Annotated in this window: 53 protein-coding genes and 1 pseudogene (1 of these 54 running past the window's edge); 28 read left to right on the top strand and 26 right to left on the bottom strand. The window is 67.4% G+C overall.

The window, feature by feature from the left end; all coding sequences use genetic code 11:
* The 4 genes from QH470_RS35600 to QH470_RS35585 form a co-directional block, all read right to left on the bottom strand.
* Window positions 1-465, bottom strand: partial view of a sigma-70 family RNA polymerase sigma factor gene (locus QH470_RS35600; RefSeq protein WP_187687864.1) — the start only. 504 nt of this gene lie to the left of the window's left edge; 465 of the gene's 969 nt are visible here — the first part of the coding sequence; it begins with the start codon at window positions 463-465; its stop codon lies off the left edge, out of view.
* Between the two features lie 193 nt (window positions 466-658).
* Window positions 659-2,215 carry a DUF7782 domain-containing protein gene (locus tag QH470_RS35595; protein ID WP_280276789.1) on the bottom strand — a complete coding sequence of 519 codons (1,557 nt, stop codon included), beginning with the start codon at window positions 2,213-2,215 and terminating at the stop codon, window positions 659-661.
* Window positions 2,216-2,329: 114 nt separating this feature from the next.
* Window positions 2,330-3,355, bottom strand: a complete 1,026-nt coding sequence (locus QH470_RS35590; RefSeq protein ID WP_280276788.1) for a GlxA family transcriptional regulator — start codon at window positions 3,353-3,355, stop codon at window positions 2,330-2,332.
* A 115-nt stretch (window positions 3,356-3,470) separates the two neighbouring features.
* Window positions 3,471-4,208 (bottom strand): VOC family protein, encoded by a 738-nt coding sequence (locus QH470_RS35585; RefSeq protein WP_280276787.1) that lies wholly within the window; start codon window positions 4,206-4,208, stop codon window positions 3,471-3,473.
* Between the two features lie 97 nt (window positions 4,209-4,305).
* Between QH470_RS35585 and QH470_RS35580 the strand changes: the two genes are divergently transcribed.
* On the top strand, window positions 4,306-5,610 hold the full coding sequence (locus QH470_RS35580) for an MFS transporter (protein WP_280276803.1): 1,305 nt from the start codon (window positions 4,306-4,308) through the stop codon (window positions 5,608-5,610).
* On the opposite strand, the gene QH470_RS35575 is transcribed toward QH470_RS35580, so the two are convergent.
* Window positions 5,581-5,955 (bottom strand): DUF3099 domain-containing protein, encoded by a 375-nt coding sequence (locus tag QH470_RS35575; RefSeq protein WP_425302836.1) that lies wholly within the window; start codon window positions 5,953-5,955, stop codon window positions 5,581-5,583. The two genes, QH470_RS35580 and QH470_RS35575, sit on opposite strands and share 30 nt — an antisense overlap.
* A gap of 134 nt (window positions 5,956-6,089) precedes the next feature.
* Here QH470_RS35575 and QH470_RS35570 point away from each other — a divergent pair, with 134 nt between their 5' ends.
* On the top strand, window positions 6,090-6,323 hold the full coding sequence (locus QH470_RS35570) for a DUF3039 domain-containing protein (RefSeq protein WP_280276785.1): 234 nt from the start codon (window positions 6,090-6,092) through the stop codon (window positions 6,321-6,323).
* A 172-nt stretch (window positions 6,324-6,495) separates the two neighbouring features.
* On the opposite strand, the gene QH470_RS35565 is transcribed toward QH470_RS35570, so the two are convergent.
* Together QH470_RS35565 and QH470_RS35560 are read right to left on the bottom strand one after the other, a co-directional pair.
* Window positions 6,496-6,669 carry a CsbD family protein gene (locus tag QH470_RS35565; protein ID WP_280276784.1) on the bottom strand — a complete coding sequence of 58 codons (174 nt, stop codon included), beginning with the start codon at window positions 6,667-6,669 and terminating at the stop codon, window positions 6,496-6,498.
* Window positions 6,670-6,996: 327 nt separating this feature from the next.
* Window positions 6,997-7,869, bottom strand: coding sequence for an aldo/keto reductase family oxidoreductase (locus QH470_RS35560; RefSeq protein WP_280276783.1), 873 nt, complete (start codon window positions 7,867-7,869; stop codon window positions 6,997-6,999).
* Between the two features lie 129 nt (window positions 7,870-7,998).
* Between QH470_RS35560 and QH470_RS35555 the strand changes: the two genes are divergently transcribed.
* The 13 genes and pseudogenes from QH470_RS35555 (at window position 7,999) to QH470_RS35495 (ending at window position 19,793) form a co-directional block, all read left to right on the top strand.
* The gene (locus tag QH470_RS35555) at window positions 7,999-8,424 is read left to right on the top strand and encodes a winged helix-turn-helix transcriptional regulator (protein ID WP_280276782.1); all 426 of its coding nucleotides are present in this window, start codon (window positions 7,999-8,001) and stop codon (window positions 8,422-8,424) included.
* 717 nt (window positions 8,425-9,141) lie between these two features.
* Window positions 9,142-9,840, top strand: a complete 699-nt coding sequence (locus QH470_RS35550; protein WP_280276781.1) for a TetR/AcrR family transcriptional regulator — start codon at window positions 9,142-9,144, stop codon at window positions 9,838-9,840.
* A gap of 108 nt (window positions 9,841-9,948) precedes the next feature.
* Complete coding sequence (locus QH470_RS35545; protein WP_280276780.1) at window positions 9,949-10,896, top strand: esterase/lipase family protein; 948 nt, start codon at window positions 9,949-9,951, stop codon at window positions 10,894-10,896.
* Window positions 10,897-11,271: 375 nt separating this feature from the next.
* Window positions 11,272-11,646 carry a hypothetical protein gene (locus QH470_RS35540; protein WP_280276779.1) on the top strand — a complete coding sequence of 125 codons (375 nt, stop codon included), beginning with the start codon at window positions 11,272-11,274 and terminating at the stop codon, window positions 11,644-11,646.
* Window positions 11,647-11,831: 185 nt separating this feature from the next.
* Window positions 11,832-12,680, top strand: a pseudogene (locus QH470_RS35535) (metal-dependent hydrolase); the annotation flags it as partial.
* Between the two features lie 161 nt (window positions 12,681-12,841).
* Window positions 12,842-12,970 (top strand): hypothetical protein, encoded by a 129-nt coding sequence (locus tag QH470_RS35530; RefSeq protein ID WP_280276777.1) that lies wholly within the window; start codon window positions 12,842-12,844, stop codon window positions 12,968-12,970.
* Window positions 12,971-13,137: 167 nt separating this feature from the next.
* Entirely contained in the window at window positions 13,138-13,491 is a 354-nt protein-coding gene (locus tag QH470_RS38390) for a 2-oxoglutarate and iron-dependent oxygenase domain-containing protein (protein ID WP_425302835.1), read from the top strand.
* Window positions 13,488-14,228: a HalD/BesD family halogenase gene (locus tag QH470_RS35520; RefSeq protein ID WP_280276776.1), complete on the top strand. Its 741-nt coding sequence runs from the start codon at window positions 13,488-13,490 to the stop codon at window positions 14,226-14,228. Before QH470_RS38390 ends, QH470_RS35520 begins: the two co-directional genes overlap by 4 nt.
* A complete protein-coding gene (locus tag QH470_RS35515) occupies window positions 14,225-14,575 on the top strand; it encodes a hypothetical protein (protein WP_280276775.1) in 351 nt (116 codons plus the stop codon). Before QH470_RS35520 ends, QH470_RS35515 begins: the two co-directional genes overlap by 4 nt.
* Window positions 14,576-14,642: 67 nt before the next feature.
* Window positions 14,643-15,437: an alpha/beta hydrolase family protein gene (locus QH470_RS35510; protein ID WP_280276774.1), complete on the top strand. Its 795-nt coding sequence runs from the start codon at window positions 14,643-14,645 to the stop codon at window positions 15,435-15,437.
* A 491-nt stretch (window positions 15,438-15,928) separates the two neighbouring features.
* Window positions 15,929-16,348 carry a hypothetical protein gene (locus tag QH470_RS35505; RefSeq protein ID WP_280276773.1) on the top strand — a complete coding sequence of 140 codons (420 nt, stop codon included), beginning with the start codon at window positions 15,929-15,931 and terminating at the stop codon, window positions 16,346-16,348.
* Window positions 16,349-16,490: 142 nt separating this feature from the next.
* Window positions 16,491-17,750, top strand: a complete 1,260-nt coding sequence (locus QH470_RS35500) for a diguanylate cyclase domain-containing protein (protein ID WP_280276772.1) — start codon at window positions 16,491-16,493, stop codon at window positions 17,748-17,750.
* A gap of 345 nt (window positions 17,751-18,095) precedes the next feature.
* Window positions 18,096-19,793 carry a hydroxysqualene dehydroxylase gene (locus QH470_RS35495; protein ID WP_280276802.1) on the top strand — a complete coding sequence of 566 codons (1,698 nt, stop codon included), beginning with the start codon at window positions 18,096-18,098 and terminating at the stop codon, window positions 19,791-19,793.
* Window positions 19,794-19,854: 61 nt separating this feature from the next.
* Here QH470_RS35495 and QH470_RS35490 read toward each other — a convergent pair whose 3' ends face one another.
* Window positions 19,855-20,736, bottom strand: coding sequence for a helix-turn-helix domain-containing protein (locus QH470_RS35490; protein WP_280276771.1), 882 nt, complete (start codon window positions 20,734-20,736; stop codon window positions 19,855-19,857).
* A gap of 830 nt (window positions 20,737-21,566) precedes the next feature.
* Between QH470_RS35490 and QH470_RS35485 the strand changes: the two genes are divergently transcribed.
* The 4 genes from QH470_RS35485 (at window position 21,567) to QH470_RS35470 (ending at window position 24,429) form a co-directional block, all read left to right on the top strand.
* Entirely contained in the window at window positions 21,567-22,988 is a 1,422-nt protein-coding gene (locus tag QH470_RS35485; protein ID WP_280276770.1) for a hypothetical protein, read from the top strand.
* A gap of 9 nt (window positions 22,989-22,997) precedes the next feature.
* Window positions 22,998-23,369 (top strand): hypothetical protein, encoded by a 372-nt coding sequence (locus QH470_RS35480; RefSeq protein WP_280276769.1) that lies wholly within the window; start codon window positions 22,998-23,000, stop codon window positions 23,367-23,369.
* A 28-nt stretch (window positions 23,370-23,397) separates the two neighbouring features.
* Entirely contained in the window at window positions 23,398-24,084 is a 687-nt protein-coding gene (locus QH470_RS35475; protein ID WP_280276768.1) for a zinc ribbon domain-containing protein, read from the top strand.
* 186 nt (window positions 24,085-24,270) lie between these two features.
* Complete coding sequence (locus QH470_RS35470; RefSeq protein WP_280276767.1) at window positions 24,271-24,429, top strand: hypothetical protein; 159 nt, start codon at window positions 24,271-24,273, stop codon at window positions 24,427-24,429.
* A 228-nt stretch (window positions 24,430-24,657) separates the two neighbouring features.
* Here QH470_RS35470 and QH470_RS35465 read toward each other — a convergent pair whose 3' ends face one another.
* Together QH470_RS35465 and QH470_RS35460 are read right to left on the bottom strand one after the other, a co-directional pair.
* Window positions 24,658-25,335 (bottom strand): response regulator transcription factor, encoded by a 678-nt coding sequence (locus tag QH470_RS35465; RefSeq protein ID WP_280276766.1) that lies wholly within the window; start codon window positions 25,333-25,335, stop codon window positions 24,658-24,660.
* A complete protein-coding gene (locus tag QH470_RS35460) occupies window positions 25,336-26,520 on the bottom strand; it encodes a sensor histidine kinase (protein ID WP_280276765.1) in 1,185 nt (394 codons plus the stop codon).
* Between the two features lie 414 nt (window positions 26,521-26,934).
* Here QH470_RS35460 and QH470_RS35455 point away from each other — a divergent pair, with 414 nt between their 5' ends.
* A complete protein-coding gene (locus tag QH470_RS35455) occupies window positions 26,935-28,254 on the top strand; it encodes an alpha/beta hydrolase (protein WP_280276764.1) in 1,320 nt (439 codons plus the stop codon).
* Here QH470_RS35455 and QH470_RS35450 read toward each other — a convergent pair.
* The 8 genes from QH470_RS35450 to QH470_RS35415 all read right to left on the bottom strand — a co-directional run bounded on the left by QH470_RS35450 (window position 28,251) and on the right by QH470_RS35415 (window position 32,938).
* Entirely contained in the window at window positions 28,251-28,445 is a 195-nt protein-coding gene (locus QH470_RS35450) for a hypothetical protein (RefSeq protein ID WP_280276763.1), read from the bottom strand. The two genes, QH470_RS35455 and QH470_RS35450, sit on opposite strands and share 4 nt — an antisense overlap.
* Before the next feature lie 40 nt (window positions 28,446-28,485).
* Entirely contained in the window at window positions 28,486-29,202 is a 717-nt protein-coding gene (locus tag QH470_RS35445; RefSeq protein ID WP_425302834.1) for a MerR family transcriptional regulator, read from the bottom strand.
* Between the two features lie 686 nt (window positions 29,203-29,888).
* Window positions 29,889-30,020, bottom strand: coding sequence for a hypothetical protein (locus tag QH470_RS35440; protein WP_280276761.1), 132 nt, complete (start codon window positions 30,018-30,020; stop codon window positions 29,889-29,891).
* 360 nt (window positions 30,021-30,380) lie between these two features.
* The gene (locus tag QH470_RS35435) at window positions 30,381-31,031 is read right to left on the bottom strand and encodes a hypothetical protein (RefSeq protein WP_280276760.1); all 651 of its coding nucleotides are present in this window, start codon (window positions 31,029-31,031) and stop codon (window positions 30,381-30,383) included.
* Between the two features lie 124 nt (window positions 31,032-31,155).
* The gene (locus tag QH470_RS35430; protein WP_280276759.1) at window positions 31,156-31,479 is read right to left on the bottom strand and encodes a DUF1048 domain-containing protein; all 324 of its coding nucleotides are present in this window, start codon (window positions 31,477-31,479) and stop codon (window positions 31,156-31,158) included.
* Window positions 31,480-31,481: 2 nt separating this feature from the next.
* Window positions 31,482-31,838, bottom strand: coding sequence for a DUF1048 domain-containing protein (locus QH470_RS35425; protein WP_280276758.1), 357 nt, complete (start codon window positions 31,836-31,838; stop codon window positions 31,482-31,484).
* The gene (locus tag QH470_RS35420; RefSeq protein WP_280276757.1) at window positions 31,835-32,143 is read right to left on the bottom strand and encodes a PadR family transcriptional regulator; all 309 of its coding nucleotides are present in this window, start codon (window positions 32,141-32,143) and stop codon (window positions 31,835-31,837) included. Before QH470_RS35420 ends, QH470_RS35425 begins: the two co-directional genes overlap by 4 nt.
* A 114-nt stretch (window positions 32,144-32,257) precedes the next feature.
* Entirely contained in the window at window positions 32,258-32,938 is a 681-nt protein-coding gene (locus QH470_RS35415; protein ID WP_280276756.1) for a winged helix-turn-helix transcriptional regulator, read from the bottom strand.
* 89 nt (window positions 32,939-33,027) lie between these two features.
* Between QH470_RS35415 and QH470_RS35410 the strand changes: the two genes are divergently transcribed.
* Window positions 33,028-33,927 carry an alpha/beta fold hydrolase gene (locus tag QH470_RS35410; RefSeq protein ID WP_280276755.1) on the top strand — a complete coding sequence of 300 codons (900 nt, stop codon included), beginning with the start codon at window positions 33,028-33,030 and terminating at the stop codon, window positions 33,925-33,927.
* Window positions 33,928-34,016: 89 nt separating this feature from the next.
* On the opposite strand, the gene QH470_RS35405 is transcribed toward QH470_RS35410, so the two are convergent.
* Entirely contained in the window at window positions 34,017-34,826 is an 810-nt protein-coding gene (locus QH470_RS35405) for an SDR family oxidoreductase (RefSeq protein WP_280276754.1), read from the bottom strand.
* A 274-nt stretch (window positions 34,827-35,100) separates the two neighbouring features.
* On the opposite strand from QH470_RS35405, the gene QH470_RS35400 reads away from it, so the two are divergent.
* Window positions 35,101-35,370: a hypothetical protein gene (locus tag QH470_RS35400; RefSeq protein WP_280276753.1), complete on the top strand. Its 270-nt coding sequence runs from the start codon at window positions 35,101-35,103 to the stop codon at window positions 35,368-35,370.
* A 43-nt stretch (window positions 35,371-35,413) separates the two neighbouring features.
* Here QH470_RS35400 and QH470_RS35395 read toward each other — a convergent pair whose 3' ends face one another.
* On the bottom strand, window positions 35,414-37,075 hold the full coding sequence (locus QH470_RS35395; RefSeq protein ID WP_280276752.1) for a WXG100 family type VII secretion target: 1,662 nt from the start codon (window positions 37,073-37,075) through the stop codon (window positions 35,414-35,416).
* Between the two features lie 35 nt (window positions 37,076-37,110).
* Between QH470_RS35395 and QH470_RS35390 the strand changes: the two genes are divergently transcribed.
* Together QH470_RS35390 and QH470_RS35385 are read left to right on the top strand one after the other, a co-directional pair.
* A complete protein-coding gene (locus tag QH470_RS35390) occupies window positions 37,111-41,682 on the top strand; it encodes an FHA domain-containing protein (protein WP_280276751.1) in 4,572 nt (1,523 codons plus the stop codon).
* 49 nt (window positions 41,683-41,731) lie between these two features.
* Window positions 41,732-41,938, top strand: coding sequence for a hypothetical protein (locus tag QH470_RS35385; protein WP_280276750.1), 207 nt, complete (start codon window positions 41,732-41,734; stop codon window positions 41,936-41,938).
* Between the two features lie 64 nt (window positions 41,939-42,002).
* Here the strand turns inward: QH470_RS35385 and QH470_RS35380 are convergent, their stop codons facing one another.
* Window positions 42,003-43,244 carry a fatty acid desaturase family protein gene (locus tag QH470_RS35380; RefSeq protein WP_280276749.1) on the bottom strand — a complete coding sequence of 414 codons (1,242 nt, stop codon included), beginning with the start codon at window positions 43,242-43,244 and terminating at the stop codon, window positions 42,003-42,005.
* Window positions 43,245-43,490: 246 nt separating this feature from the next.
* Window positions 43,491-44,768, bottom strand: coding sequence for a PucR family transcriptional regulator (locus QH470_RS35375; RefSeq protein WP_280276748.1), 1,278 nt, complete (start codon window positions 44,766-44,768; stop codon window positions 43,491-43,493).
* 259 nt (window positions 44,769-45,027) lie between these two features.
* Here QH470_RS35375 and QH470_RS35370 point away from each other — a divergent pair, with 259 nt between their 5' ends.
* From QH470_RS35370 to QH470_RS35360, 3 genes are all read left to right on the top strand, one after another.
* Window positions 45,028-45,444 carry a hypothetical protein gene (locus tag QH470_RS35370; RefSeq protein ID WP_280276747.1) on the top strand — a complete coding sequence of 139 codons (417 nt, stop codon included), beginning with the start codon at window positions 45,028-45,030 and terminating at the stop codon, window positions 45,442-45,444.
* A 214-nt stretch (window positions 45,445-45,658) separates the two neighbouring features.
* Window positions 45,659-47,497 (top strand): ABC transporter ATP-binding protein, encoded by a 1,839-nt coding sequence (locus QH470_RS35365; protein WP_280276746.1) that lies wholly within the window; start codon window positions 45,659-45,661, stop codon window positions 47,495-47,497.
* Window positions 47,494-49,239 carry an ABC transporter ATP-binding protein gene (locus QH470_RS35360; RefSeq protein WP_280276744.1) on the top strand — a complete coding sequence of 582 codons (1,746 nt, stop codon included), beginning with the start codon at window positions 47,494-47,496 and terminating at the stop codon, window positions 49,237-49,239. Before QH470_RS35365 ends, QH470_RS35360 begins: the two co-directional genes overlap by 4 nt.
* 13 nt (window positions 49,240-49,252) lie before the next feature.
* On the opposite strand, the gene QH470_RS35355 is transcribed toward QH470_RS35360, so the two are convergent.
* The 4 genes from QH470_RS35355 to QH470_RS35340 are packed head-to-tail and all read right to left on the bottom strand — an operon-like array spanning window position 49,253 to window position 54,471.
* Window positions 49,253-50,560 (bottom strand): salicylate synthase, encoded by a 1,308-nt coding sequence (locus QH470_RS35355; protein WP_280276743.1) that lies wholly within the window; start codon window positions 50,558-50,560, stop codon window positions 49,253-49,255.
* A 16-nt stretch (window positions 50,561-50,576) separates the two neighbouring features.
* Window positions 50,577-52,166, bottom strand: a complete 1,590-nt coding sequence (locus QH470_RS35350) for an NAD(P)/FAD-dependent oxidoreductase (RefSeq protein WP_280276742.1) — start codon at window positions 52,164-52,166, stop codon at window positions 50,577-50,579.
* A 46-nt stretch (window positions 52,167-52,212) separates the two neighbouring features.
* Entirely contained in the window at window positions 52,213-53,442 is a 1,230-nt protein-coding gene (locus QH470_RS35345) for a cytochrome P450 family protein (protein ID WP_280276741.1), read from the bottom strand.
* 15 nt (window positions 53,443-53,457) lie between these two features.
* Complete coding sequence (locus tag QH470_RS35340; RefSeq protein ID WP_280276740.1) at window positions 53,458-54,471, bottom strand: methyltransferase; 1,014 nt, start codon at window positions 54,469-54,471, stop codon at window positions 53,458-53,460.
* Between the two features lie 191 nt (window positions 54,472-54,662).
* Here QH470_RS35340 and QH470_RS35335 point away from each other — a divergent pair.
* Window positions 54,663-57,671: amino acid adenylation domain-containing protein (locus QH470_RS35335; RefSeq protein ID WP_280276739.1), on the top strand; the 3,009-nt coding region annotated here is incomplete at its 3' end.

Below are 57,671 nucleotides of genomic sequence, written 5' to 3'. Positions count from 1 at the left end.
ATCCGCCATGCCGCGGGTGATGGCCTGCCGGATCCACCAGGTGGCGTAGGTGGAGAACTTGAAGCCCTTGGTGTAATCGAACTTCTCCATCGCGCGGATCAGGCCCAGGTTGCCCTCCTGGATCAGATCCAGCAGCGGCATGCCGCGACCGGTGTAGCGCTTGGCCAGCGACACGACCAGGCGCAGGTTCGCCTCGAGGAGATGCTGGCGCGCGGCTTGACCGTCGCGAACCAGAATCGCCAGGTCCCGCTTGCGGGTGGCGGACAATCGCTTGCCCGTTTCCAACAGGTGCTGGGCATAGAGGCCCGCCTCGATGCGCTTGGCCAGCTCGACCTCGTCGGCGGCCGTGAGCAGCGCCGTCTTGCCGATTCCGTTCAGGTACACCCGTACCAGGTCGGCGGCGGGGCTCTGGGCGTCGAGGTCCTGTTCGCTGGCGCGCACTCCAGTGGTGGCGGGGCTTGTCATGACTTGCCTCCTGTCGGTGGTGTCTCACTCCGAACAACGGACCCGACACTGGGAAAGTTCCCCGCCACAGTCCCGGTAAACCGCAGCTGAGCTGCGGGTTTCACCGCTTCCATCTGAGAAGTTCCTAAGAAGCAAGTGGTCCGGGAACGTCGGGTGCGCGCTGTTGCCCGACGGCTACCCCCGAGGCCCGTGACTACACGGGGCGGATCAAGCCGTGCCGCACCAATCCGGTCGTGATGGAGAGGGCCGCGGCGCGCAATTCCGATGTGGCTGTGGTGCCGGTGTGGCCGATTGCCAGCAATTCGACCAGTTCTTCCAACGGCAGGCCGTCCGCGCGCATTCCCGCCAGCAGGGCGGCGGCGGTGTCGTCGATCTCATGCTGCCAGAGGGGTCCGTTGCCGCGGTGCAGCCGGACCACGGCCGGTTCCCAGCCCTCGGTCCCGGGCAGGAAGACGCGTTCCAGCGCGGTGGCCGGGTCGACCTCGAATCGTGAAGTCCAGGCACGGTTTTCGTCCGCCGCGACCGCGCGCAGCCAGGCCGATCGCCGGAAGTACGCGGCGGCCTCGGCGCCCAGCGGGTCGTCGAAGCCGTGGGTCAGGTCCTCGGCGAGCACCTCGGTGGGCCCGTCGACCGCGCGCAGGTAAACGAATCCGAATCCGATGCCCTCGACCTCCGCCGCCGCGAACGCGTCCAGCCAGCGCTCGGCCCGCCGTTGGGCCTGCGGGTCGCGCGGATCCAGTCCGGCATCGCGCAGCCAGGTTCCGACGTAGAGGGCGGGGTCGGCGACGTCGCGCTGCACGATCCAGGCGTCGACGCCGTGGTCGGGCAGCCAGGATGCCACCCGGGTGCGCCAGTCCTCGCCGGCCACGTGCACCCACGAGGCCAGCATGGCCGCGGTGCCGCCCGGGTTCAGCAGTTCGGGCGCGCGGGAGACGACCAACTCACTGGCGCCGTCGAGCGCCAGCCCGGAGTCGCGGTAGGTGTGCTCGACGCGGGCCGGGCCGACCACGAACGGGGGATTCGCGACGATCTGGTCGAAGCGCCGCCCGGCGACCGGCTCGAACCAGGACCCTTCCAGCAATTCGATATCGAGGCCGTTGAGCGCGGCGGTCGCCCCGGCCAGCCACAATGCGCGCCCGCTGACGTCGGTGCCGGTGACCGTGTCCGCGTACGCGGCGGCGTGCACGGCCTGCACGCCGCACCCGGTGCCCAGGTCCAGGACGGTGCTGGCCGGCGCGGTAGGGGTGGCGCGCAGCAGCGACAGCGAGGCCTGTCCGACGCCGAGTACGTGGTCGGCGCTCAGCGTGCGCCGCCGCATACTGTCGTCCAGGTCCGACAGCACCCAGCGGGGGCCGGCGCCGAGATCGAGCGGACGCAGGTCGAGGGCGGCGCGGATCTCGTCGCCGTCGCGGTCGAGCAGTCCCGCGGCGATCGCGCGGTCGATTCCGACGGGTGCGAGGGCCGCACTCGCCTCGTGTTCCGGGACCGGATCGCCGAGCAGCAGCAGCCGCACCAGCGTGCCCAACTCACCGGCGTCACGGGCGGCCCGGCGCACCGGCACCGGCTCGGAACGTCCGAGCGCGGTGTGCGCGTCCTCGCCCAAGACCTCGAGCAAGGTGTCGGCGTCGTAGTGGACGCGGGACAGAGCAGTGCGCAGATCCGGGGCGAGGTCGGCGAGCGCGGACCCGGTGCCCGTTGCGCGGCTCTCCCGGGCAACCTCGTGGAACACACCTGTCGGATTCGTCGGCATGACCGAAAACTCTGCCATCGCCCCCGCCAGGACTCGGTGCTGGCCCGCGTTCCCGCCTGTCTCGGCCGCCTGTCAGTTCGGCACGCGTCCGCCTGTCAGCGCAGATCGCGGCTGTCATCTGAACCGCTCATCACCTGGCAGGTTTGTTGCCGCGGCCGTGGTTCGCTCCGGCTGCGGGCCGGATCGGAATGTCTTGCGGTAGGCGAGCGGGGGGACGCCCAGTTCGGCGCGCATGTGGTGGCGCAGGGACGCGGCGGTGCCCAGACCGGCCGCGCGGGCGACCTCATCGATGGGGAGGTCGGTGGATTCGAGCAGGTGGCGGGCGTGGCGCAGGCGTTGTTGCAGGAGCCAGGCCCCGGGTGCGAGGCCGGTTTCGGCTTTGAAGCGGCGGGTGAAGGTGCGGACACTCATCCGGGCGTGCGCGGACAGGGCGGACAGGTCCAGGTCGTGGTCGAGATGACGCAGGGCCCACGCTCGGGTGGGTGCGGTGCCGTCGGAGCCGTCCTCGGGCACGTGGCGGTCGATGTACTGCGACTGGCCGCCCTCGCGCCACGGCGGCACCACGCAGTAGCGCGCCACCCGGTTGGCGACCTCGCTGCCGTGATCGGTGCGCACCAGGTGCAGGCACAGATCCAGCCCGGCCGCCAAACCCGCTGAGGTACAGAGGTTTCCGTCCTCGACGAATAGCAGGTTCTCGTCCAGCCGCACCCGCGGGAACAGTCGCCGGAAGTCGTCGGCGAACGACCAGTGCGAGGTCGCCCGCCGGCCGTCGAGCAGTCCCGCGGCGGCGAGGACGAACGCGCCGGTACAGATGGAGACGATCCGCGCGCCGGGCCGGATCGTCGCGAGAACCCCTGCCAACTCCGGCGAAAGCGTTCCGTGCCGACGCGGGCCCGGCATTTGCGTACCGGGCACGATCACCGTGTCGGCGGCGGCCACCCAGTCCGGACCGGCCTGCGGGACGATCGCATAACCCATCGTGGTGGGCACCGCGTCGGTGCTCAATCCGCAGATCCGCACGTCGTACAGGGTGGTCCCGTCGGCGGTCGCCGCATTGCCCAGCACGGTCGGGGGGATCGTCATATCGAACCCGACCACCGGTGCCAGCGCGAGCACCGCCACCCGATGCTTGCCGGTCATGGCTGCGCCACCTTCGCACCGCGCCGATGCATCCGAGTCGGCGCTGGTGTCGAACCCGGGATTGCCGGGGCAGATGGTGCACGGTGGGCGGGGGTGTGTGGTTGCGGGAGGTCGCTCACTGCGGCAACCGCCCCGTGACCGGGTGACGGCCGGTGAGGCAGTAGACGCCGCCCGTCGGGTCGTGCATCACCGCCCAGTGCGCGCCGCGGGACACCCGGCGAGCGCCGAGCGTCTCGTGCCAGGCGGCCGTGGCGTCGATATCCGCGCAGGCGATGTCGATGTGCCCGGTGGACGGACCCTCGGTGTCCTTGCGCTGCAGCAGGATTCGGATGGGCAGCGGCTCCGGCACGGTGATGCCGGTGAACTCCCGTAGGGCGCTGGCTCGCGCCGGCCAGCCGGTCAGCGCGGTCCAGAACCCGACCTCGCGATCGAACGCGCTGGGTGCGATATCCAGGCACACCTGGTCGAGGCGGCTGAGTACGCCGTCGTTCCCGGTGATCGGGGCGGGTGCCGCGCTGCCGTCGCCGGTGGTCAGGCAGAACGCCGCGCCGCTCGGTGAGCGCATCGACAGGAAATGGCCGCGATCGGCGACGAGCACCGCGCCCACGCCGAGCGCGTGCCGGCGGGCGGCGTCGAGATCCTCGACATCGAGATCGAGGTGAGCACCGCCGGGACCGCCGACACGCTGGCCGCGCACACACGGGTCGCCTTGGGACGGCAGCAGCGTGACGAATTCACCGTCCACGCCGTGCGGCTCGGACAATCGCGTGCCCGTCACGGCGGTCCAGAAGGCCATCGCGGTCTCGAAGCGATCGGTCGGCCGATCGATGAAGGCACAGTTCCAGCGAATCATTCGGTCCTCCCAGAGAGTGGCCAGATATTGACGGATTGTGGCATTCAGGCCACTCGTCGGGCAACCGGTCGTACCGCAGGATCTTTGAGTGACCGAATTGCGAGACCCCGCCGACGCGGTTACCCCCGTGCGGCGCAAGCGTTTTCCTCTCCCGCATCCGGCCTGGGCGGTCGCGGCGGCCGGATTCGTGGCACTGATCGGCGCGGCCGGATTCCGGTCGGTGCCGAGCGTGCTGATGGATCCGCTGCACGAGGAGTTCGGCTGGTCGCACGGCACCATCGGCTCGGCGGTTTCGCTGAATGTCCTGTTGTACGGCCTGATTTCGCCGTTCGCGGCGGCGCTGATGGACCGGTTCGGCATCCGCCGCGTGGTCGCGAGCGCCCTGCTGCTGGTGGCGGCGGGCAGCGGCCTGACCGTGTTCATGACCGAATCGTGGCAACTGCTGGCGACCTGGGGTCTGCTGGTGGGAATCGGGGTGGGCTCGATGTCCATGCCGTTCGTCGCCACGATCACCGGCCGGTGGTTCGTGCGTCACCGCGGGCTGGTCACCGGCGTACTGACCGCGGCCGGGGCGACCGGGCAACTGGTCTTCTTGCCACTGATCTCCGCGCTGGCACAGGCCCACGGCTGGCGGGTGCCGTCATTGGTGGTGGCGGGAACCGCGCTGGCGGTCGTCCCGCTGGTGCTGCTGTTCATCCGCGACTTCCCGAGCGACGTGGGCGCGCGGGCCTACGGCGCTGAACCAGGCAGCGCCGCGGGGGTGCGGACGGCGGTGTCCGGCGGCGCGGGACGCGCGCTGACGGTGCTCGCGAGGGTCGCCCGGACGCCCCAATTCTGGCTGCTGGCAGGCGGTTTCGCGGTGTGCGGGGCGTCCACCAACGGACTCGTCGGCACCCATTTCGTCAGCGCCGTACACGATCACGGCATGCCGCCGACCACCGCGGCGGGCCTGCTGGCCGTCGTCGGAATCTTCGACGTGGCCGGGACCATCGCCTCCGGCTGGTTCACCGACCGGGTCGACTCGCGCTATCTGCTGGTCGCCTACTACTCGCTGCGGGGGCTGTCGCTGCTGATCCTGCCCGCGCTGTTCGCGCCCGACACCCGCCCGAGCATGTGGGTTTTCATCATCTTCTACGGCCTCGACTGGATCGCCACGGTCCCGCCCACGGTGGCCCTGTGCCGCAAGCACTTCGGTGAGGACGGGCCCATCGCCTTCGGCTGGGTGTTCGCCTCCCATCAGGTCGGCGCCGCGCTCGCCGCGACCGGCGCGGGCGTCATCCGTGACCTGCAGGGCAGCTACGATCTGGCCTGGTATCTCGCCGGTGCGCTGTGCGGCGCCGCGGCCGTGATGTCGGCGGTGATCCGGCGCGGCTCAGCTGTCGATCGACCGGTGGCTGCCTGACTCGAGGGCCTTGGCGGCGCGGCGGCCGTCCCAGCGACTGGGTTCGTCCTTGCGGCGCGGCGGGCGGTCGTTGGCGATCAGCACGGCGATCCACGGCAGCGGGATGGACACCCCGATGATGGCCAGCGAGATCAGCGGGTTGGCCCACAGTCCGTAGGCGATCGCCGCGAGCACCAGGCACGGTATGCGGAACGCCATGATGATCGTGTACCGGCGCACCCGGTCACGATGCTGCTGCTCCAGCGACGGAGCGGCCTCGGTGATCAGGGTGGGGCGCTGGTCCTCGCCGGGGAAATAGCCGCCGGACGGGCGCGACGGGCGGGGGACCGAACCGGGTGGACGCATCTCGAACTCGGGGCGAACCTCATCGTCGCGGTCTTCGGCTTCAGGGGATTCGCCGTCACGCTGCATACCTCGAGTCTTCCACTCGACGCCACCGATTGCACACACGGACCGGCGCGGCTGGCATCATGGACCACGTGAGCACTGACACCCTCGTGCGTCCGGATACGACCACCGACGAGTCGACCACCGACGACACCCCCAAGTACTTCCACTACGTGAAAAAGGAAAAGATCGCCGAGAGTGCCGTCATGGGCACCCACGTGGTAGCCCTCTGCGGCGAAGTCTTCCCCGTCACCCGCTCCGCCAAGCCCGGCTCCCCCGTCTGCCCGGAGTGCAAGCGGATCTACGAGCTGATGAAGAAGGACTAGGCTTTTTCGCTCGTCAGGGGCCTCTGGTTGGTTGACCAGGGTCGGCCCAAAGTGTCACTTTGGTGCCACTTCGCTCACATGCGGTTGATGGCAGCCACCCCGCGCTCGGATCGCCCTCGCTGCCCTGCAACTCGCAGCTGGCGGCGCCCGAGGACCGGGGTGGGGGCGTGGGCTACTTGTCGAAGGCGTCCTGGATCTTCTCGCCCGCGTCCTTGATGTTGGACTTCGCCTGGTCGGCCTTGCCCTCGTTTTCCGTGTCGGCATCGCCGGCCGCTTGGCCGAACTTCTCCTTGGCCTGCCCCGTCAGATCGTCGAGCTTGTTCTTGGCCTTGTCCGTGGCGCCCATTGCGGTCTCCCTTCGTGAGGAGTCCGGTGGCAGTTGCCGCCGGCCTGCAACCGTCATTGCCCTGGAAGCCGTCGTCAAACACCGCGGCGGCGATCGGCTCACCCCGCACGGCGAGTAATCGTGATCGACACTTTCATGTCGCCTCACCGCAGTCGGCGGCGGACTGATTGTCGGTGTGGCTGGCTAGGATTCGCGCCGTGTCCCGGACCTTCGATGGCGGTTGTCTCTGCGGCAATATCCGGGTTTTCCGCGACCGGCGACCCGGACTTCCCGCATCTGTGCTCATGTTCGCACTGCCAGCGGCTCTCGGGCGCGCCGGTGCGCTGGTCAGTGACCGATGCTGTCGAGTTCGGCCACATCCTCGTCGGAGAGGAGGAGCCCGGCTCCGGCGATGTTCTCGCGCAGGTGAGCGGTGGACGAAGTGCCGGGGATGAGCAGGATGTTCGGCGAGCGCTGCATCAGCCAAGCCAGCGCGATCGACATGGGCGTCGCCGCCAGTCGGTTCGCGACCTGTGAGAGAGCCTCGGACTGCAGCGGCGTGAAGCCTCCCAGCGGGAAGAACGGCACGTAGGCGATGCCCTCGGCGGCGAGGTGGTCTACGAGGTCGTCGTCGTGGCGGTGGGCGAGGTTGTACATGTTCTGCACGCACACGATCGGGGCGATGCTGCGCGCCTGGGCGACCTGCGTGCCGGTGACGTTGCTGACACCGAGGTGGCGGATGAGTCCCTCTTGCTGAAGGACGACAAGCGTCTCGAATGCTTCGGTGATCGAGCCGGGTTGGGGGCCCTGAGCGTCGCCCATGCGCATGTTGACCAGGTCGAGGGTCTCGACTCCGAGCGATTGGAGGTTCTCATGGACCTGCTTGCGCAGCTCTTCGGGGCGCCGGGCGGTGGGCCAGCCGCCCTGGGCGTCGCGGGTGGCACCCACCTTGGTGGCGATGAACAGCGGTTCCGGGTAGGGGTGCAGCGCTTCGCGGATCAGCTCGTTCGTGATGCGCGGCCCGTAGGCATCGCTGGTGTCGATGTGGGTGATCCCGAGGCTGATCGCCTCGCGCAGCACAGCCAGGGCGCCGTCGTGGTCGGCGGGCGGGCCCATGACCCACGGGCCGGCGAGTTGCATCGCGCCGTAGCCGAACCGGGTGACGGGCGACTCACCCAGCGTCCAGGTTCCGCCGGGAAGAGGTGCGGAGGGCGTGTTCATCGTGGCGCCTTTCATTTCATGCCGGGGTGGTGTCTCCAGCCCCCTTGCACCAGTATTGGAGAGGAACTTCCTGCCGGGAAGTAGGCACTCTGAAGTGCGTAACAACCCAGAAGGCGAGACGTGAGATCAGTGGCAACGACGAAGGCCGACAAACAAGCGCAAGCCAAGGCGGAGTACAACGCGTTTCTGGCGGTGTGTCCCAGCCGTCAGCTCCTCGACCGGATCTCGGACAAGTGGGTCGTGCTGATCCTGTGTGCACTGGGCGGTGACACACCCGGTGGATCGAACACTCCGAAGGCGATGCGCTACTCCGAGCTGGCCCGGCTACTGGCCGGCGTCAGCCAGAAGATGCTGACCCAGACCCTGCGGGCGCTCGAACGCGACGGCTTGCTCATCCGAACCGTGACACCCACGGTCCCTGTCACCGTCACCTACGAGCTGACCGACCTCGGCCTCTCACTCCACCACCTGACACGCGGGCTCAGACAGTGGGCCCAGACCCATATGGAACACGTCCTCGCCCATCGCGAGAGCCACGACGCACGAGCCTCCTAGGGTGGCAGCGTTCCCTGTCTCCGCCACCGGCCCGACCATGCGTGTAGTGCAGCGGACGCGGGTCAAGTCGAGCACGCATTCACCGCGGAACCGTCCTGATCCCCGACCAGAAGCACGACGACAATGCTGCAAGCCGCCCTCGTCGCCCACGCCTACGAAACCGGGTCCGCCGACGCCACAGCACCGACACCGTTGACGGGGGCCAGAAGCCACCGAGCAACTCCACGCCGAGTCGGACGCCAAGGCTTGGCAAGCCGCTCGACCCCGTGCTGGATCTGTGGAACCAGCACACGATCTCGTTCACCGCTGTAGGAGATAAACGCGTCGTACACGAAGTTTTGTACGCCGTCGCCGGCGAATCAACGGAAACCTCAACAGCCCCCTACCTGACTTCCCCACTCCGCAGAACATACCTGCCTGTCCAGGGTTTCAGGCCCTGATCTCCCGATCGCCGCCCGCAACGCGACCCAGAAGTTCGGCGCGGTCGCACCCACCGCCACATCGTCCGCTCCGACACCTTCACTGCCCGAACTCGCCGCTGACACGCGGGAGTTCATTGACAGTTTTCGTGGCGAAAAGCTACTGACATCTCAGTCGCGAGGCGCGGCAGCACGGTGGCCGGTGAGCGGTGCTGTCCACGGTTTGGGACTATTGACGCCTTAATAGTTCTGCGGAACTATTACAGGGGTGGTAGTTCCATTGTGTCAGGATTGGACGGTGACCAGACCAGGTGCCCCGCTGTCCCACTTGCTGACGCGCGCTGTCGGCTCCATCGCGCACGCCGCGCCGGCCGGTGACGAGACCGAGGCCCGGGTGCTGGACGCGGCCATCGCGGTGCTGGCCCGCAAGGGCACCCGTGAGGCGACCATGGATGACGTCGCGGCCGAATCGGGGGTGGGCCGTACCACGTTGTTCCGGCGATTCGCCGGTAAGGACCAGTTGTTCGAGCGTGCTCTGGCTCGTGAGTTCAGCCGCATGCTGGATGGGCTGACCGAACGAATCGCGCTGGTCACCGACCCCACCGACCAACTGGTCGAGGGATTCGCCGCCTTCCTCCACCTGGTCCACCGCCATCCGCTGTTCGGCGTCGGGGACCCCGAGCGCCGCGCCGAGTTGGTGCAGGCGCTCGATCACGGCGACCCGTCCCCGATGCGGTGGGGTCATACCGCGGTACGGACCCACCTCGCCGCCGCCCAGTCCGCCGGTGCGCTGCCCCCCGGCGATCCCGATCGCCAAGCCGACGCCGTGGTCCACCTGACCCTCGGTTACGTCGCGGCCCCCAGCCTCGTCGACGACCTCGCCGACCTCGCCGCGATCGAGCGCTTCGCGCGTATCGCCATCACCCCGATCCTCACCGGCACACCACCACCAGTGTCGCCCCGCACACGCAAACGCAAACGCGCTCAACCGAACTGACCGCCGACACCTGTCGGCCCGGCCCGACCGGTGAGGACCACATCACCGACAGTCCGTCGGCGATGCGCGGACACGCGCTAGTTCGTACCCCCGATCGAAGGAGCAACAATGAGTGGAAACCCGTCCGGAACAAGGGCGTTCCGGCACGGCCTCCTTGCCGCTGCCGCGGTGCTGACCGCCGTCCTCGGTGCCGTGGCACCTGCACACGCCGATCCACTTCCCGCGCAGCCGTATCCGGTGTCGAACCAGTTCCTGATCGACGCGATCCGGGCCGCGCTGCAAGGCGGCGGGGCGGCCAGCCCGCCGGGGACCAACGATTGGGCGTGCACGCCCACAGCGCAACACCCGGAGCCGGTCGTTCTGGTCCACGGAATTCTGGCCAACCGCAACAACAACTGGCAGACCTACGGCCCGTTGCTGGCCAACGCGGGTTACTGCGTGTACGCGCTGACCTACGGCGGTCCGGGCGGTGATCCCGACGGGTTCATCGGGGGCCTGGGATCGATGCGCGACGGTGCGGCGACTCTCGACGCCTTCGTCGACCGCGTCCGCCGAGCTACCGGCGCGCCGAAGGTCGCGATCGTCGGGCACTCGCTCGGCGCGACCATGCCCTACTGGTACCTCAAAGCCGGTGGCGGCGCCGGGAAGGTGTCGAAGATGATCGGGCTCGCCGGCGCTGTACAGGGCTTCGACCGCAACATCGTGACCACCGGCTCGGCCGACATCGTCCAAGGAGAGGGGCAACCGGACTCGACGTTCATGCGGGAGCTGCACGACGGCGGAATCGCGGTACCCGGCATCGCCTACACCCAGATCGTCACCAGGTACGACGAAATCCTGCCCTACACAGCGGGTCTGATCGAGGAACCCGGAGTCGCGAACCACATCGTGCAGGATCTGTGCCCCCAGGACTACGCCGACCACCTGTCCATCAACTCCGACCCCGTCACCGCCCGACTGGTCCTCAACGCCCTCGACCCCGGACATCCGCAACCGGTGGAATGCACCCTGGTCCTGCCCGCGATCGGAGTTCCCCCCACCGGCCCCGGGCAATAAAACCGGGCAACACCGACGAACGCGGCTCGCAAGATCCCAGTGCGGGCTGTCTCGGCCCAGCTGGATGGACGCTGTTTAATCCACGCCCTGCTCACCCGGAGTCTGCCCCGCGACCGCTACCTCGACGAGATCAGCGACCTCGTCGAAGACAACGGCGTGTCACGCGAAATGGCCACGTGCACCTGCTGGACCGGTCGTGCAGTGCGCCCGGGACTCACGGCAGCAGTCCGGTCTGACGCGTGCAGCACGGGCTGAGGCCGCCTGCTCACCATGGCGTGGTTGCGGTGCACAGGTTCTGTGTGCTGTCCGCAAACTCGATGGGAGTCTGTAAACCAGACCTTGACAACGGGAGTGCTGTCAAGGCAGCCTTTACATATGAAGGAACCGGCCCAGGCACCGACCGCGGACGAAAAGGCGATACTGCGAAAACTGTTGGCCGCCAACGCTCATATCGTCGCCGATGTCCTCGACCCGGCCGAAGGTACGTCCGCCGCCTCGGTCATGGCCGCACTGCGCGCGGCACACAGTCTCGACGAAGTGGTCGACGATATCGTGCACACGCTGGTGCGGCAGGCTCGCGCGGAGGGGCACACCTGGGCCGAGATCGGCGAGGTGTTCAAAACCTCGAGGCAAGCGGCGTGGCAACGCTTCGGCAGCTCGTCCGGCCCCACAGTCCCGACGCCACCCGCGCCGCCGACCCCACCGATGCCACCCTCCCCGCCCACTCCGCCGCCGTTCCCATGGGCGTGATCATGCGGCGTTCCCGTCACCACCGAAGTTGTCGAACATCGATCCCATTGCGGCACACAGAAAGACAGCATCATGTCCTCACCTCAGCCCACCCCGGAACAACTCGCGAAACTGCGTGAGCAGGCCCCGGCCGTCGCCCGGGCGGTCAGCCGTATAACCATCGGCGCCGCCGGGAAGTCGACCTCATGAGCGCCGGCGCCACCACGAAGCCTGCCGTCCGCGCACGCCGGATCCGATTCCATTACCCCGCCGGATCACTGGACCACCACTACGCCCGCGGCGATCTCGTCATGAGCCACCTGGTGGCCTACCTGTCCGCCACCTTCCCCGAGGGCGAGGACTTCTTCATCCGATCCGTACGCCGATTCACCGACCAGATCACCGACCCCGAATTGCGTTCCCGGGTCAAAGGATTCATCGGCCAGGAGGCCACCCACGGCCGAGAACACCGGGAACTCAACGAACGCCTCCAACACATGGGCTATCCCACCCGCCTGGTCGATCGCACCATCGCCCGAGTGGTCTCCCTCTACGAGCGGGGGCTGTCACCGCTGACCTGCCTGGCCCTCACCGCAGCCTTCGAACACTACACAGCGGTAGCCGCCGAAACCCTGCTCGGCGACCATCGGGCACAGGCACTGCTCGGCGACGGCGAAGTGCGGTCGATCCTGCTGTGGCACGCCTTGGAAGAGTCTGAGCACCGGTCGGTCGCCTTCGACGTCTATCGCGCCGTCGGCGGCAGCGACCGCCGCCGAATCTGGGCCATGCGTTACGGCTCCGCCGGCTTCCTCCTCACCGCCCTCCTCTTCACCACCGCATCGCTCATGCGTGACCGCGCGAGCTACAACCCGTTCACCCTGATCCGCAGCCTGGCCGCGCTGCGGAACTCACCGTTCGTGGAACCCGCTGTCCGCCGACGACTCCGCGCCTACAACAGGCCCGGGTTCCATCCAGACGATTTCGACAACAGCGAGTTGCTCCGGCACTGGACAGCCGAATTGTTCAGTGAGAGAGGCACACTCGTCGACCACCTCGTCACCGACAACCCTCCCGCCGGGCGACACCACGACGTCGCCGACGACAGCGCCCGCAACCCCTAGAAACGGCGTCAGAATACGTCTGCACGAACGTCGGTTCTAGACACCGAACGAAGAACGCCGAAGGATCCAACATCGGCCGCGACCGCGGCCAGGCCGTGAGCTCGGACTACGCGAGCCCCTTCCCGATCATCGCCGCGCTACTCAGCAGTGTCGTGCTCACCGCAGGCGACGACGTATCCATGGACTACGAACGAGAACTGGCCGCCATCTACGAACGCGACTGACTTCCACACCACCACACGAGGTGCGGACTTCGGTGATCTCCCTGCGAGGCGCGGCCCGCTCAAGACACAATGGGGACTGCGCTCAAATCGCACCCGGCCAGTGCTGTCCGGAAACCGTTGGCCCGGTGGGTTTCTCGCCCACCTTCGGTATTCGAAGGAGTTCGGGTATGGATGTCGCGACGGTGGACTTGTCCCGCGATGATCCCGCGGCACGGCGCGAGTTGCGGGCTCAGTTCCACGGCTGTTCGCGGGTGGGTGGTGAGCACACCCGTGGTCGACCGGACTGGCGGGAGCAGTTCGATGCCGGCCCGGAACGACCACCGCTGGAACTCGGGCCCGGAGATCCTCGGTATCTGCGTTTGATCGGGCCCAATCAATGGACGACCGCACTGCCGGAATTGCGGGCCGCGGTGCATCGCGTGCTCAGCCCGCCCGGTGGCCGGGACCGCTTCAGTGCGGCATTCTTCCTCGCACCACGATCGGATGCCGTGGTCGGTCGCCGGTGCCGGGCGGTGTCATGAACACGACCGCGTTGCTGACCGCGCTCACCGCGCATCTCGCCGGCCTTGCCGAAACCGGAGAACTGTCACACGCAGGCCGCGAGTTCCGTGAATCCGGTTTCACCACAACGGGTTTCCTGGGCCCCGAGACGGTCACAGCGGCCGTCCGCGCGGAAGCCGAAGCGCTGATCACCTCGCACGGAACTCGTCGCGAGCTACGATTCGCCGAAACCGGACACACGCCACGCCGCATGCGTAATGTGCGCCGCAGCGAAATCCATCGACACGGCGCCGTGATTCCCGCCCTCTACGAATCCGAGAGCCTGCGCCAGGCCTTGGCCGTAATCACCGGTGAACCGGTACTGCGCTGCCCCTACGAGCCCGAGCAATTCGTGATCACCGAGCTGACCGAATCCGGTGATACCCACGGATGGCATTGGGACGACTACAGTTTCGCCCTTGTCTGGGTCCTGGACTGCCCACCCGTCGAGGACGGCGGATTCGTGCAATATGTGCCGAATACTTTGTGGGACAAGGAAAATCCACGTCTGCACCGCCAGTTCATCGGTCGGCCGATCCTGTCCGCGGAGTTGCGCCCGGGCGACCTCTACCTCATGCGCACCGACACCTCCCTGCACCGGGTCTATCCGCTGTCCAGCGGGCGCCGACTGATCCTCAACATGGCCTTCGCCGCCCACCGAGACCTCACCAAAACCCTCAGTCACGAAACAATGGACACGTTGTGGGCGACGCCATGAGGATCGCATTCCTCGGCTACGGCGAAATCGGCGCTACCATCCTCGGACCGTTGGCCGCCCGGGGCGACGCGGCCGCCGTGGTCACCCATCGCCCCGAATTCGGCGGACTCGGCGAGGGCCACGTCGCCACGCTCGCACCACCCGCACCGTCTGCGCGTCCTGTTCGCCGACGACCTGGCAACCGCACCCGCGGTGGCCCGAGCGCTCGCCGCGGCCGCGCCCTAGGTGCTCTCGGCCAACTGGCGTACCCGCGTACCGAGGACGTGCTCGCCCTATCCCCGTTGTGCCCGCAGAACATTCACGACGCCCTACTGCCCGACTACGCCGGATTCGGCTCGGTGAACTGACTGCTGAAAGAATATCCACACGCGGTGCTCACTATGTCCGCCCCACCTCGGCCTCTACTGTGGTCGCATGCGTTCACCGATCACGGGCACCGCCGCCGGCGTGCCTTTCACCGCGCTACCGCCTTCCCGCGAAAGCGCCACGGCATTGATCATCACCTGGCACATGCTGGACGCGCCGAGGTCGGATGCCGCCTTCGCCGCCGCGTTGCCGATGAACGACGTGCCGGCGTGGCGAGTGCATCTCGGTATGCCTCTGTGCGGGGCGCGCATGGTCGACGGTAGTACCGACGCCATCGTGGAGTTGGCCACCAAGGATCCGTTGATGTTGTATCTACATCCGTTCGTCCGGCAGGCGGTCGAGGAATTCCCGGCAGCGCTGGAATCGCTGCGCGCTCAGTTGCCGGTCGACAACGGGCCGATCGGTGTGCTCGGCGGCTCCCTCGGCGGTGCGGTCGCGCTGCGGATTCTCGCCGACAGCGAGATTCCGGTCTTCGCCGGCGCCCTCGTGAATGCCGCCATCCGGATGCGGTCGGTCGTCGACCTCTTCGGGGACTATCCCTACGACGCCGAGTCCGAAAAGATTGTCGACGCACTGGATTTCATCCCCCGGGCCGAAGCCATCGCCGAGCGCGCGCCACTGTTGATCGTCAGCGGCGAGGACGACCACCCGGCACTGCGCGCCGACGCATTACAGCTGGCGGACGCACTGGGCAACCGGGCCGAGTTGCTGTCCATTCCCGGACTGGCACACCCACTCGCCGACGAGCCGGGCATCGAGCCCGCACCCCAGTCGCCGCCGGCCCGCGAGGTGGACGCGAGCCTGTCCGAATGGTTCCGGCGCCGGCTCGCAGCGGCCGCCTAGGCGACGGCCGTCCCCATGCCGAGTCGCCCCTGGCATACCGCCACCTCGCCGACGGCGCCTACCGGCATGTGAGCGCATGCGCGAGACCGATTGACGAGCAACGACTTCGGCCACTCGAACAAGCGGAATGCCGCAGCGTGCGTCGAGAAGCTGTGTCGACCAAGAGATTTGGACGACTACCCGACACCCGGGTCGCGGCATGTGGGTGTGTTCGCCAGCGAGTGACGTGGTTCAGCGCGGGCAGGTAGCCTCCTTCGGTCTCATCACACCGCCCAGCAGTGGCGAAGCGAGGAACTCGAGCCCGGAGGCGACCTCGTCCGTGTTCGGGCGACGCCGGGATGGGCCAGGCCAGTTGGTTGGTACGAAGATTCGTTGTCGGAGGAGCTTATGGAGCACCGGGATATTGCTCGGGTGATTGCGGAACTGCGAAGCGCCGCGGACGCGTCGGGCGGGCTGATGGTGCTCGATCCCGGGGTCGACGACGCCACGAATTGGTATGTAGCACAAGCCGGTGGACGCGGCGCGCACTCGACGCCGACAGCGGCGCGTGGGGTCCGGTGTTCATCTTCTGGGCCTCCAGCGAGACTGTGCGCCTTGCCGAGTCGCTACCGGACCTGCTCATGGAACTCGCCGGCGACGTGCTGGCGGCATGGACCGAGTCGGGTGGTGACGCGAGCAAGTTCGCCGACGTCTATGCCGATCGAGCGGGCATACGGCACGACCACGAAAACGGCATCGAGCCCGTGGCGGCCGTCGCGCTGCGGCGCGGATCGGATGCGGCACTGGCGGCCATTGCCGCAGGGCTGCCGGATGATGCCGTGATCGCCGATCTGCGCGGCGTGGCAGGAAAGGCCCGAGTCGATGTCTACCCACTCGACTCGCGAACCATCCGCACTCTCGAAGGCGAGTAGGCGGCGTGCGGATTCGGGTAGCCCTAGAACCCGAACCGTTCACCGTACGACTGCCCGTTGCGCGACCAGCGCTTATCGTGTGTGTCTGCACGAGCCCGTCTATGGTCTTTCCGGCGGGGTATGAGGAGCGGGGACTTCAGCGGTGGACGAACAGCGACGTTCGGAATGGGTCGCCCAGTGGCACGACGCCCTGGGCATCCTAGGCGCGGCCGTGCGGCGGCCGCGGTTACCGATGATGTTGGGCCGCTTGGTCGACGAGTTCACCGCGGCGGTGGATGCCGAGCCGTTCGACGGTGCCGCCGGTGCCGGTATCGGACACGCGCTGGCTCGGGCGCTGCCGTGGGATCCCGCGGTGCCGGTGTTGTCGGCACCGCTGCTGGCACAGATCGCTGTCGCGACCGGTCGCCGGGATGCGGCGGTGCGGGCCGCGGGCGTTCTCGCCGCGCTGGCACGCGGATACGAGCAGGCCCGAGCGGCAGCGCTGCCGGAACACGCCGGTGCCGTGGAGGCGGACCGGGCTGCCGCCGACCGGTTCCGGGTCGTATTCGACAACACCGCGGTCGCGATCGGTATCGCCGACACTCGCGGTGTTCTGATCGACGCGAACCAGTGTCTGGCGGCGATGCTCGGCGCGCCGGTCGAGACGCTGCGGGGGATGCCGGTGCATCATTTCGCGCATCCGGACGATCTCGAGGACATCCACGCGCGGGTGTTCGGTGAACTCGTCGCGGCGCGCAAAGGATCGGTGCGGATCGAGGGCCGGGGTCTCGCGCCCGCCGGGGACACCCGATGGGCCGCGTTCACCATCACCTACGTGCCCGGCGGCGACGGGCAGGACGACTATCTGCTGGCTGTCGGCGAGGATGTCACCGAACGCCGCCTGCTGCAGGACGAACTGCGCTGGCAGGCCCTGCACGACCCGCTCACCGGTTTGCCCAACCGGCGGCATCTGCTCGACCTCCTGCACGCAGCCGCAGGTGCGGCGACCGATAACGCTTGTGCGGGAATGTGTTTCGCCGATCTCGACGACTTCAAACAGGTCAACGACACCTACGGTCACCGTGCCGGCGACGAGGTATTGCGTGCGGTCGCCGCCCGGCTGCGCCGGCATCTGCGCCACCACGGCTGCACCCTCGCCCGGTTCGGTGGCGACGAGTTCGTGGTGTTCCTGCCGCCACCGGTCGACGAGTCGCGGCTCGCGGCCATCGCCGCCACCCTGCGGTCCGCGCTGACCGTTCCGGTCGTCATCGACGAACTCCGGATCGCTTTGTCGCTCAGTGTCGGTGCCGTCCTCGCGCCGGTGGCGCACACCGCGGCCGACGCGCTCCTCGACGCGGCGGACCGACGGCTCTACCTCGCCAAGACCCGGCGTCGGCACCGTCTCCAACACGCACCGACCTGACCCTCCGCTGTGTCGCGGCGACGACGTCTGGCCATGCCGAGGGGATGCAGTCGTCGGCCGCGCGACGACCCCCTCCACCGCTCTTTCCACGATTGCGGTGGGTGGCTGGGCGCGGTATATATGTGGACATAAGTTAATGATCATTCTCATGACATCCGGGTTCGGACAAGGGGGTTCGTGACGGGTCGCCATCGCACGCGAACGCGAGGAGACATCAGTATCATGTCCATGAAACCCTCATGGCCGTCGGCTGCTCCCGGAGTGATCGTCGGTGAACGCCGGGTCGGCCGGCGCTCGTTTCTGCAGGCGGCGGGCGGCGCGGTGAGTGCGGCCGGGTTGGATGTGATGCTCGGCGCGCCGTCCGCGGCTGCCCGGCCGGGTGGCGGGCGGAATACCGTCGCTGTGTTCGGCGGCGGGGTGGCTGGTCTAACGGTCGCACACGAGCTTGCCGAGCGGGGCTTCTCCGTCACGGTGTACGAGCGAAAGGCGCTGGGAGGTAAGGCGATAAGCACGGCGGTGCCCGGCACGGGGCAGTCCGGTCGCCGTGACCTTCCCGGTGAGCACGGCCACCGTGGCTACTTCGGGTTCTATCGACACCTGCCGGATACCTTGCGCCGCATACCATTTCCGGGTAATCCGCGTGGTGTGTACGACAACCTCACGGTGGTCGATTACGTGATGCTGGCCCGGGACGGTGGTCGTTTCGGCCTCGGGGTGCCCGCCGGGATCTCCAATACGTTTGCCGACCTCGACGGGTTTCGGCAGGCTGTCCTCGGATCGCTGCAGGTTCTCATCGACATCCCGCCGCACGAGCAGGCATACCTCGCCGAGCGCATGCTGATGTATTTCACCAGTTGCGACGAACGCCGCTTCGGACAATGGGAGTTCCTCACGTGGTGGGACTACCTGCGTGCCGAGACCAAATCGCTTGACTATCAGCGGCTTTTCGCGGCACAGTCGCAGATCATCGAAGCACTGAAGGCCGAGGTCGGCAGCGCGCGCACCGTCGGCTCGGGCCTCGAGGCGCTGTTCTATTCCGAGCTCGACTATCCCGGTAGCGATGGTCAGCTGAACCGAATCATGAACGCGCCCACCAACGACGCGTGGATAGACCCGTGGGAGCGGTACCTGCGAAGCCAAGGTGTCGAGTTCCGGTTGCCCGCGGCGATCACCGGGCTCGCGGTTGAGGGTAACCGGATCGCCGCTGCCCGCATCAGTGGTCCGCGCGGACCGGAGACGATCAGTGCGGACTGGTTCGTTCTCGCCGTGCCGCTCGAGCGCGCTCAGCCGATTGTTTCCACGCCGGACCTGCTGGCCGCGGACCCCGCGCTCGGGAAACTGGCGCAGTTGCAGACGACCTGGTCGGCGGGCATACAGTTCTATCTCGATAGGGAACTCCCCGGTACCGCTGGGCACATCGCCTACATCGACTCGCCCTGGAAGCTGGTATCGATCTCCCAATCACAGTTCTGGCGCGAGGATTTTGCCTCGAACTGGGGGAGTGGCGCCGAGCGGGAGTCCTTCTCCGTGGTGATCTCGGACTGGACCGACACGCCCGGCATGCTGTATGGCAAACCCGCCAAAGACTGCACGCCCCAGCAGATCGCCGAGGAAACGTGGGCGCAGATGAAGACGCACCTCAACGGCGGCGGCGCCCCGATCCTCACCGACGACCTGATCGAGTCGTACTCCCTCGCACATTCCATCGTCGACCCGGGCACCCCGCAGGCTCGCAACGACGAGCCCTTCTTCCTCAATACCGTTGGCTCATGGCACAACCGGCCGACGGCCCGGACCGCGATCCCGAACCTGTTCCTGGCGTCGGACTACGTGCAGGCGCCGAGAAACATCGATTTCGCATCGATGGAGACGGCCAGTGAAGCCGCTCGCCATGCGGTGAACGCCCTGCTCGACGAAGCGGGATCGCGCGAGCATCGCGCGGCACTGTTCGACGGTTACCGGCCGCGGGAAGTGGAGGCATTCAAACGAGCCGACCTCGCCCGCTACCGAGCCGGCCGGCCTCACGTACTCGATCTGGAATAACGTGCTCGATGTCGGCGTGCCGATGATCAGCTACCGTTCCGTTGTGCCTCGAGCGCTGTCGCTACTCACTGAAAGGCGGGACGCTGGGCTCCTCCGGTGTGCGATCGCTGATCAGGCTCAGCAACTGCCAGTACCGTTCGACCCTCGACTCCGCAACGGTCTCGAGCCAGGCGAGCAGCGAAAGCGATTCCGATTCAGCAAGATTCGCAGGCACGATCCGATCGAGGATCACGCGCCCCTCCTCGGAGTCCGGCGCGATGCCCGCCTTGAGTGCCCGGCCCGCATGTTCGAGTACCAACGGCCGAATAGTGAGGCCGAATTCGATCCGGTTGTCGGACACGCCATGGAGCACCATTCGCCGCAGCACCCGTTCGAAGTCCTCGTCCGCGACGAGTTCGGCCAACTCCACCCAGGCATCGACCTGGTCAACCGTGGGGTCATCGGGCAGCGTCGATGGCATCTCGCGCATGAAGTCGGCGATGACGAGTGCGTCCTCGTCGTCTACCCCGGCGAACACCCTGCCGACGAAACCGTCGATGATCTGCCGGCGTTCCTGCACCGACAGTCGGGCCAACTTGTGCATCAGTGTCATCTCCTCGGTAGTACTGCCGCGTTTGGCGACGGTGCTCAATACGGCGCGACTGAGCCGCAAGGTCCGGATCTGCGCGTCCAACGCGCGGACATGTGTCTCGGCGACCTCGGCCAGCGTGGTCTGCCGGTCGAGGACGCTCCGTACGGTCGGTAGATCCAGCCCCAAACGACGAAGCGTGTGGACCAACTCGAGACGCTCGATCGCGTCGACGTCGTAGAGCCGATACCCACCCGGCGACCGTGCCGTCGGCGGAATAATCCCGGCGTCGGACCAGAACCGGATCGTGCGGGCCGACAACCCGGTACGTCGTGCCAGCTGTCCGATCGTGTACCGCTCGGTGTCGTCGTGCATGGCACCAACCTGCACCTTCCACCCACTGCAAGGTCAAGTCGAAATCGGCATCGAATCATTGTGATTCGTTCTCTCCCCGTAACATTCGCGTCCGCCCCGCACTCGATCGGGGGGATGGCAGGCTTCCGATTCCCGATCCGATTTCGATTGCCTGGCAGGATTGCGAATGGCGAGTTACCAATTCGGAACTCTGACGAAACTCCGCCAGCGCGGCATCCCTATCTGTGACACCCACGGACGACCGCGCCTATGAACCGCGCGGAATTGACGTGCGGCAACGCAGCAGAAGGGCTTCGATACATCGCCACCGACGCACGCATGGCGACAGGTTCCGGGAAACCTCACCCCGATTTCACAGGTGTTCTGACCGAACGGATGGGCCTCGACTACTGGACGTGCCCTCCACCACCCAAGTGTTCAGTCCGGCCTCCGCACCCGCCCTGGTGGGGTGGGGTCAACCACGCTTGAATTCCCCCTTCCCCTAACGTGCCGGGGTGCCGGCCGGGTGATTTCCGGCCGCAGGGCCGGGACTTCCGGAGCCAGGCGCCGGGACCTTCGCCCTTTACCACGCGGTAAGGCGGACGGCCGTGACTGTTCGGCCGCTACTCTGGGGGAACTGTTGAGGTGCAGGGGAACTCGCAGCAATTGCCGATCTTTCGAACTTTCGAGGGGGTGCGCTGATGCGCTGTCCGAGATGCCATTACGAAAATCCCGACGGTTACGCCTATTGCGGCGGCTGCGGGCGCAAACCTTCCGATATCACTGCGGCGCGGCCGGAGCCCGAGACGGCTGAAAGGAATGTGGAGGCGACGAGATACCTTTGTGCGGCAATGCATTTCGATAGTGCGCTGGCGCGGATCGTGGTCGAGAACGTGTTGGAGGAGCCCCGCCGCGCCGTGGCGCAGTCACCGGCGGTCGATCTGGACGCGGTGTGCCGCCACGCGGTGGCGGCGCGGCGGCGCCACACCGTGCGCGACATCGCGCTCGCGGGGCTGCTGATCGGGTTCATCGTCTATACGGCCGTGGGCCCCGGGCTGTCACTGGGTTTGGGCGTGGTGTTCGAGCTCTTCGACGCGGTCTTGGGCGGAGTGGTGTATCTGGCGGTATTGGGCTGGGGCATCGTGTTCGCCGAAGGCTATCTGGCGCGGTGGGGTGCTACGGCAAGCAGCTTGCGGCACAAGGCATTCGGATCCGCCGGCACCCCGCCTGTGCGTGGCGCTCTGGCCCGCGGCCAGATGCCGCACGTATCGCGCAATGCCGACGGCAACATCACGATCTATCAGGGCTACAACCCGTTCCTGGGCCACGGCTGGAGTGTGCGCGGCTGGTCGTTCGCCATCGACATCACCAAGCCCGGCCGTGCCGACGACCCGGTGGACACGTTCACCGTCACCGACCTGTACCAGCGACTGAACAAGTCGATCACCGACCTGGATGTCCCCGGGATCCGGGTCTACGACCGGCTGTTCGTCAACGGCGCCGACGCCCACCACGACGACCGGTTCGTGCCCGACCCCGAGGACTGCCCGGTGGATTCGATCGACGAAGCCACCATGACAGCACTTATGGCGCATCCCGAAGACCACGCGCGCCCGTATCTGGCGACCGAAATCATCGGCTGGAACGGCGAATTCGTGTGGTCGGCGTTCATCCGCCTGGTGATCTCCGATACCTCGCTGTTCGTCGAGGTCAACTACTGTGTCCTGCCACCGCTGCGCGAGATCTACCACGAAATCGACGATCTGCTGCTGCGGCCGGCGCTGAAGCCGGTGCTGCGGCTGATGTGGGGCAGTCTGCGCGCACTGCCGCGGCTGGCTCTGCGATGCATCCCGAACTCTCTGCACTATGTGTTGGGGCCGTGGCGTTTCCGGCGCAAGCTGCGCCGCCAGCTCGACGAGATCGAGCAATCGTTCACCTTCGACCACGGGGCTGTCATCAGCATCCGGGAAGCCGCCAGCGACCTGCGCCGCCACAAAGGGCAGCTTTCCTTGGGATACCAGCGGCACTTCCAACTCCTCGACGAACAGATGTACACGAAGACGGTGGAGAAGCGAGTCATCGACACCCTCGGCGACTACCTCGCCGAACACAACATCGATACCGCGGAGCTGCGCCGTCGGGCCGAACAGATCGTGAATTCGAACGTCTCCATCGGCGGTGATGTGAACCTCGTGAACTCGGCTATCGGCGGCCAATCGGCGGTCGTGAGCATGGCGGCCACTCACAGCGGCCGCAAACCCACGGAGTCCTAGGAGGATTCGATGAACACCAACGACGGAGTCCACATCGGCGGCGACGTAACCGCAACCGGCTCGGTGATCGCGGGCCGCGACGGATCGGTAATCGCGCACAACACGGTCTCCCACACCGCGGCACCGGCCACACTCGATGAACTACGCGCCGGGCTCACCGAATTGCTGGCTCAGGTCCGCGCATCGGAGAACCTCGAGGACCGCGAGAAGATCGTGACCACCATCGAGCATGCGGCCGAAGAAGCGGGGAAACCACGGCCCGAACGGCGTCTGCTGGCTGCATTTCTCGACGTGATCGGGGACGCGGTCGCCGGACTCGGCGCCGCCTCCGAACTCGCCGGCGCCCTGCGCACAGCGGTCGACACCGTGTTCGGCAGCTGACAGCACGGCGAGCGGACGGGGAGCGCCGATGCCGACCTGCTGGCACTGCGGACACGAACTCACCGGCTCACGGCAGCGCCACTGCACCGCCTGCGGTTCACCGCTGTGCTGGCACTGCGGCCACGCCGTCGACGACCTCGATCGCCGATACTGCACCGACTGTGGTTCGCTCCTGCCACGCACCGCACCACCGGACCAGACGCCGCGGCGGCGCCGGACCGCACGGCTACCCATCGCGGCCCTGGTACCGGCAATACTCGTCCTCCTCGTCTTGGCCGTGGTCACCGGAGCGATCCTCGCGCGACATAAGTCCGACTCGCAGCCCACGGCAGACGTCGATCGCCCGGCGAGCACGACGACCTGGCGCTACCCCTCCAGCATCCGACCGCAGCCGGTGACCACCACACTCACGTCCACCACTCCCGCCCTGTCGGGTCCCGCCGCGGTGGTGTGGAACTACTTCGACGCAGCGAACCGCCACGACTACCTGGCCGCATGGAATCTCGGCGGCCACAACCTCGACACCAGTTACGAGCACTTCGCCGCCGGATTCGCCACCACCGCCCGCGACAAGATCACCATCGGCACTGTCACCGGCAACCAGGTCGACGTGATTCTCGAAGCCACCCAGACCGACGGCAGCCACCGCGGCTACACCGGCTATTACCTCGTCGACAACGGCGAAATAGTGGGTGCCCGCATGAGTGAACAGTAGGGACGCGGCACCCGGGTTCGAGTTCAGTTGGTGTCGTAGAGCTTTCGGTGTGGTGGGTTGGCCCGAATGTGTCGGTGCCACAGCGCATCCTGGTCCGACACGCCCTCAGGCAAGGTAGCGCGCGCGGGTTACGGCTAAGGAACGGCGATTTCGATGTCAGCGACGGGAAGGTGCGGGCGGTCTGTCGTGAGAGACAGGACTATCCTGCCCGGACCGGTCGGCAAATCGAGTTCCTGCGACCCCGTCTGGAATGTCGCATTGCCTCGCACCACACTTGTAAAAGACCCGGCCTCGCCGCTGTCCAGGTTGCGCCAACCCACCGTGACGCCGACCGTGCACGGCTGACCGAATGTGGGTGTCCAGAGGACGAATTCGGTCTCTGTCGCGGTCGCATGGGTGTGGTGGTTGAGCTGTTCCCGTGACGCCGGAAGGCCAGACATCCCCTCCCTCCGGCAATCGTGATTGCTCAGGTACCTGCTCACGCATCGGTATTGCGTACATGATCCGGCGAATGTCGGTTTCCCGACTGCGATTTCGACACCCACCGCCGCTTGGGTTGTCCGGCTGCCTGGGTCATTGTTCTGCGTCGCGGACCAAGAGCGCGATCTGTACCCGATTGTCGACGCCCAGCTTGGTGAACAGATTGCCGGTGTGCGCCTTGACGGTGGCGACGGTGACCTGTAACCGCGCGGCGATCTCCGGGTTGGCCAGTCCGTCCGCGATGGCCCGCGCGGTGTCGAGTTCGCGTTCGGACAGGGCGGCCAGCCGTTTCCGCGCGGCGTGGCGGGAGGCGCTGCGGGCTTCGGCGGAACCCGGTCCGGTGGCCGCGGCGATCACCCGCGCCGTGACCGTGGGGGACAGCACGGGGTTGCCGGCCGCGACGGTGCGCACGGCGTCGGCGATCCGGGCGGGCGGGGTGTCCTTGAGGACGAAGCCGAGTGCCCCGGCGCGCAGGGCGCCGAGTACCAGCTCGTCGGAGTCGAAGGTGGTCAGCATGAGGACCGCCGGCGCGGCCGGTGCGGCGCGGAGATACCGGGTGGTGTCGACACCGTCGCGGCCGGGCATCCGCACATCCATCAGCACGACGTCCGGGCGCTGTTCTTCCACCACCGTGATCGCGGTGTCCCCGTCGGCGGCCTCCGCGACGACGGTCAGATCCGGCTCGCCGTCGATGACAAGTCGCAGCGCCATCCGCACCAGCTGGTCGTCGTCGACGATGACGACGCGCACCGGCTCCTGTTCACTGTGCACTCATGCTCTTTTCTCGTAATCGCGCTCCGCCCAAGGGAGTTGCGCGGTGAGAACGTACCCGTTGTCGGATGTGCGATGGTGGTCGAGGGTTCCGCCGGCGAGGGTGATTCGTTCGGCGAGGCCGAGGAGACCGAAGCCCGAGGCCGGTGGCCGGGCAACGGCGGTGGCGGCCGCCGAATTGCGGACGCTGACGTGCAACTCGCCGCCGGGCGTCCCGTCGACGGTGATGTGGACCCTTGCGGCCGGGGCATGTTTCGCGGCGTTGGTCAGCCCTTCCTGAACTACCCGATAGCCGGTCCGTCCTATGGTCTCGGGTGGGGTCGCGGTCACCGTGGTGGCGAGCGTGACGTCCAGGCCCGACGACCGGGCGTCGGCCACCAGCTCGGGGATCCGGTCCAGGGTGGGTTGCGGTGGTTCGGTGCGGTCGGGGTCGGCGCGGAGGACGCCGAGGACGTCGCGGAGTTCTTCCAGCGCTTGGCGGGAGCCCTCGGCGATACCGCGGACCAGCGTGCGCTGCTCCTCGGCGGAGAGGTCGTCACGGTGGTCCAGGACACCGGCTTGCATGGCGACCAGCGAGATCCGGTGCGCGAGCACATCGTGCATCTCGCGGGCGATCCGGTTGCGTTCCATTGCCCGTGCCTGTGCCGCCCGGGCGGCCTGTTCGCGTTCCGCGCTGTCGGCGCGGTCCCGCAGCGACCGCACTTCGGCGCGGCGGGCGTCGATGGCCACACCGGTTGCCACCGCGATCCCCGCGCTCAATACCGGCAGCGCGAGTTGCAACCAGACCGGTGCGGGCAGCGTGCCTTTCGGGTAGAAGTCTTCGGTGAACTGCGCCGCGGTCACATACGCCACGACGACCACCCCGATCTCGACGGGACGGCGGCGAGTGGCCAGCGAACACAGTGCCAGCAGTGCGGCACCGGTGGCTAGCGCCGACGCGGCCGAAGCGACCGCGACCACCAGGGCGACGGTGAACGGAAACCGCCGCCGCCACAACAACACCGTCAGGCAGCCGAGTGCGATCAGCGGATCACCGATGACGAACCAGGAACACGTGTCGGCCGCGCAGCCCGCCGGCAGCGCCGCGGCGACGGAGATCCACAGGGGTATGCCGATTGTCGTGGCCGCCGCCAGCCGCCAGGCCTGCTGCCATGCCCCGAGTCGTGCGGCGCCGTCGGTGTTCACCCGGCCATTATCGCGACACCGAGCGGCCGGAAGCAGCAGCCCAGCGGCTGAGGTGTGCTCGACCCGGGTCGAATCGCCGCCTCGACTTTCGTCGAACACGATTGCCGCCGTCGGAGCGATGTGCGGGTGAAGCGGGCCCGACAGACTCGTTCGTGTACCAGCCGGCCACGAGCCCCCAGCGGACGGTGTGCTCGTGGTCGGCGCCAGTTCGTCGGGGAGTAGCAGCGTATGAATCGACAGCGGATCCGGAATCTGAGCCTGCCGGCCGTGCTCTGTCTTACCGGAGCTCTTATCTGGGCGCCCAACACGGCCGCGGAGCCGGCCGACGGTCCTGCGGTACAGGTGCGGTGGGGCGCGTGTCCGGAGGGGGTCGAAGATCCTGCGGCCGGGCCGGCCCAATTGCAGTGCGCCACAGTGCCGGTGCCCTTGGATTACCGCGAGCCCGAGGGCGCGCGGATCGAGATCATGATCTCCCGGCTGGCGAGTAAGACCCCGGACAAGCGTCGCGGAGTGCTGTTGCTCAACCCCGGAGGCCCGGGTGGTGCGGGATTGGACCAGCCCAAGTTCCTGGCTGCTCAGGGGCTGCCGGCCGATGTGCTGGACAGCTATGACTTGATCGGTATCGATACCCGCGGTGTGGGGCATTCTGCGCCGGTGAGCTGCGGGTTCACCGATGATCAGGCGTACTTCGGCAATATCCCGCCCTATGCGGTGAACGATGCGGCGGTCGCCGAGCGGGCCACGGTCGCCCAGGGGGTCGCCGAGCAGTGCGCGGCCAACGACCACGAGGGCCGGTTGCGGTCCCTGTCCACGGCGAATATGGCCCGTGACCTCGACCGGATCCGGGCTGCGCTGGGTGAGGACAAGGTCAGCTACCTCGGGTACTCCTACGGCACCGCGCTGGGCGCCGCCTACGCGTCGATGTTCCCGCAGCAGGCCGACCGCATCGTGCTCGACAGCAATATCGGCGACACCTACCTCGACCACGACGGGATGCGCCTGTACGGCCTCGGAATGGAAGAGACATTCCCCGACTTCGCCGAATGGACCGCCGCCCGCCACGACACCTACGGTCTCGGCCGCACACCGGACGAGGTGCGCCGGACGTACCTCGCCCTCGCCGAGCGACTCGACGCGAACCCGGTGGACGGGTTGGACGGCAGCCTCTTCCGGTTCGGCGCCTTCTTCACGCTCTATCGCCCGGCGTTGTACGCGTCGACGGCCGAGAGCTGGAAATCGCTGCTCGAAACCGGACATCCCGGGCCCGCGGGCGGCCGCCCGCAGGGTACCGGCGCGCCTTCGCCGAACGATAACGGCTGGTCGGTCTTTCTGGCGGTGACCTGCAACGATGTCGAATGGCCCGAGGACCTCCAGACCTATCGCCGTGCCGTCGCCGAGGACCGGGAGCGGTACCCGCTCTACGGCGCGGCCGCCGCGAACGTCATGCCCTGCGCCTACTGGAAACTCGGGCCGTCCGAGCCGCCCGTGCGGATCGATAACACCGGCCCGGCCGACGTGCTGATCGTGCAGAACCAGCGCGACCCGGTCACACCGCTACGCGGCGGCGAACTGCTCGACGAGAAGTTCGGTCAGCGGTCCCGGTTGGTCACCGTCGACGGGAGCGGGCACGGGGTCTATGTTCTCGGCACCAACCCCTGCGCGTCTGGCGTGGTCACCGGCTACCTGGTGAATGGCACTATGCCAGAACACGATATGACCTGCCGGGCGGGCTAATCCGTCTCCGCGGTTGCCTTGCGGAGACGGATATACGTGAACGCTCCCAGCACCAGGGTCGCAACCGCCAATGACGGCAGCAGCCGACCCGGCGCTATCCCGATTGCGGCGAGGATTCCGTAGAGGGCGACGGCCAGCGCTGTCGGCAGTGCCGCGGCGACGGCGATTCGGCGCCGAGTTCGGTGATTCATGATGCTTGCCTTTCAGTGCCGATCGGTGGGTCAGGAAGAGTCAGGTGGGACTGTCGCGTGCGTGGTCGAGGAACTCGGCCAGTTCCGGCCACCGATCGGACGCCGCGGCGGGATCGCCGGACAAGGCGGCCGGATCTTCTCGCCAGGCATCGCGCACGCCGGCCGAGATATCGGCACGGCCGCCGGAAAAAATCGCGCTCAACTCGTCCATCCGCCGCACCAGCCGCTGAACCCGCTCGTCCCCGGGGCCGACTCCGGTGCGGCGCAACCGGTCGGCCCGGCGGTACAGCTCCGGCCATTCGATCTCGAGCAGGTAGTGTCCGGCCGGCCCCATGGCCGCTGCCCGGGCGCCGAGTTGGCGAACCTGCTCAGCGTCCAGATGCCGCCGCAATACGTGCTCGCCATCCGGACCTGCGCCACCGATCGCTCGCAGCGCGTCCAGCAATGTCGTGGGAGCCGGACCACCCGTGGTCGTCAGTTCGTCTCCGAGCCGAACCAGCCGCTGCCGCACGGCGTCGAGCGCGGCGAGAGATGCTTCGACACCACGCAAATGGTCTCGCACGACTCGCTCCGGGTCGACCCCGACATCCAGACAGGTGGCGATCGTCTGCAAACTCAGTCCCAAGCTGCGCAGCGCCAGCACTTGATACAGCCGAACGAGGTCCGCCTCGGTGTACTCACGGTGACCGCTCACCGTACGCCGAGAAGGTGTGAGCAGGCCGATCTCGTCCCAGTGGTGCAGAGTCCGCACCGTCACTCCGCTCGCCTCCGCAAGCGGACCCACCTTCCAACCCTCCGAGCCGGCCATTGCACCACCATGCACCCTCACGCCGCGTGAGGTGCAAATCCCTCCGTGCATGTCCTCGGACCGACGCTCGAGGCGCCCTGCGCCGGAACGGCTTTCGGTGCTGGCGCCGGTAGCCTTGCCCTGGGGTCTTCTACTCTTTCCCGCTCCGTGACCGGGACGGCGTGCGGCGCTCGACCGTGCCCGAGGCCGGGGCTCCCTCAGCCCTCGGCGTCGAGGTGGCGGAAGTGATCCGGCGCCCGCCGCCGCGCCCCCGGCGAGCCCGCTCCCGGCTCCCCGCACGACCACGGACAAGCCCGCGTTCGCCGCGAACGTCACCGCGTGCCGGACATCGTCCACATCGGCCGCCAGCACCAGCGCCTCCGGCGCCCCGGACGGGAGGTAGCCGGACCGGTCGGCGCGATAGGCCGCCGGAATGTCCGAGCCCAGCAGCACCGTCCCGGTGAAGGTTCCGAATGCGGTAGGGGACGGGGGCATGGGGACGCTCCTGGATCGTGGTCGGCCGCGAGTTTTCATCCTCGCGCACCGCACCCGCCGCCGACAGGGCGCGAGTGATCGGAATATCCGATGTGTCAGGTGAATTCGGGAATCGACGGTCAGTTCCCGAACTGTGCCGATCCGACGGCGCCGGGCGCGGACTATCGAGGACGGTAAGCGTCGTAACTCTCCATCCCGAGTCCCAGCCTGATGGCCTTCTCGATCGGTGAGTAGGCGCCGTCGGTGCGGTCGAGTTCCAGCGGCACGGCCGGTTCCAGTGTGGGCGTCGCCATGACGCCGGGGCGTGGTGCCTCGATGTGCCTGGGCGGCATGAATCAAGAACGGGTGGCACAAATAGATATCGCCCGCGCGACCGGTGGCCTCGGTGACCGGTAATTCGGCGGTGGCCTCCAGGATTCCGGTTTCGTCGATGCCCTCGTCGCCGTATGCGATCAGGCGGCTCGGTACCGCCAGATGGGATCCGACCCGCAATAAACCCGGTGATTTGTCCTTGGTCGAGCATCGCTATCCCGCCCTTCGCGTACTCGAGGCGGCCCCTGCATCGCGCTGAGCCGGGACCGCACCGCGTTGCCTGAATATCGAAGACGTACCCTCGTGAGGACGTACCCGCGCAACTCGATGCCATGCGGCATTCAGCGCTTCGGCCGCCGCGAGCTCCCCCACTGGGCGCCGGATACGACTGCCGCTCCGAGCGAGGTGGCGGTGGCGGTCAGCGCGGCGGGCGTGAAGCTGGTGGTGGAGTACGGTGCGGAGAAGCGCGCACCCGGGAGTACCAAGTCGCCGTCGTTGACTGCCCACTGTATCCACGAGCCGATCTGGCCGCCCATATCCCAGCTCCGAGAAGTCATTTCATACAATTGCGCCGCGCGACTGTCGAGGTGCGCCATCACCGCCAGCACGAGAATTGCCACCGCGAACCCCGATACGGTTGCGACCCGCGACAGTGCCGCGGAGCGGAGCCGGAGGTTGAGTGCTACCGCGGTCACCATCACCACGATGGCCGCGGTGACGAGCACAGCCCACATACCGCTGATGCTCGCGGTGAACGGTGACGGTTTCGACCATGCTCCCAGATAACTCGTGGTCGCCTCGACCCGGCCGAACGCATCGGCACGCGCCTTGCCATCCACACCGTCGACTGTGAGCCAGGGGCGAAACAGCAGCCCGAACGTGACGAGGTTCGCTACGGCCGCCACCAGATGGCCCCGAACCCGGTGCGGCACAATGGCCTTCGCGCGCACACCGAGATCGAACGTCACCGGCAGAATATGACGACTCACCATTCGGGCATCGTAGGTACGTCACCGGCGCCGGTTCCGGGTTCCATACGCGCCTTTGACGCCCGAGACGCCGAAAAACGCGATCCCCACACGGATTTCTTACGCCCGGTGACACCGCCGAGGTGGATCACTTCGTTCCCGGGGTCGCTTCCCTGGCGGCCGCCTGGTAGATGTCGGCATAGGTCGGCGAGTCTTTGATCAGGTCGTCACAGAGGGCCGCGACGTCATCGCCGATGAGTTCCATGACGCCTTTACCGTCCGCGACCCCTTCCTCGAAGAAATCGACAACGCCCGACAGCAGGCTGCCGTCGGCCAGCTCGACCGGGCCGACCTTGAAAAAGTACTTCTGCATCTCCTGATAGACGATCTGATAATCGGATGGGAGCGACTTGACCCGCGCCATGTGCGCTTGCCATTCCCGCTTGCCTTCGACGATGTCGCGAATACCCACTGCTATGCTCCTAGCCGGCTCAGTTTCCGTGCGACGTTCCTGTTCAACTGCTCACGCCATTTGTCGCGATAATTCTTGGCTCCTTCCTCGCCGGCGATCGCCGCGCAGAAGCCTTTGATGTCCTCGCCCAGCGCCTCCTGGACGCTCTGGCCATCCGACGCGGTGTGCTCGAGCAGCCCCAGCGTGCTGTCGAGGATCGGCATCAGGTTGCGGCCCGTGAAGTCCGTGTACGGGAAGAGGTGGGCCTTGATCTCGCCCCACGCCGCTCGATACTCGGCCGGGAGGGCTTCGGCGCGCGCCTCGAAGGCCTTGTATTCCCGGGTGAGATCGCTGCCGGTGATTGTCTCCCAGAAGTTCATTTCTTGCTTCCCTTGAGATCGTTGATACGCGACGAGACGTATTCCCATTTCGCCCAGAATCTCGCGAGTTCTTCGCGTCCCGCATTGTTGAGTGTGTAGAACTTGCGAGGCGGGCCGACCTCGGACGGCCGTTTGGAAACATCGACCAGCTTGTTCTTCTCCAGCCGCACCAGAATGGTGTATACCGTGCCCTCGATGACATCGGAGAACCCGAGTTCGTTGAGCCGTCGCGTAATCGCGTACCCATACGTCTCCTCGGCCCCGATGATCTCGAGAACGCACCCCTCGAGCGTCCCTTTCAGCATTTCCGTCAAGTTGTCCGTAGCAACCCCTTCCGCCGTACTACTCTGTGTTACCGACTACTACTAGACTGTAACACAGAGTAGTGCGGGGGGAAGGGTCGCCCGACCGACAGCGGGCTACCGGAATTCACCGGCCGAAGCCGGGGGTTGCGCGCGGTCGCACAGCAACTCGATGAGCAGTTGCGCGGTGGCGGTGTCGCCCTCGATACGTAGTCGCGTGGCGAGTTCGTCGGGACGGGGTGTGCGCCAGGCGAATTCGGCGAGCGTCGGCAGATCGGTGATGACCAGCAGATCGGGGCTGTCCATCTCGCCCGCCGCCACCCGGACGCGGCCGTTGTCGATGATCAATGCCGCGGCGGAATCCTCGAGCCGGAATTGCACGACCGAGCGCACGCCCGCGACGGCCGCCGGATCGATCAGGGCCGCCACGAATACCAGCGTCCACTCCGCGCGGTAATGCTCGGTCGCCTGGCGCGGCTCGTCGAACCGATGCCGCAGCCCCCACATCGCCAGTGGGACAAGGGCTTGCGCGAGTTCGCGGCCCGCGGCGGACAGCTCATAGACCTGGGAGGCGGCGGGCGGCGGGAGTTGCTCGCGCACGATCAGCCCCTCGCGTTCGAGCTGCTGGACGCGGGCGGCGAGCAAGTTGGTGCCGATACCCGCGAGGGCGGTCGCCAGATCGGAATAGCGCTTCGGCCCGCTCATCAACTCGCGCACGATCAGCAGCGTCCAGCGCTCACCGACGAGATCGAGGCTGCGCGACAGGCCGCAGTACTGGTTGTAGGAGCGCTTCGCCATCCGCTTCCTTCCATTCTAAAAACTATAGTGACTGCTATCAAATTATATAGTAACGTGGCGCCGAGAGGGACGACTGATCGGAGGGTGCGATGGCCACCACGGATGTGGAAGATGCTGTGCTGCACCAGCTCTCGGCAACAATCGAGCCGCAGGTGCGACACCGTTTCGTGCGGATCGACGGCCTGCGCATCCATTACGCCGAGGCGGGCGAGGGGGAGCCGCTGATCTTGCTGCACGGATGGCCCCAGCACTGGTGGGAATGGCGCCACCTGCTCGGGCCGCTGGCCAGCCGGTACCGCGTCATCTGCCCCGATATCCGCGGACTGGGCTGGTCGGAGGGCAATGGCCGGGGCTACACCTTCGAGCGGCTGGCGCGAGATCTGATCGAACTGATGGACCGGCTGCAACTGCCACGTGCCCGGATCGTCGGACGGGACTGGGGATTGGTGACCGGATACCGGGCCTGCCTCAACTGGCCCGACCGAATCGAGCGATTCGTGGCCATGGCCGGCGTGCACCCGTGGACCGCCGACGGTATCCGGCCGTCGGCGGTGTGGAGTCCCTGGCATGTGTATCTGCTTGCCGCGCAAGGCCGTTCGCGCAATCTCCAGGACTGGATCAGCCGACGAAGCCTGGATGCGTGGCGGTATCAGGGCAACTTCAGCGCCGCGGAGGTCGAGATCTACCAGCAGCGTATGCGCACTCCCGCGGCCTACGCCGCCACCGTGGCATTCAACCGCAATGTAGTCCTGCACGAAGTGCCGCATTTCCTGCGGCACTACCGTCTACTCCGGCTGCGAGTGCCGACGCTGCATCTCAACGGCGCCCAGGACCCGCTCTCGCGCGGAATCCCGTCCAGCTACCCGGACTACGCCGACGCCATGCGCCTCGAAACCATCCCGGACTGCGGCCATTTCGCCCCCGAAGAACAACCGGAATGGCTGAAGACCAGATTGCTGAGCTTCCTCGACGAGCGCGTCGGAGCCTGAGTCACTCGAGAGACGTGCGAGGCCGGGCGGCTACGGCCCAGGCCAGATGCCCAGGCTCTCGGTGCAGTGACGGCTGTGCCGCCGATGCGTCAGCGGTGGAGTCCGTAGGAGCGGGCGGTGACGCGTTCCATCAGGCCGCGGGGGAGTAGGCGGTGGAGCGCGAAGACGGCGGGTGCGTTGCTGCCGACGGCATAGAGCGGGCGGGGGCGTGGCGCCGAGACGGCGGTGAGGATTGTGCGTGCGACCCGGTCCGGCGCGATGCCCGCGGCTTGCTTGCGGTCGAGCGCGGTCATGAAGCGCTCGAATTCCGCGGTGTGTGGCGAGCCGTCGGCGAGGTATTTCGTGCGTCGTTCGCGGAGTCCGGAATCGACCTGTCCCGGTTCGACAGTGGTGAGCCAGACACCGTAGGGCGATTCCTCGAACCGGGCCGCGGTGGCGAATCCGCGCAGTGCGGCTTTGGTAGCGACGTAGGAGGAGCGGTAGGGCAGCGGGAAGCTGGCCAGCATCGAGCCGACCATCACCACTCGCCCGGCGCCGCGCTCGCGCATGCCGGGCAGCACCGCTCGGGTCAGTGCGATCGGGCCCAGCACGTTGAGCTGGAACAGCCGGTTCACCGCGTCGCCGGGCAGTTCGGCCAGCGGTCCGGCTTGGCTCTCGCCGGCATTGTTGACCAGGACGTCGACGGTGTCCAGCGTCGAGACGAACCGTTGGACGGAGTCGTCGTCGGTCAGGTCCAGTGCCCGGTAGTCGATGCCCGGCACGCGGTCTCCGTCCGGGATCGTGTCCGGATTGCGGCTGGTCCCGATCACCCGGAACCCGTGGTCGGCCAGGGCCGCGGCGGTGGCCCGCCCTATTCCCGACGAGGCGCCGGTGACGACGGCGATGCGTGTGGCGGGCATATCTCTCCTGACGATTCGCTGTTCGACCGAGGGCCGCGTACGGCGGCGGTCATCGCTGTCCTCCTCGATCACTGGGGAAATGTGCAGCAATGATGAGTTGTCTGTCAATGACATTCAGAGTTGGAATGACATTCAGAGTTGATCAATAGCCAACCTGCTCATTGATCCTCGACAGTGAAAACCTGCATCGTTGCTGGTGAAAGGAAGCGACTGACGAGTCTCCGGGTAGGCCGCTGTCGTCCAGGTGACTTACCACGACTCGGCAGGAACATCGATGACCGAAGAATTCAGTGCCGATGGCCAGGTTGTGCGCGAGCAGGGTGCGAGTGACCATAGCGGGATTCAGCCCCTCCAGGAAAGGGTTCGTCGTTTGGAGGAGTGGCTCAACGAATTCTACGTCATGTATGGATATGCGGCACATGGGTTCTTGGTGGGCACGATAGAACACATGAACAGGCGTGAGTTCGAGATGGGCAGGGTTGCTACCGATGTCGCCGCAACGACGCGTTGTGCTCGAACCGGCCGAGTCGAGGATACCGAGTGAATCTGCAACGTCGCAGGGTGCGGCCGATCGATGTCGGATTTGTTCATTGATTCTCGGTAGCAATCGGTGATGCGGTGGCCGAGTTGGCGGTTGTCACGAGCAGCTGGTGTAACACTTGTGCGGGTGGGGTGGCGCGTGCGTCGTTCAATTGCACGTCGGTGAATGCTTCGGCCAACGCGGCAGCGGGCCGGAATCGGCCGCGGTCGAAGCTACGGTCGCTCAAGTGCGACCGCCACGCCCGGAAGCCGGACACTGTGCGCTGCAAGGAGCTTTTGTCCGCGTGACTCGTTCCCGGCAGATACGCAGTAAGCAGCGCTCGATGCGCGGCGGCACGAGCACGGAAGTGACCTACCGCGTCGAGAGTTCGGCCGAGTTCCCTGACGATCGACGAGTACACGGGCCGCTGCGCACATCCAGGTGCAATCAACCCCGCGTGCTCCGCCGCGGTGATTGTGTGCTCCAACTGCTTCGGATCGGTGGCGGCGCGTATCGCGAACGCGATATACGGAGTTGGCCGCGACTGTTCCGGAGAGTCCGGCGAGCTCCGAGGCGGCGTGACCGAATCCCACACCAGCACAGCAACTTCGTCGCCCCCCAACTCCTCGATTCCTATGGCACGCAATGGAATCTGCGGGTAGCGCGGAAGTACGTCGTCCACTGCCGCGATGATCTCGATCAACACTTCGAGCGCGACGTCCGGGGTGTCGAAACCGAAGGCGCGCACGCCGTGTCGCTCGGCGAGGTCCCGGGCGAGTCGGTTCGCGACCGACCCACCGGAGCCGCCCGGGGTTCGGGTCGGCCGCTCGGTCTTCTGGTCGGTTCGAGCAACAGGACGGCCGGGTATGCGCGGCGGCGAACCGGGCGCGTCGGCGTCCGGAACGGAAACCCTCGCGGCACGATCGGTGGCGGTGGACCATGGCGTGCTCGCCGCTGTGGTGGTGGCTCGTTTCGCCACGTCGGCGGGCTCGGACCTTCTCTCGGCTACATCGGCTTTCGTCCAGGGCGAAGACAGGACGCCCTGCGGGGCGCGCGGGAGGACGACATCCGCCCGAGCGGCCGAGGCAGCGCTGGGGCCCGGCAGGCTCGGCTGCTCGATGCCGCGACCGGGCAGGTTCTCATCGGTCCCGAGAGGCCGCTGATCCGAGGGATACCCATCCTGGGGCGTGCTCGATTCGCGGGCGGGTGTGCTCGCCGAACCGGGACTCCGATCAGCCGAGGTTGTCCTGGTCGAGGCTTGCTCGGTCGGTGGAACTGGGGCGGTGGCCGTCGGAGGTACGAACGTCCCGGCGGGTTGATGCGCGACAACAGGCACCGTGGCACTCGGGCCGAATCGGTGGGCGAGAGCCCCATGGTCACTCGCTGACAGTGACGGCGAGTCGCTCCGGGTCGGGTCCCCGGCGGCGCGGATGCGCCGGCCGATGGCCCGGTCCTGATTGTCGAAGTTCTCCGCAAGGTGGCGAAGGTCGGTTCCGGCCTGCCGCACCGCCTCGACCAGAAGGTTCAACTCGTCCATCGTTCGTTTGTATTCCGGCACGTAGGCCTCGGCGAACGCCCGGCCGGCATCGTCATTGCCCCACGGCTCGCCTTCCTCGGACAGGGCGGCACGTAGTTTTCGGACCACAGCCGCCAAGTCCGAACCGATCGAGTCGAACCTCGGCGCATCGTCGAGCAACCGATCGGGGTCCACGGACAGCTTCTTGTCCATGCGCCGAATTGTTCGGTGCTCGACCGTTCTGATCAATGTCGAAATACGCAAGGATCGGGACCTTTTCCGGCGAAGCAAATATTCATGAATTCGTGTTGGCTGGACGCGCAGCAAGCATGAAGGGCGCCGAGGAGGCAGCCGCGATGGAATCGAGCAGTTTGCTGGCCGAGTTGCCGGCAGCTGTGCGCGAACTGGTTATCGGTCACTGGCCACGGACGGACGCCGACGGGATGCGTCGTAACGGCGATGCGTACGAGCAGACCGGTGGTGGCTTGGATGACTCGGCGGATCGGTACGAGGCCGCGGCAAAGCGCGCCGAGCGAAGCGTCGAAGGCGCCACGGCGGTGGGACTGGCCGAGCGTCATCGAGTGATCGCGAAGTCCATGCGGGATCAGGCAGCGGTGTGCCGAAGCTTGGGCGAGCAATGCCACGACGTCGCTGATTCCACTGTGCAAACCCAGCATTTGCTGATCGCGGTGGGAGTCGCACTGGCCGCACAGTTGGCCTATGACGCGCTGCTCTTCTTCCAAGGCGGTGGCGCCAAGGCGGTGCTCGACCGGATAGAGGCGGAGCAAGCGATGCGTGCGGCGACCGCGAGGCTCGCCACGGCAGTGGGCGAGCGCGCGATCGCCGGCGCCGGGCAGCGGGCCGCGCTGCACGGTGCTGTTCATGCGGCCAAAATAGGCCTCGGAACCAGCGCGGCGATCAGCGGCGGCGCGCAGCTGTGGGACTTGGCCAGCGGTGTCCGCGACGAGTTCGACCTGGCAGCCTTTTCGGAGATGCTCGCCGGCGGCCTGGTCGGTGGCGTCGCGGGCGCGGAAGTGGGGCGCAGATTGGCTCCGCGCGTGCTGAACAGGACCACCGGTAGAGCGGTCACCCGTTCCGGCCGATTTTCCGCGCACATCGGCGGCACCATGGTGATCGGCGGCGCGGGCGGCCTGGCGGGCGGTGTCTTCGGAGCGCTGCCTTCGGTGCTCATCCATTCCGGCGACATTCACAGCCTCGGCGACTTGTTCAAAATGGTTCGCGCCTCCGCGATCACCGGTTTCGGTAGTGGTTTCGTCGGGGCCGCCGGCAACGCGTTGCGGGTGCATCGAGCCGGTGTACAGGCATCTCGCGGGGGCCGCGACGCCACGGGCACGGATGATGTCCTGTCCGAGGTCGTGGCTCGTCACCGTGCATTCGCCGCACGCGTCGATGAGTTGGTGACTTCCGGCGAACAGCCACGAGTAGAGGAGATCGAGCGATTCAGCACGGCCGGAAAGTCGGCGAAGGTCGTGGAGCGGTTGACTTTTCAGGACGGTACGGAGCTGATTCGCAAGATTGTCTCCGACCCGTCGCACGCACATGCGGAGTTTCTCAGCTCGCTCGTCGCCGGTGCGGTGGGCGCTCGCGTGCCGACGGTGCACGTCAGCGGAAATCAAGTCTATATGGAAGTAGTGCCAGGCAAGGTCGCGGCGGAAACATATGCCCGAGGCATGTATCCGGAAGCGGTCTTCGACAGCCCTGGCGGGCGGCGACTGGGCCTTTTCGACGCGGTATTGCGCATACCCGACCGCAACGGCGACAACTGGATGATCGACCCGGAGGGCAACGTCTGGGGGATAGACAACAGCCGCGCATTCGAGGACGTTCCCGACACGAGATATGTGATCAGTCCCTTCGCCGAGCATTTCCAGGGCTATGGCGCCGACAACAAAGTCGTGTGGAAGGATCACGCCCTGACACGGACCGAAGTACAGGAGATTCGGCAGCGTGTCGAACGGTTGAGTCCGGTATTCTCCGCAGCCGGACGACGCGGCTGGCACGACCTCATGCTTCAGCATCTGCACGCCGTGGAACCACACGCGGTTATCTCGCCGCCACGCAATGACAATCCCGGCCGTCTCGACGCGAGCGTCCGCCACGGGCTTCCGCAGGCTCCGGCGCCTCCTCGGAACGTGGACGTTTCCGCGACGCCGGAGCGGCCGTTCCGGATGCCGCCGCGCGTCGAGCCGCACAACAACCGTTCATCCGACGACGGCTCCGACGCTCTGCCGGCCCCCGACCCGGGGCAGACCGCAATCTTCCGCCACCCCGACGGAGGCTACGTCGATGTCGTGTTGACGGGCCGCGATGGTGCCGGGGTACCGGTTCGCCTTGTTCCGGGCCAGGAATACATCCTCGGAAGGGGCTCAGGCGCGCTGTTGGCGGACGTGGCGACCGATGGAGTGTCGCGCCGCCACGCGACTGTCGAAGTGAACGAGCACGGGCACGTATTCATCCGCGACGACAACTCCCTGAACGGCACGTTCGTCGACGGGAAGCAGTTGGTGGGCGGCAGCTGGGTGCGCATCCACGACGGTCAGGAGCTTCTGCTCGGCCGCGATGTCCATGTCGGAGTTACCTTTCAGCGCCAAATGGCCCAGGTGCGGCTGTTCGGCAACGACGGACCTGTGCTGACGCTGCACCGTGGGCGGGAGATCGCGATCGGTCGCGGCATGGTGCATCCGGACGCACCACAGAGGCACAGCATGTCGACCCGTCACGGAGTCATCGGCATGGATGAGGACGGCCGAGTCTGGATCCGGGACGACAGCTCCGAAAACGGCATTCGGGTGAACAAGGACCGCCTCGCCGATGGACAGCGGCGCACACTGGAACCGGGCGACCGCGTCGAATTCGGACGATATCTCGGAGAGGCGCAATTCCTCCCGCCGAATGCGGTCATCGAGGCCGGGCCGGTGCATGTGCAGCTCGGCGGTGGGCCGGCCGCGATGGCCGTGCGGCTTCGGCCCGGGGAATCGGTCGTGATCGGCACCGGCCGGAATTCCCCTTTCGCCGACCAGTTGCGCGGTGTCTCCGGAGTCTCCTCGCAACACGCGACGCTCGGCCTGGACTACGACGGCCGACTGTGGATCCGCGACCATCGGGGATCGGACGGAGTGTGGGTCAACGGAGACCGGATCGCAGCGAATCAGCGTGTGACCCTCGCTGCCGGCGACAACGTCGGGCTCGGTCCCGAGTTCGTGGGGATCGCTCGCGTCGCGGGTGACGAGTACACGCGGTTGCCGCCCGCCGAACTGCTCTATGCGCCGTACGAGCGACGGCCGCCGATTCGGCTGGAGCCCGGTCGAGAAGTCTTGATCGACGTCAGCGCATTGAACAATCACGCGATTGTCCTATCCGGCGACCTGACCGGGCATCAGGTCGTCGTCGGACGTGATCTCGACGGCCGGATATGGGTACGCGACCCGAACAGCTTCAGCCACATCAGGGTCAACGACGAGGCGGTCGCGCCGGGTGAGAAGCGATATCTGAATGCCGACGACACAGTGAACTTCGACAACGTGGCCGTGCGGCTCCAGGTCGGCGAGGAAGCACCGTTGATATTGCGCCTTTCCGATGACGACGGCGTGCCGCCGCTTACTCTGCGGCGCGGTGAGGCGGTGCTGATCGGTCGCAATCCGGAGTCACCGATGGCCGGTAACCTGGCTGATCACCTCACGGTGTCGCGGCGTCACGCCGTCATCTACCGGGACGAGGCCGGGAACGTGTGGCTGCGTGACGAACATTCCAGGACCGGAACCTGGGTCGAGAACGTGCGGGTGGATCGGAACGGGCCACCGGCTCTGCTGCGTCCGGGAGACCGGATCCGCCTTGGTGAATGGGTCGGCGCCGCCGTGTTCTCCGACGGCTATCACAATGCCACGCCACGGCTGTTGGAGGTGAAACTCAACAGCCCGCAAGGCAATTTGTCGCTGGATCTGGTGCGCGCCGGTGACCCTGTGCTGCTCGGGCGGGAAGGTTCGGTGTTGCCGGACGGCATACCCCACCGCAACCGGATATCCGCCCGCCACGCCAGCATCGGCGTCCATCCGTCCGGCCGAGTGTGGATTCGCGACGAAGGATCGACGAACCACACATTCGTCAACGATAGAGAGATCAATCCCGGAACGAAGGTCACGCTGCATCCGGGTGATCGAGTGCGGTTGGGCGACGTGTACGAGTTCACGGTCGCTTTCCCGCCGCCCGAGGGCGGCCCCTTCATCGACATCCTGGACTCGACACCGGAAAGCATCGCGGTGCTGCGGGATCATCTCGGCCGGATTCGACACGACGTATTCGATCGGGTCAGCGACTACTTGAACGCGATGCCCGATGGCGGAATCGTCATCGGTCGAAGGCCCGTGGCCCAGATGCCAGGCCTCGATGCTCTCGTGCGCGACAGTCCTGACGGTCCCAATGACCGCGTCAGGTGGGAGAACGTGGCAGGTCTGTACACCCCTGGCTCACGACGAATCTACGTCGATTCCCGCGCCGCCCAGAACATCGGCTCCGGAATTCTCATCTGGCACGAGTTCGGGCACGCGACCGACTACGCGTACGGGACCGGTGGCGCCCGTCTCAGCAAGCAAGCGGAGTGGCAGAACCTGCATGATGAACTCATCCGGGCAGTCGGAGGCCAGCGCGGCTGGGATCACTACTACGATCAGCCGATAGAATCGTTCGCCGAAGCGTTCGCGGGATGGGTTGCGGGACCCACGCGGCTGCGCAAATTCGCACTGGGGAACCACCACATCGCCGACCAACTGCAGAGGTACTTCGACCGTGTATTCACCAGATGACCCCGGTTTGCCGATTCTCGCCACCGACGGTGTGACGATATTGCGACCAGTGCGCGGTCGGACCAGCGACGGCGGGCATTTCGACGGCTATGAGCAGTTCCGTCCCGGCGACCCGGGCTACGACGAAATGTTCCCCGTGGCCTCGGAGAACCGGGTCGAGGAAGACGAGCAGCCGGAGCGCCGGATCGATCCTGACACCGTGTCCCGCCTCTTCCACGAAGCTGGGCTGGACCGTCCGCGTGCCGACGACGGGTAGTCCGACGCCTCTTCAGCTGTTACGTCAACCGAAATCTGTTGCTGCACCGTTGTTGTCTTTCGCTTCAGCGTTTCCCGGCGAGCCGCCATCGGCGTCGGTGTGCGTCGGCGGTCGCGAGGGCGGTGCGCAGGCCGCGTCGCACACCGGTGGCCGAGTCGGCCGGGGGGAGCGGCGGGCGCTGGAATTTCCGCTCGGATCTTGTTTCTCTCGCGTCATCGCTCGTGTCGCGGAGCAGTCGGTCGGGCAGTGCGAGTGTGCAGACGGTGCGGGCGGTCTGCCAGAACTGGGCGGGCAGCGAGCCGGTGGTGTAGGGGAGGTCGTAGGCGTGGCACAGCGCGCGAACCCGTTCGGCGATTTCCGGATAGCGGTTGCTGGGGAGGTCCGGAAACAGGTGGTGCTCGATCTGGTAGCAGAGGTTGCCGGTCATGAACGCCAGTGCCGGTCCGGCGGTGAAGTTCGCGCTTCCCAGCACCTGCCGCAGATACCATTCGCCCCGGGATTCGTTCTCCAGTTGCGCGACCGTGAATTTCTCTGCGCCATCGGGAAAATGCCCGCACATGATGACCAGATAGGACCACAGATTCCGCAGCAGCAGCGCCGTCGCGTTCGCCGCGAGCGTGTGCCGGAAACCGCGGCCACTCAACATCGGAAACAGCAGTAGATCCTTGCCCAGCTGGCGGCCGATCTTGTGCGCGAACTCGATATTCGGCCGCGACCGCAACGCGCGGCGAGAGACACCGGTATGACGCCGCTCGAGCGCCCAGTCGTGCACGGCGATGGCCCATTCGAAGCCGGCCGCGACAACCACACTCGCCACCGGCTGTATCAGATGGATCGGGCGCCACGGTTCGTCGCGGGTCATCCGCAGCACCACGAAGCCGAGGTCCGCATCCATCCCGTAGACGTTCGTGTAGGTGTGATGCACATGGTTGTGCGCGCGCTGCCAGTGCCTCGAGGGGCCGGCGAAATCCCACTCCCAGGTCGTGGAATGAATTTCCGGATCGTTCATCCAATCCCATTGACCGTGACTGATGTTGTGGCCGAGTTCCATCATCTCGATGATCTTGGCCGCGGCCAGTAGCCCGGTCCCCGCCAGGCGCGGCACCCGATATCGTCCGGCCAGCAACAGCATTCGCGCCGTCGCCTCGAGGCCGCGGTGGACGCGGATCGCCCGCCGAATGTAGTCCGCGTCACGTTCCCCGAGCGACTGCTCGATATCTCGCCGGATGCGGTCGAGTTCGGCGCCGAACGCCGCCACATCGTTTTCGGTGAGGTGAGCGAATTCCTTGATATCGGTGATAGCCACACAATTCCTATGCATCTGATCGGAAGCATCCGTCGACGTGCGGACCACTGTGTCCGGCACGGGGATCGACCGTCAGAATTTAGCGGCGTCTCGTCGATTCTCCAGCAATGGGAGGATTTCCTTGTCGCCCGCCCGGTATTGTGCATCGAGAACAAAGGACGCGCACCGGTATGTGAGCCGTGCACACGCGGCCGGGAAATGACAGGTGGTGCCCACCGAATTCTTCGAAGGAGAAATGGTTTTCGGTCAGGAAGGCGGTCTGAGGACGTTGGTGCCGAGGAAGTGGCAGATCCGCAGGGCCAGTGCGATATCCAGCTTCTCGGGTGCGGTTCCGTCGGCCCGGATGGCGGCGAGGGCCTTGGTGATGCGGTATTTGACGGTGTTGCGGTGCAGGGTCATTCGCTGCGCCGTGTGCACGTGGCTTTCGCCGATCTCGTAGAAGGTGTTCAGGGTGTCGCGCAGGGTCGCGGCCTGATCGGTGTCGTCGGCGAGCGCGCCCAGCACCTCGCGTACCCATGCGCGCGTGGAGTCCAGATCCTTGGCCAGCAGCGAGACCACGGCCACGCCGGGATCGGCGAATCCGATCGCCCGATGGTCGGCCGGAGTGCCCGGCACGGTGGCGACGAAGTAGGCGGCCGCGGCCTGCTGATGCGAGCGACGGAATCCCTCGAGGCCGCGGCCGGGCAACCCGATCGCCAGTCGCGCGCCCTGCGGCAGGTCGGCGGCCGAGCGCAGCTCGCGGGGGTCGACCGCGGTCTGGGGCGCGTGGGGGAACCATGCCCACACCGTGCGCCGATCGATGGCCGTCACGAGTGGCGGTCCGTCGGTATTCAGGGCGGCTGCCAGCGCCCGGGCGCCGGAATCCAGCAGCTCCGGCGCGTCGGCCTCATCGCCGTCGGTGCACCACAGGATCGCCGCCAGATGGGTCCGTTCGAGCGTGTAACCGGTCTCGATCTCGAACCCGATCGGATCCGGCGGTGTGGCGGACAGCAGCGGGTGCACGGTGGCGGCGTGCACGGTGCCGCGGGCGTTCACCGATCGGGCGCGCTCGGCTTCATAGGTTTCCAAGACGGACAGGATGATCCAGTCGGCGTACGAGTAGACGATCTCGGTGAGCCGTTCGACCACGGCCAAGCCCAGCGCCGGCGGCAGATTTCGCTGCCCGATCTCGCCGTAGCAAATGCGCATCATGACGTTCTGGCCCATATGGTACGAGCGCACCAGGAAATTGGACGGAATCCCGCGCTGCGCCACGCGCCGGGCGTATTCGACCGCCGCCATCGGCGGTTGCAGGTGGCCGACCGGGATATCGTTGGCCAGGATCTCGATCATGGTCACCACGTTGGCGTGGATACTGGCGGCGCGCAGGGCCGCCAGGCGCGGATCGCCTCGGGTGTGGGTGATCTCGTGGGTTATCCGCCGGGTCATCGTTTCGGCGATCTCCACATCGCGTGCGCGCAGCCCCGCCCCGATCTCGAGGACGAGGGCGGCCACCTCGGATGGCGGTAGCGCGGGCACGGTCATCTTCGGACACAACCCCTCGTCGACGTTCGGTGGTCAGCGCATCCGAGGTTAACTAGGGGCACAAGGCACGGGAATGGGTCCGGGAGCCACAATCGGCGAGCGGTTTGGTGCACAGTGCACAATTCGGCGTGAGATCTTCGTGATGCAGGCGGTTCCACCGCGCTCGAGCGCCAGTGCGTGTCGATCTCCGATGTTCCCGTTCGACCTAAGGATGAGAGGGGCCACGAAGGCCCGACGACCTATTCGAACGAGGAAGAACATGACTATCGACGCTCTCGATGTACTGGTCGGCTCCTGGAAGCTCACCGGGCGCACCAAGAAGGCCGATCATGACGACATCAGCGGAGAACTCACCGCTACCCCGATTCTGGGCGGCGGCCTCCTGCACCTCAGCGGCAGTATGCGGATCGGCGACACGGAGATTCAGAGCCTCGAGCTGATCTGGCCCGACGAAAGCGGCTCGGGTTTCGGCGCGCACGTGTATTCGGGATCCGGCGCCCCGCTGGACTACCGGTGGAGCCGAGACGGCGACACCCTCGTCCATGCCGGTCTCGGCATGACCTACACCGGCACCATCAGTCCCGACCGCGCCACGATCACCGGCTCCTGGGTGCCCGACCCGGACCGCCCGGACATGGCCGAGGCCGCCTACGACGCCACCATGCGCCGGGTCTGACCAGCGACCGGATCCGGCCACGCGCAGTTGTTGCGGCGCCACGCGCCCGGTGCCCGCAGCTCTGCGCGAGGTCGGCGGTTCGATTGTCCGCCACCCGCTTTCGAAGGGGTCCCGTGAGAGGCCGGGTTGTGTTACTGTTCGCGCATTCGACAATGACAATCGTTTTCGGAGACGATTGTCGCTGTCGATGACGTGACGGACAGGAGCCGGGATTATGGGTGGAGCCGGGGCGGCGCTCCAGGTGGACGAGGCAGTGCCGGAAGTCGAGGAGGGGGCGACGAAGCCCGGTAGTGCCCTGTTCCGGGTGACCGAGCCGGTGCGCGGGCGGCTCGGCGCGGCGCTGGCGACGGCCGCGCTGGGCGCGGTCGCCGGGGTGATCGGTTTCGTGGGTATCGCGCTGGCGCTGCGGGAACTGTTCGCCGCCGACGCCGATACCTCCACGGTGGTGGCTCTACTGGTGCTCGCCACGGTCGGGTTCCTGGTCCGATTCGCCTTGCGCGCCTGGTCTTTCCTGCTCTCACACCTCGCCTCGTTCGACCTCGAGCAGCGCTTGCGGACCGATCTCGCAGCGCATCTGGGCCGGGTTCCGCTGGGCGAGGCGCAGCGCCTGGGTTCGGGTGCGGTGAAGAAGGTTGTGCAGGACGATGTTCGCGGCCTGCACATGGCGGTGGCCGACGCGGTGCCGCTGGCCGGTTTCACGGTGGCCCAGCCTGTCGCGGCGCTGCTGGCACTGGGTTTCGTGGATTGGCGATTGCTGCTGGCGGTCCTGTTGTTCCTGCCCGTGGTGTTCATCGGGATGCAGCTGACACTGCGGGACTACGCCGAGACCCGGCGGCGCTACGACGAGGCCAACGAGGCCATCAACGCGGCGGTGGTCGAATTCGTGCAGGGCATGCCGGTGGTGCGGACCTTCGACGACGGCACGGTGTCGTTCCGGCGCTTCGTGGACCGGGTCCGGAACTTCAACGTGGCAACCACCGCCTGGCAGAACAACAATCGCAGCGCGATGATCTTCGCCAACCTGACGGTGGCGCCGCTGCCCACGATTCTGATCGTGCTCGTGGTGGGCGCCTGGCTGACCTCGGCGGGGTCGATGTCACCGGCACAGCTGCTGGCGGCGATCCTCATCGGGACGCTGCCGGTGGAATCGGTGGTGCCGCTGATGAATCTGTCCAATCTGGTCAACCAGTCCAAGGCCGGCGCCGCGCGCATCGTCGAACTCCTCGACATCGCTCCCTTGCCGGAACCCGACCAGCCGCAGTCCCCGGCCGACGGGTCGATCGAGTTCCGTTCCGTCCGTTTCGGTTACGCGGGCACCGACCGGGTCGCGCTGGACGGAGTGGATCTGACGGTGCCCACCGGTACCGTGTGCGCGCTGGTCGGGCCGTCGGGCTCGGGCAAATCGACTGTCGCACGGCTGATTCCGCGGTTCTGGGATGTGGACGAGGGCCAAGTGCTCGTCGGCGGGATCGATGTCCGCCGGATTGCGTCGGAGGATCTGCTCCGGCACGTCGCGCTGGTCTTCCAGGATCCGTTCCTGCTGTCGGACACCATCGCGGAGAACATCCGCCTCGCCCGCCCGTCGGCCACCGACGCCGAGGTCGAGGCCGCGGCGCGGGCCGCCCAGGCGCACGATTTCATCGTCTCGGAACTGCCGCAGGGCTACGCCACGCCGGTGGGTGAGCGCGGCGCCCGGTTGTCCGGCGGACAGCGCCAGCGCATCACCATCGCCCGCGCACTGCTGGCCGACGCCCCGATCGTGATCCTCGACGAGGCAACCTCTTTCGCCGATCCGGAGAACGAGGCGGCCATCCAGGACGCGATCGCCGCGCTGACCCGCGGCCGCACCGTGCTCGTGGTCGCGCACCGCCTGTCCACGATCGTCGACGCCGACCAGATCGTGGTCCTCGAATCCGGCCGGGTATCCGAATCCGGCACGCACACCGAACTACTCGCGTCCGGCGGCCGCTACGCCCGACTCTGGGAGCACCACCAGCGCGCCCGTGGATGGGGTCTGGGCAGCGGCAAGAACAAGGAGGCCACGAACCGATGAGAAGAATCCTGCGGCTGATGCTGCTCGCCGCCGGGGATTATCGGGACGAATTCCGCCGCACGCTGTGGTGGGCGTTTCTCGGTTCGGTCACCCAGGCCGCGGCCTACGCCACGCTGATTCCGCTGCTGTACGAGCTGAGCCGGCCGGAAGTGAACACCACGGCCGCGTGGACCTGGTTCGGTGTCCTGGTGGCCTGCTATGTGATTCAGGCCGTATTCCACTACGGGCAACTGCGATTCGAGTTCGGCCGGTGGGCCGATGTGCTCGCCGGCGCGCGCCTGCGGCTGGGCGAGAAACTGCGGACCATGCCGCAGGCCGAGCTCGAGCGCCGCGCCGCGGGCGACCTCACCACGGTGATCGGCGGCAACGTCGCCAACGCGACGATGGGCTCGTCCTCGATGGCGCTGTTGTTCATTCAGATGGTGACGGTCCCGGCGGTCATCGGGGTGGTCATCGCCTGTGTCGACTGGCGCCTGGGTGTTGTTCTGGCCGTGTCGATTCCGTTCGCGGTGTTGTTCGTCCGGCGCATCCAGCAGATCTCGGGCGCGGGGTCGCGCCGGCTCGACGCCGCCGACGCCGCGGCCGCGAACCGGGTGGTCGAATACGTCCAGGGTCTGCCGGTGCTGCGCGCGACCGGGCAGATCGGCAGTTCGTCGCAGCGGCTGGTCGAGACCCTCGAAGAGCAGAACGAGGCCATGTCCGCCATGCAGAAGCGGCTGACCTGGCCGGGTCTGCTGGCGTCCAGCGTCGTGCAGTTGTGTCTGGTGGGGATGGTGGCGCTCGGCGCGGCACTGGTGCTCGATCTACGGATGTCCGCGGCGATGCTGATCGCGGTGGTGGCCGCGGCGGTGCGATTCGCCGAACCGATGTCGACCATGTCCAATCTGTCGGCGATCTTCGAGATCACGGACGCGGCGCTGGAACGTGTCGGCGAGGTACTGGACACTCCGGCGCTGCCGGTGGGCGACTCGTCGGCCCGAATCACCCGCTACGACATCGAGTTCGACGACGTGCGTTTCGGCTATTCCGAGGGCTCCGCGGTCCTGCGCGGCGTGTCGTTCACCGCTCCGGCGCGCTCGCTCACGGCATTGGTGGGCCCGTCGGGATCGGGCAAGACGACGGTGACCAGGATGCTCACCCGCTACGCCGACCCGGACGGCGGCAGTGTCCGCATCGGCGGCCTGGACCTGCGGCAGGTCGACCCGGTGGAGATCTACCGGCATATCGCGGTGGTCTTCCAGGACGTGTACCTGTTCGACGACACCATCCGCGCGAATATCGCGATCGCCGCGCCCGAGGCGACCCAGGCCGAGATCGAGGCCGCGGCCCGCGCGGCCAATGTCCGCACCTTCGTCGAACGGCTGCCGCACGGCTACGACACCCGGGTCGGCGAGATCGGCGGGGCGCTGTCCGGCGGTGAGCGCCAGCGCATTTCGATCGCCCGCGCCATCCTGAAGAACGCGCCGATCGTCCTGCTGGACGAACCGACCGCCGCACTCGACACCGAGAGCGAGGTCTACGTCCAGGACGCCATCGACGCGCTGGTCGCGGAGAAGACGGTGATCGTGATCGCGCACCGGCTCTCCACCGTGGTGGCGGCGGACCAGATCCTGGTGCTCGAGGACGGCGGCGTGACCGAGAGAGGCACCCACGACGAACTGCTGGCACTCGACGGCCGCTACAGCGCCATGTGGTCCGCGCAGACCAAGGCGCGGCATTGGCGCGTCGCCGCGTCGGCTTAGCGCGGCGGAGGCGTCAGCTTTCGGAGGGTGCGGGGATCAGGTAGGGCGCGATGCAGGCGAGTTTCTCGCAGGTCTCCTCGTGTTCGCGTTCGGGCGTGGAACCCGTGACCACGCCCGCTCCGGCTCGTAACCAGCTCCGGCCGTCGCGTTGGTAGACGGCGCGCAGAACCAGTGCGGCATCGAGGGTTCCGGTGCTGTCGGCCCGCACGACGGCACCGCTGTAGAGGCCGCGGGCACCGGGTTCGAGGTCGCCGATCGCGGCGCAGGCGGCCGCCTTGGGGATACCGGAGGCGGTGATGGCGGGGTAGACGGCGGCGAGCGCGTCCCAGCAGGTTCGATCGGCGCGCAGCAGCGTCTCCACGCGTGACGCGAGGTGCTGCACGCTGCCGCGCTCCTTGACGGTGAGGAATTCGCCGACCCGCGTGGCACTGCCGACGCTGTCGAGTTCGGCGTAGGCCAGCCGCACGGAGGTGGCGTGCTCGTAGATCTCCTTCGGATCGGTGAGCAGATCGGTCCGCAGGACGTCGTCGCGGGCGGCGTCGCCGGTACGGGCGCGAGTACCGGCCAGTGGCTGGGTGGTGACCAGTCCGGCGCCGTCGGCCTCGAGAACGGTCTCCGGACTGACCCCGGCGGCCTGCCAGCCGCCGAGGTCCAGCAGGAAGGAGCGGGCCGGGGTGTTCCGCCGGCGGACCGCCGCGTAGGTGGCCGGCATGTCCATCGCGAACGGCAGATCCACCCGGCGGGACATGATCACCTTGTCGAACTCGCCGCGGTGAATCCGGTCCAGGGCATGTCGCACGCGCCGGAGGTAGTCGGGGTCGATCGCGTCCACCGGCACCGCCGTGGGCGTGGGCGCGGTGGCCGCGACATCGGGCAGCTCCACGTCGAACGGCGCGCCGAAACTGCGTGTGAGCACTGTGGTTTCGGTGATCTCCAGTTCCACGCCGGGCACCATGAAGTGCGCGAGGACATCGTCCGGGCCCGTGGTGTCCGGGCGGTACAGCTCGAAGCACGCCCAGCCGTAGGCCCGCCACCGCGGCACCGGCGCCCGGTCGAGCGCCGCCTGGATCCGCGGCCACGGTGTGCCGCTCCAGGTTTCGGTGCGCTCGCCGCCGAGGGTGCTGTGCACACGGTCGCGGCGGACGGTCACCGCGCCGATCGGATTTCCGGCCACATACCAGCGTCCCGGCTGTTCGTAGACGACGTAGTCGGTGAGCTGCCCGGAGGCCGCGATGGCGGCCGCCAGTGCCAGCGGGTCGGCGTGGTGTCGGCGCACGGTCTGCACGGAGTCGTCGGCGTCGACCGTGGTGGGCGGGTTCATCGCGGTTCCTTCCGGATCAGGCGAAGGACTCGGTGATCCAGCGGGGCGCCTCGGTGCGGGACCACCGCATGAACTCCATCGCCTTGTCCTGGCTGATATCGACGTACCTGAGTTCCGGGTTCCCGTGGGGCAGATAGTCGGGGAAGAACCGCTCGCTGTTGATCCGGTCGATGATCGCTGCCGCGGCGGCCGCGGTGGTCAGCTCGCCCCGCTCGACCGCTTCGCAGGTCTCCCGCGCGGTGGTCAGCAGGCCCCGCACGGTCCGGGCCAGCGCGGAGTCACCGCGTTCCAGGGCGCGGAACACCTGATCGTCCTGACCGGCGACATACCTGGACAGCGTGTGCTCCAGGGCGGCGTCGGAGTAGAAGCTGTAGGTGTGCCACACCCGGAAGATCGCGTCCCACAGGGTGTAGTCGCGGAATCCGACGTACGACGAGTAGGCGAGATCGTCGTGCACGTCGAACATCCGCTGCTGTAGCGCGTCGACACCGGCGAACCGCGCTGTCGACCAGTCGTTCTCGCGGGCCGCCTCGATGATCCGCCAGGCCAGCGCGTTCACGGTCTGGAAGGAGTTGGCGAGCCCCCGGGAGAACAGCGCGTCGATCGCTCCGGCGGACTGTGCGGTCAGGCAGAAGCGGTCACCGACCGTGCCGGACGCGGAGTACTGCAGCCGCCCGGTGCTCACCCACGGCCGCACGGCCGTCGCGGACCGGAATTGCTTCGCGACGGCCGGGAACCGCTCGAGGAAAGCGGCGAACTCCTGCTCCGGCGCGTCACGGTCCTCGGAGACCGCGTCCCCGGTGAGGGTCAGCCCCACGCTGCACAGCGGGTTCGTGGAGCGGTCGTTGTTGTCGAACGGAATCACCCACAGCCAGCCCCCGTCGAAGACATGGTGCAGGGTGCCGTTGTGCCACCGGCTCGGCTGGTCGTATCGAACGGGCGCGACATCGTCGAAGGGCTCGACGCCGATCATGTGGGTGAACAGCGAACGCGAGTGGGTCCGCGCCCGGGTGGGTAGCTCCCGCAGCCCGAACCGCTCGGCCAGCACCGAGCGAAAACCGGTGGCGTCCACCAGGTATCGGGCGTTGAACGTCTCCCCGGAGGCCGTGCGCAGCTCGGCGCCGCGGTCCGTGTCGATGTCGATGTCCTGGATTCGGGTGTTCAACCGGGGCACGGCGCCGTAGCGCACGGCGAGATGGAACACGTACGAGTCGATGTCCTGCCGGAACCAATGCGATTCGGCGCGGCGGTATCCGGAGGCCAGCACGATCTGGTTGGCCTTGGCCGGGTCGGCGGGGCGCCCCTGCTCGTGGTAGACGAAGCCGAAGTTCTGCTTCTGCCCGCAGGTCTTGGCGACATGCTCGGCGGTGTCCTCGAAGTTGGCCAGCGCCTTGAACTCCGGGATGTCGTAGCGATCGGCCAGCACGTGCATCGTGGCCGTCGCGTGCGGAATGGTGGACTCGCCGACCACGAATCGCGGATGCACCCCCGCGTCGATGAGCAGCACCTCGAGGCCGTGGCGGGCCAGGATTGTCGCCAGGGTGCTACCCGCGATCCCGGCTCCGAGGATGGCGACGTCGTACGGGGTGTCGGTCGGGGGTGTCATGGTCGAACTCCTAGTGCGGTTGTGTGCGATAGATGAGATGTGCGGATCACGGCCGCACCGGCAGGCGGCGCAGGCCGCGCAGTCCCATGCCGGGGCGCCAGCGCAATTCGGCGGGGTCGGCGGCCAAGCGCAGCTCCGGCCACCGGGCGACCAGCGTGGTGAGCGCGATCCCGACCTCCGTGCGCGCGAGGGCGGCGCCGAGGCAGTTGTGGATGCCGCCGCTGAACCCGAGATGGGGGCGGGGCTCGCGGTGGATATCGAAACTGTGGGGAGCGGGGACGTGGGCGGGGTCGCGGTTGGCGGCGGCGGGAAACACCAGCACCCGGTCGCCCGTGTCGATGTGGCGGCCCGCGAGTGGGAACGGCTCCGTCGCGTAGCGGGCCGTCGCCGATTCCACCGGCCCCCAGTAGCGCATGGTCTCTTCCACCGCGGCCGCGGACAGTCCGGGGTCGGCGCGGAGCGCGGCCCACTGCTCGGGATGGGAGATCAAAGTCAGTGTCGCGCTGGCGATCAGGCTCGCCGAGGTCTCGAAACCGGCGGCCATGAGCAGGCCGATCATGGCCATCAGTTCACCGTTCGACAGCTTGTCCCCGGACGCGGGATGCACCAGCCTGCTGACCAGATCGTCGCCGGGGTCGTCGCGTTTGAGCAGGACGAGATCGCGGGCGTAGCCCTCGAGTTGGGCGCGCAATTCGGGATCGGGCGCCGACAGCGGGGTGGAGGCCGTCGCCGCCCGCACCGCGAGAACGTGCAGGCCGGGATGCCATGCCTCGGGGAATCCGAGAATTTCGCCGAGCACGGTGAGCGACAGCGGATAGGCGTAGGCGTGCAGCAAGTCCACGGTGCCGTCACCGGCTGCGGCTGCCCGCTCGGCCTCGCCGAGCAGTCGTTCGGCGTGCCGAACCACGGTGGGGCGCAACGCGGTGACCGACCTGGACGTGAACGCCTGCTGTGCGGCGCGGCGCAGGCGGGTGTGCTCCGGCGGGTCGGACAGCAGCATGGTGTGCGGAGCGCCGGGAAGCCGGGCCGCGGCCCGGGCGGCGCGCTGGGCGGGGGACAGCAGGCTGCGCGGATCATTGGCCAGGCGGGTGTCGCGCAGCGCGGCCTGGGCCGCCGCGTATCCGGTGACCATCCAGAACTCCCGGCCCGGTTGCTCGGGCAGTTCGACGAGGGTTACCGGGGACTGCGCGCGCAGTCGGTCGTAGATGGTGTGGGCTCGTTCGTGGAAATCCTCGGCCAGCAGGTCCACCACGATCGGGCGGGCATTGTCGAGCATCGGGTGACGTTCCGTTCAGGCCGGTGTTGCCTCGATCAGCGAGTACGAGGTGGGCAGAATGGTCGGATGGATCGCGGTGACCGTGAAACCCGCACGGCGACAGAGAATCTCGTACTCGGCGCGGGTGCGTTCCTGACCGCCCATATTGACGAGCATGCTGATATCGGTGAGATATGGGGCGGGGTTCGAGGTGTCGACCACGTCGGGCAGCACGGATTCCACGATCAGCAGCCGCCCGTGCTCCGGCATCGCCGCGCGGCACCGGTCGAGGATGGTCACGCAGCGTTCGTCGTCCCAGTCGTGCAGGATGTTCTTGAGTACGTAGGCATCTCCGCCCGTGGGGACGGCCGCGAAGAAGTCACCGGCCTCGACGCGGCAGCGTTCGGCAACGCCCGCGGCGCCGAGAGTGCCGGCGGCCTCGGCGACGCCGGTCGCCGAATCGAAGAGTATGCCGCGCAAAGCGGTTGTGCCACGCAGGATTTCGGCCAGCAGGGTGCCGTCGCCCCCGCCGATGTCGACGACGGTGTGATGCCGGGTGAAGTCGTAGCTCACCGGTATCAATTGCGCGATGGGCAGGCTGACCTGCCGCATCGTCGCATTGAACCGTTCGGACAGTTCGGGTTTCGTGGCGAGGAAGCCGAAGAAGTCGATGCCGTACAGCCCCTCGAAGGTCGGCTGCCCCGTGCGAACCGCCTCCTCGGTCAGCTTCCAGGAGTCCAGCAGGGCCGGATCGGTGAACAGCAGTACCGCCGCCGCCTGGGAGTCCGGCCGATCGGTGCGCAGCGGCTGACCCGCTTCGCCCAAACGGAATGTGCCCGGCCGGGTTTCGACCACCAGCTCCAAGGCCGCCAAGGCGCGCAGTAGCCGGGCGAGCGAGGCGGGGTGGGTGCCGGTGGCCTCGGCCAGCTCGGTGTAGCCGCGTTCGGAGTCGGCCAAGTGATCGGCGAGCCCGAGGCGGGCGGCGGTTCCGACCACCTGGGAGCAGATCGTCCCGAACATCATGTTCATCAATCGCAGATGAGCTGCCATGCCTGTCTTCCTGTGCCGCGCGGAAGCCGTTTGCCGCGTGTGTGTTTCGTGTCTCCGGACCGGAGGGCCTGTCTTGACCGGCCTGGTGGGACGTCGTAGATTGTAGCACTAATGAAAATGGTTATCGTTTGCTGGTTGGGATTGTGATGCGGGAACAGGTCCGTTTGCCACTCGTACGCACGACGAAAAGGGTGGATTGGTCCCACGGTGTAGACGAATTGCGGCAGCAGGTCAGTGAGCTGACCGGCGTGCCGGTGGAAGAGTTGACCGACGACGCCGACCTGCTCGAGCTGGGGCTCGATTCGGTGACCGTGATGCGCATCTCCGGGCTCATGCGGCGCGCGGGCAGCCGCGTGGAATACCGGGATCTCGTGCGGAACCCGACGCTCGGCGCGTGGTGGAAGCTGCTGCGCCACAGCGAAACCGACGCCGCCGCGGAAGTCGTCGTGGTGGACCGTTCGGGCCCGTTTCCGCTGGCGGTGATGCAGCATGCCTTCTGGATCGGGCGGTCGCCGGCCCACGAACTCGGCGGTGTCGCCGCGCACTTCTACAGCGAGTTCGACCATGCGGGCGGTGTCGAGCCGGAACGGCTGGAACGTGCGGTGCGCGCCTTGACGGCGCGGCATCCGATGCTGCGGGTGGCGATCGACGCCGAGGGTATGCAGCGCGTGACCGACGGTGGGTCCTGGTCCGGCCTGATGGTCCATGACCTGCGGGAATTGCCTGAGCCCGAACGTCTTCGGCGATTGGCGCGGATTCGCGACACGCTCTCGCATCGGAGTATGGACGTCGCGGCGGGGGAGGTGTTCGATCTCCAGGTCTCGCTGCTGCCCGAGGGCCGCACCAGAGTGCACCTCGACCTGGACATGATCGCCGGGGACGCGTTGAGTCTGCGTAATCTCCTCGCCGACCTGACCACACTGTACGAGCGCGGGCCCACGGCGCTGCCGCCGCTGGGGTACAGCTACCGGCAATATCTCACCGATCGCGGCCTGGCCCGCGCGGCAGCGCGTGAGCAGGCTCGCGAGTGGTGGCGGGCGCGACTGCCGGAACTGCCCGCGGCGCCGGAACTTCCGCTGCTGACCTCCGAGGAGACGACCGGCGCTCGAGTCGACCGCCGCCGGTACCGGCTGTCGCCGGAGCGCGCGGGGCGGCTGCGCGAACAGGCCCGCCGTGCCGGGCTGACTCCCGCGAGCGTGCTCGCCACCGTCTTCGCGGAGACGATCGGCGCCTGGAGCAGTACCGACCGATTCCTGCTGAATCTGCCGGTATTCGACCGGGAACCCCTGCACGACGACGTGGACCGCCTCGTCGGCGACTTCTCCAGCTCGGTCCTGCTCGACGTGGACCTGTCCGCCTCGATGTCGGTGACCCGGCGGGCGCGGGTGCTCACCGAGCGACTGCGGGAAGTCCTCGGCTATGCCGCCTACAGCGGCGTCGAGGTGCTGCGGGATCTGGGCCGGGCCGGCGGCGGGGAGCGGGTTCTCGCGCCGGTGGTGTACACGAGCGCGCTGAGCCTGGGTGAGTTGTACGCCCCCGAGGTGCGGCAGTGCCTGGGCGAGCCGAGCTGGACGGTGTCCCAGGGGCCGCAGGTCTGGCTGGACGCGCAGGTGACCGAGTTCGAGGGCGGCATTCTGCTCAATTGGGATGCCCGGGTCTCGCTGTTCCCGGCCGGAATGCTGGACGCGATGTTCGACGCCTACGTGCGTTTCGTCGAGCTGTTGCTGGACGACGACGCCGCGTGGGACCGCGAGGCGCCGTGGCCGGTCGCCGGGCGCCGCCACGGCGAGGTCGCCCTCGCTCCGGCTGTACCTCTGCATCAGCGGTTCTTCCGCCGCGCCGCCGCCGATCCGCAACGGACGGCCCTGCTCGCCGACGGCGCGGAGATCTCTTACGGCGAACTCGCGCTGCGGGCCCGTCGCATGGCTCGGGTGTTGGTGGACAAGGGAATTCGCCGCAGCGACAGCGTGGCCATCACGCTGCCCAAGGGGGTCGAGCAGATCGTGGCGGCACTGGGTGTGCTCGCCGCGGGCGCGACCTACGTGCCCTCGGGTATCGATCTTCCGCTCGCGCGGCGGGAACGGGTCTACCGCACGGCGGGGGCGCGGCTGGTCGTCACCGACCCGCGGACCGCGGCCGCGTGGCCCGGCGATATCGAAGCGGTCTTCCCGGAGCAGTCCCGCGACGTGGACCCGCTGGCCGAGATCGTCGAGGTGGATCCCGAGGACGTGATGTATGTGATCTTCACGTCGGGCTCCACCGGCGCGCCCAAGGGCGTCGAGGTGCCTCATCGGGCTGTCGCCCACACCGTCGACGCGGTCAATGGCCGGTTCGGTATCGGCGCGGACGACCGCACGATCGCGTTGTCCGCCTTGGACTTCGACCTGTCGGCGTATGACCTGTTCGCTTTCCTGGCGTTCGGTGGCTCGGTGGTGGTGGTCGAGGAGGCGCGGCGTCGCGATGCCGCCGCCTGGGCGGAGCTGATCCGCCGGTGGGATGTGACGGTCGTCAGCGCCGTCCCCGCGCTGCTGGACATGTTGTTGATCGCCGCCGCGGACGCCGGGCTGGGAACCGCGTTGCGGGTGGTCATGCTGGGCGGTGACCGGGTCACCGTCGATCTGCCCGAGCGGCTGCGCCGGCTCGTGCCCGGCTGCCGGTTCGCCGGGCTCGGCGGCATGACCGAGGCCGCCATCCATGCCACCGTCTGCGAGGTCGGCACGGTCGACCCGGACTGGTCGAGCGTGCCGTACGGGGTTCCGTTGCCGCACGCCGACTGCCGGGTGGTCGACGCGCACGGTCGGGACCGCCCGGAGTGGGCGCCCGGTGAGCTGTGGGTCACGGGCGGCGGACTGGCCCATGGTTACCGCGGCGACCCGGCGCGCACGGCCGAGAAATTCGTCGAGCGGGCCGGAGTCCGGTGGTACCGCACCGGCGACCTGGTGCGATACCGGCCCGGCGGGACACTGGAATTCCTCGGTCGCACCGATCATCAGGTCAAGATCCGCGGGCATCGGATCGAATTGGGGGAGATCGAGGCCGTCCTGGCGGAGCATCCGGAGATCGTCGCGGCCGCCGCCGCGGGGGTGGAGCAGCCCGCGCGGGGGCACCGCGCGGTAGTCGTCCGGGCGGGCGCCCACGGCCCCGCGCGGGCTGGCTGGGATGGTGAAAGCAATGCCCCCAACAATATTACCCGTATATTG

Source organism: Nocardia wallacei (genome assembly GCF_029868745.1).
Classification (GTDB): Bacteria; Actinomycetota; Actinomycetes; order Mycobacteriales; family Mycobacteriaceae; genus Nocardia; species Nocardia wallacei_B.
Note: the sequence above shows the minus strand (reverse complement) of the source record. Positions and strands in the feature narration are given on the sequence as shown.

Coding starts and splice junctions, on each gene's coding strand:
- QH470_RS35595 (WP_280276789.1), bottom strand. CDS start 2,215: ATGCCGACGAATCCGACAGGTGTGTTCCACGAGGTTGCCCGGGAGAGC.
- QH470_RS35590 (WP_280276788.1), bottom strand. CDS start 3,355: ATGACCGGCAAGCATCGGGTGGCGGTGCTCGCGCTGGCACCGGTGGTC.
- QH470_RS35585 (WP_280276787.1), bottom strand. CDS start 4,208: ATGATTCGCTGGAACTGTGCCTTCATCGATCGGCCGACCGATCGCTTC.
- QH470_RS35575 (WP_425302836.1), bottom strand. CDS start 5,955: ATGCGTCCACCCGGTTCGGTCCCCCGCCCGTCGCGCCCGTCCGGCGGC.
- QH470_RS35565 (WP_280276784.1), bottom strand. CDS start 6,669: ATGGGCGCCACGGACAAGGCCAAGAACAAGCTCGACGATCTGACGGGG.
- QH470_RS35560 (WP_280276783.1), bottom strand. CDS start 7,869: ATGAACACGCCCTCCGCACCTCTTCCCGGCGGAACCTGGACGCTGGGT.
- QH470_RS35545 (WP_280276780.1), top strand. CDS start 9,949: ATGAGTGGAAACCCGTCCGGAACAAGGGCGTTCCGGCACGGCCTCCTT.
- QH470_RS35540 (WP_280276779.1), top strand. CDS start 11,272: ATGAAGGAACCGGCCCAGGCACCGACCGCGGACGAAAAGGCGATACTG.
- QH470_RS38390 (WP_425302835.1), top strand. CDS start 13,138: ATGGATGTCGCGACGGTGGACTTGTCCCGCGATGATCCCGCGGCACGG.
- QH470_RS35520 (WP_280276776.1), top strand. CDS start 13,488: ATGAACACGACCGCGTTGCTGACCGCGCTCACCGCGCATCTCGCCGGC.
- QH470_RS35515 (WP_280276775.1), top strand. CDS start 14,225: ATGAGGATCGCATTCCTCGGCTACGGCGAAATCGGCGCTACCATCCTC.
- QH470_RS35510 (WP_280276774.1), top strand. CDS start 14,643: ATGCGTTCACCGATCACGGGCACCGCCGCCGGCGTGCCTTTCACCGCG.
- QH470_RS35495 (WP_280276802.1), top strand. CDS start 18,096: ATGCTCGGCGCGCCGTCCGCGGCTGCCCGGCCGGGTGGCGGGCGGAAT.
- QH470_RS35490 (WP_280276771.1), bottom strand. CDS start 20,736: ATGCACGACGACACCGAGCGGTACACGATCGGACAGCTGGCACGACGT.
- QH470_RS35485 (WP_280276770.1), top strand. CDS start 21,567: ATGCATTTCGATAGTGCGCTGGCGCGGATCGTGGTCGAGAACGTGTTG.
- QH470_RS35480 (WP_280276769.1), top strand. CDS start 22,998: ATGAACACCAACGACGGAGTCCACATCGGCGGCGACGTAACCGCAACC.
- QH470_RS35475 (WP_280276768.1), top strand. CDS start 23,398: ATGCCGACCTGCTGGCACTGCGGACACGAACTCACCGGCTCACGGCAG.
- QH470_RS35450 (WP_280276763.1), bottom strand. CDS start 28,445: ATGAATCACCGAACTCGGCGCCGAATCGCCGTCGCCGCGGCACTGCCG.
- QH470_RS35440 (WP_280276761.1), bottom strand. CDS start 30,020: ATGGCGACGCCCACACTGGAACCGGCCGTGCCGCTGGAACTCGACCGC.
- QH470_RS35435 (WP_280276760.1), bottom strand. CDS start 31,031: ATGGTGAGTCGTCATATTCTGCCGGTGACGTTCGATCTCGGTGTGCGC.
- QH470_RS35425 (WP_280276758.1), bottom strand. CDS start 31,838: ATGAACTTCTGGGAGACAATCACCGGCAGCGATCTCACCCGGGAATAC.
- QH470_RS35420 (WP_280276757.1), bottom strand. CDS start 32,143: ATGCTGAAAGGGACGCTCGAGGGGTGCGTTCTCGAGATCATCGGGGCC.
- QH470_RS35415 (WP_280276756.1), bottom strand. CDS start 32,938: ATGGCGAAGCGCTCCTACAACCAGTACTGCGGCCTGTCGCGCAGCCTC.
- QH470_RS35410 (WP_280276755.1), top strand. CDS start 33,028: ATGGCCACCACGGATGTGGAAGATGCTGTGCTGCACCAGCTCTCGGCA.
- QH470_RS35405 (WP_280276754.1), bottom strand. CDS start 34,826: ATGCCCGCCACACGCATCGCCGTCGTCACCGGCGCCTCGTCGGGAATA.
- QH470_RS35400 (WP_280276753.1), top strand. CDS start 35,101: ATGACCGAAGAATTCAGTGCCGATGGCCAGGTTGTGCGCGAGCAGGGT.
- QH470_RS35395 (WP_280276752.1), bottom strand. CDS start 37,075: ATGGACAAGAAGCTGTCCGTGGACCCCGATCGGTTGCTCGACGATGCG.
- QH470_RS35390 (WP_280276751.1), top strand. CDS start 37,111: ATGTCGAAATACGCAAGGATCGGGACCTTTTCCGGCGAAGCAAATATT.
- QH470_RS35375 (WP_280276748.1), bottom strand. CDS start 44,768: ATGACCGTGCCCGCGCTACCGCCATCCGAGGTGGCCGCCCTCGTCCTC.
- QH470_RS35370 (WP_280276747.1), top strand. CDS start 45,028: ATGACTATCGACGCTCTCGATGTACTGGTCGGCTCCTGGAAGCTCACC.
- QH470_RS35365 (WP_280276746.1), top strand. CDS start 45,659: ATGGGTGGAGCCGGGGCGGCGCTCCAGGTGGACGAGGCAGTGCCGGAA.
- QH470_RS35360 (WP_280276744.1), top strand. CDS start 47,494: ATGAGAAGAATCCTGCGGCTGATGCTGCTCGCCGCCGGGGATTATCGG.
- QH470_RS35355 (WP_280276743.1), bottom strand. CDS start 50,560: ATGAACCCGCCCACCACGGTCGACGCCGACGACTCCGTGCAGACCGTG.
- QH470_RS35350 (WP_280276742.1), bottom strand. CDS start 52,166: ATGACACCCCCGACCGACACCCCGTACGACGTCGCCATCCTCGGAGCC.
- QH470_RS35345 (WP_280276741.1), bottom strand. CDS start 53,442: ATGCTCGACAATGCCCGCCCGATCGTGGTGGACCTGCTGGCCGAGGAT.
- QH470_RS35340 (WP_280276740.1), bottom strand. CDS start 54,471: ATGGCAGCTCATCTGCGATTGATGAACATGATGTTCGGGACGATCTGC.